We start from the raw sequence: 55,871 nt of genomic DNA, 5'->3' as shown, positions 1-55,871 counted from the left end.
CAATGATTCCACTCAGCACGCCCCGGCTTATCCACAGCCGCGTCATTGAAAGGTCGCCGAGGAACCGCAGCAACAGACCGCCGCGGGCGCGGTGCTGAAATTGGCGGGGCGTCATGCCCTGCAAGTGGCCGTACATCGTCATCCTCAGCACACGCACAGCTTCGTAGCCCGCAGTCTCCGCAACATTGAAACCGGCTGCGCGGAGCCATCCGTGCAGCAGCGCCACGACGCCCAGGAGCCCCGCCTGGATCAGGGCCCACCTCCACTGCAGGTCCGCAGCGGCACCTACCGTGGCCGGGGCCAGCCCGTCCACTATTAGGCGCAGCAGGAGGATATAGGCGATCAGCGTGGCCACCTGTCCAAGCCCAATGGCTATGGCTTTGGCGTAGACGTTGCCTGGAATTCTGTAGAGCCTGTCTTTTCCGGGCGCTGTCTTCACCACAGGTCCGCGCTTCCTGCGGAGGTGCTGGGCCTGGGGAATCCGAAAAATCCCGGCCTTGGCCGCGGCTGGCGCTCCGGGGACGAGGTGAAGGGTCCAATGATGACTTCGTTGGCTGCGGGTACGGCCTGAATTTCAATAGCGGTTTCTGCCTTGTCCGCCTGGGCGGCCGCCAGGATGTCCTGGATCCCGAGGAGGGCTGCCGCGGTACCAGGTTCGGTGAGTTCTTCACGGGTCAACACGGGCAGCCCCGTCACCTTTGCGGCTTCCCGGATGGCCAGGGGGGAACGGGTCAGAAGTCCTGTTACCGCGAGGACTTTGTGTCCCAGTTTCTGCAGGTGGGAAACCCCGGCTACCGCGCCCATCGAATCAGGGGCGGCGAATATGACGGCGTCCACCATGTTTCGCAGGACGTTCGCCTCCAGCAGGCGGGACGTTTCGTCCTGGTAGATTCCGTCGGCGATTTCCACCAGGTTTAGGGCGGCGCCCGACGCCGTCAGGTGGTTCACCAGTTCAGCAAACTTCGTCTCCAGCACCTCCATTGGTTGGCGGTACGTTGAGGCGAGGCCAACGTCGGTGAAATCGAGCATCAGGTGGGCGCCGGCGTCGAGCATGCACCAGTAGTCGTTTCCGGAACCTGTTCCCGTAACTTTCGTGGCCCCCACAGCGACGCCCGCTTTGCTCAGCCCGTTGACAAGGCAGTGCACGGTGGTTGTCTTGCCCGAATTCATGGCTGTCCCGATCACGGCGATGGTCCGGGGACGGGGAACATGGGGTGAAACGGGCGGCAGGGCGAAATCCTGGATGTTAAGGGGGCGCCCCTTGGCGTCCCCCAAGAGCCCAAGTGGCTCGATTTCCGTTGCCCGCCGGACTGCCATACTTCTGCTCAGTACCTCCGAGGCGATCCCTCCGGATGCGACCAGCTGGGTTTCGCCGAGGGTGGCGGGGACCCGGGATTCGAACTGGTCCGTGGCGTACCGGTCACCATAGGTGACGATGATTTCGTCGTCATCGTGCAGCACGGCGCGCCGGCCGTTTGGCTGTTCGATGTGGCGGTGGTGGCCCAACTGTACGATCCGGGCCAGCACAAGATCGCCCGAACGGGGACGGACTGCGCCTGACACCAGCGATGCTATCCGCTCCGGCACCACCCGCCGGGTAGTAAAAGCGGCTTTGGCCCTCGCCACGCGAACAGGGTCCAGCGGTTTGACCCATACCCCTCGATCTGTGCTCATGCCCCGCACGCTAATGGGGAATACAAGCTGGGGACAGGGAAAGCGGTACCTGAAATTCAGGTTAGGGACTACTTGGTGTCCAGCAGCAAAACCCGCGCGGAAACGCATCTGGCGTGGTTGAATGGCGAATGTGCCCCCCGGCACAGTGACGCCCCAACCGGACACCAGGAGGACAGTATGACTGGAATCAACTCGAAGTTCGACAAGGAATACATCGACAAGGGCATCGACGAGCTCGCGAAGGCGCCGGTGGAGGCGCTGAAGGGACTGTCCGAAAGCGACGCCCAGAAGCTCAAGGAAGCCCTCAACATCAAGACGGTCAAGGATCTGGGCACCAACAAGTTCTTCATCTGGGCGCACTCGGTCGCCAAGCTCGCGGAGTAGCGCGCCACCCAGCAGTTCCCAGCAAAGCCCTTGGCCCCGGCCAGGGGCTTTCCTGTTTTTACCCCCTGCGGTTTCCTCCAGGCCGTGCAGCTGATTACCCGCCGTTGCGGACCGTTCTCTACAGTGGAAGAAGGCAACTGTGGAAGGAAGGGCGGCAACTGGCATGACTGCTCCGTTCCGCCTCCCCCGGGCCATCGCCTTCACCGCCGCCATGCTGACCCTCGCCGCAGGGGCCCACCTACTGGCCGGCGGCATACTGCCCCCGCCGGTAATCCTGGCCGGAATCGTGGCGCTGGTACTGGCCCCGGTCACCATCCTCTCGAAAACAAAGATCAATGCGCCGGCGATGACCGGACTCCTGGGCTCCAGCCAACTGGCACTCCACTGGGCCTTCGATGCACTATCGGTCCCGGCAACCTTCACCCCGGCGGACAGTGCCCACGTCCACGGTGCCCTCCCGGCCCCCTCCATGGCAGCAACCCTCGCGCCGGGCCACGCCGCCGTGCCGGCAGCATTGATGCTGGGCCTGCACGCCGTGGCCACAGTGGCCACCGCCCTCGTCCTTGCCCGGGGCGAGGCGGCAGTGTGGGCCCTGGCCGCATGGCTGCGCCCCCTGGTCCGGATCCTGGCCGCCGTCGCCATCCCGGAGTGGCCGCACATTGCCGCGCCGGCCGCCGTCGTCATTGCTTTCCGCTGGCGGAACCTGCGGCTGCCTGCGCTGCGCGGGCCACCTTCCTTCCACGTCGCCCTTTAGGCGGCAGCAGACTCTCCGCGCCGCGCCCAACCCGCCGAAACAGGCAGGGCCGCCGCGTTGTCCCTTACCCGCGCCGCCGCCCACCCGCGGCCTCTTTGGCGCACCCTTGGAAGGCTTGCCTTGAACACCTCATTCCGCCGTACCTTCAAGACTCTTGCCGCGGCCGCTGCCGCCGCAGGAATCATGGCCGCGGGCGCCACCGCCGCGTCCGCCCACGTCAGCGTGAACCCCGACGATACCGCCGCCAACGGCTACTCCCACCTGACGTTCAACGTCCCCAATGAATCCCCCACAGCGAAGACCAGCAAGCTCGAAGTCACGCTGCCAGCTGACACCCCCTTCACCTCCGTCTCCGTGAAACCCGTTGAGGGGTGGACGGCACAGGTGATTACCAGTGACCTGCCCAAGCCCGTCACGGTGTCCGGCACTACGGTAACCAAGGCGCCCACCACGGTGGTCTGGACCGCGGACGAAGCCCATCAGCTGGGCCAGAACCAGTACCAGGCCTTCTCGTTGTCCGTGGGCCGGCTTCCCGCCGAGGGCACCAAGGTCACCCTGAAGGCGGCCCAAACCTATACGGACGGCAGCATGGTGAAGTGGGACGAGGAGAGCGCTGAAGGGCAGCCGGAACCCCAGCATCCGGCGCCATCCTTCGTAACAACGGCCGACGACGCTGCTGCCGCCGGCACTGCGCCGGCGGCAGCGAACGCCGAGGCTGCGTCCGAGACGACGCAGGCTTCCAGCGACGGATTGTCAGTGTGGGGCCTGGTCCTCGGCGCTGCCGGCTTCGTGTTGGGTGCCGCGGCGCTGGGCATGGTCCTCGCCGGCCGCCGTACCCGCCCCACCGGCAAGTAGGGCGGGCCGGATCATGAAGCCAATGTCACCCCGCACCACCCTGGCCCGGAAGGTACGCCTGCTGCTGCCGCTGGCCACCGCAGCGATCCTGTTGGTCTTTTCCGCGCCCGCCCAGGCGCACGATGCCCTCGAATCCAGCAACCCGGCGAACGGTTCCACCGTCAGCGCGATGCCGGCGAAGATCGAGCTGACCTTCGACCACACCCCCATCGCCATTAACTCGATCGTTCGCGTTGAGGATGCCAGCGGTACCGACCAGGCGGATGGGCCCGTGGAAATCGTTGACAACCAGGTCAGCCAGCCGGTCAAGCCGGGGGCTCCCCAGGGGAAGTACAAGGTGGTGTGGCGGGTGGTGTCCTCGGACGGCCACCCCATCGAGGGGACCTTCACCTTCACCGCGGGGGGCCCGAATTCCGCGGCGCCGCCTACACCGGCTCCCAGTCCCACATCGGCGAACCCGGGGGTTCCTTGGCCGCTGGTTGCGGCGGGAATAGTTGGGGCCGTCCTGGTCATCGGCCTGGTGGTGGCCGGGCTCCTGATCCGGCGCCGGCTGCGGAACCCGGAAGACGAAGGCTAAGAATGGCCAGCGCCGGCACGGCAACCACCGTATATTCGGCCGTGCCGGCGGCCCCTCGGCTTTTGGCGCGTGCAGCGTTAGGGTGGGCCTTGCCCGGCCCACATCCCTACACCAGGAGTCCCCATGTCCAAGCCCACCATCGCCAACGGTGATCCCTGCTGGATCGACCTCATGACGTCAGATCCGGACAAGTCCCGCGAGTTTTATACCCGCCTGTTCGGCTGGACCTACGAGGAGGGCGACCAGGAGAAGTACGGCGGCTACATCACGGCGTTCGCCAACGGTGCGATGGTGGCCGGGATGATGAAGAACGACGCCGGCTCCGGGTACCCGGATGTCTGGACAACGTACCTGCGAGTGGAGGATATCCAGGCGACAGCCGACGCGGCCGTGGCGGCAGGCGGCCAGGTGTTGATGGGGCCCATGGAGGTGCCCGAGCAGGGCCACATGGCGATGCTCGGGGACGCAGGCGGAGCCGCAATCGGCGCCTGGCAGTTCGGCGGCCACACCGGGTTCCAGGCCAAGGGCGAACCCGGCACCCCCTACTGGCATGAACTCCACGCCCGGGACTACGCGGCGTCGGTGAAGTTCTACCAGGACGTCTTCGGCTGGGACACGGACGTCATGAGCGACACCGAGGACTTCCGCTACACCACGCTGGGATCCGGGCGGGACTCACGGGCGGGCATCATGGACGCCTCCCATTTCCTGCCTGAAGGTGTGCCGGCCAACTGGCAGAACTACTTCACCGTTGAGAACACCGACGCCGGGGTGGAGATCGCCACGTCCCTGGGCGGCCAGGTGGTCCATCCCGCCGAGGACACCCCGTTTGGGCGAATCGCCACCCTCACGGACCCCACCGGCGCGCTGTTCCGGATCGCCCAAAGATAGGGCCGGTCCCCCGCGCCCGGCGATGAGCGCCGGAGCCGGGGGTGACGGCGCATAGAATCGGGTAAAACCGCAGGCCAACAGGGGGTCAAGCTTTGCCCGAGCAACAGTCCGCACCGAAGGACACCAAGCGCCGTGACGTAGTACTTGGGCGCCTAAAGGACTGGGGTTTGCCCCTGGGGGTTGCCGTGGCGGCCATCGCGCTGGGCGCCGCCAGCATCACGGGCGGCCTGGCGGACCGGGACCGCAAGAACCAGGAAGCGGCGGCCAGCCAAAGTGCCGCGGCCATCCCCACCTGTGAGGTGACGGACCGGAACAGCCTGGTCCCGCCGTCGGGCGCGTTGTTGGGCGTGAACCTGAACCTGGACGCCAAACTACTGGCCCAGTACGCGGCCGACCTGGGCCACAAGCCCGCCGTCAGCGTCTCGTTCGCCGACTTCCCCTACACAGAGCAGGAACGGACCCACCTGCAGCAGGCGGCCGCCCAGATCCGGGCGGACGGTCACATAATGCTCCTGACCCTCGAACCCAAACAGGGCCTGGCCGCCGTCACCCGCGACGTCATCAGCGACTTGGTGAAGGATCTGGGGTCGATCAACGGCCAGGGCGTCCCGGTGATCGTCCGCCTCGCCCATGAGATGAACGGGTCCTGGTATCCCTGGTCCCAGCAACCGCTGGAATACAAGGCCATGTTCACGCAGGTGGCCGACGCCGTCCACCACGATGCCCCGGGCTCGGCCATGATGTGGGCGCCCAATTACGCGGGCGGCTATCCGTTCGCGGGCGGCCAGTTCGAGGCGAAGGCAGGCACCGCGGATTTCGCGGCCCTGGACACCGACCACGACGGCGCCATCACCATGGCGGACGATCCTTACGCCCCATATTACCCGGGTGACCAGGCGGTGGACTGGGTGGGCATGTCGCTCTACCACTGGGGCGCGAAGTACCCGTGGGGCGAGAACGAGATCCCGGAGGCCAACAAGTTCGCCGACCAGCTCACCGGCAACTACGTGGGGGCAAACGGCGATGACACCCTCCTGCCCGACTTCTACAGCGTGTACGGCAAAGACCACAACAAACCCGTGGCCATCCCGGAAACCGCCGCCCTCTACAACCCTACGGCCGGCGGCGCCGCGGAAATCGACATCAAGCGCACCTGGTGGGAGCAGGTGTTCAGCGCCCAGGCCCACGCCCAGTTCCCCAACCTGAAGATGATCAACTGGTTCGAATGGGACAAGAACGAGGTGGAGGTCAACGGCAGGATCGACTGGACTACCACCAACAGCCCCGCCATCCGCGGCGCCTTCACCGCCGCACTGCCGGACTGGCTGCACTACGGGACTGGGACCACCTGCCGACGCGCTGGTTAGGTAAGGTTTGTCCATGATCCAGGCTGCGGCCGTGTCCGCACTGACGTCCTACCACTGGCTGGGAATCCCCATTGCCGCCGCCGGCGCCGTCCTGCTCGCCCTGGGAACGCTCTTCCAGCACCGGGCCGTGGAAGACCAGCCGGCTGCATCCGGGCGCGCGGCGGGCAGCATGGGCGGAGGGCGGCTCCAGGCCCTGGTCCGCAAACCGGCGTGGCTGGCCGGAACGGCGATGCTCGGGGCTGCGATCCTGCTCCAGCTCACCAGCCTCCGGTTCTCACCCCTGATCGTGGTGCAGCCCATCGGCGCGGTGGCCCTGGTGGTCACCACCCTCGCCACCGCGCGGATGACCCGGAGGTCCCCCGGGCGGCGGGCCCTCACCGCCGTCGCCCTCTGCGTCGGTGGGGTGGGCGTGTTCGTGGCCGTGGCGGCGTTCTCCGCGGAGGACGTGGAAATCAGTGACCGGCACCTGGTGACCATCCTGATAGTCCTCACCGTGGTCCTGGCCTGCGTCGCCGTGGCCTATGCATTGTGGCGTCACCGCTCCGGCGCCGTGGTGTTCACCGCCGGCGCCGGGATCCTTTTCGGGTTCGTCGCCGCCCTGGCCAAGACCGTCATTGCACGGCTGTTCCAGGGCGACTTCGAGTGGCTGTCCCTGACCTGTTTAGCGGGGCTGGTTATCGCGGCCCTGGCCGGCAGCTTCCTGGTCCAGAACGCCCACACCCGGGGCACGCCCGAACTCGTGGTGGCCGGCCTCACCGTGATCGATCCGCTCGTGGCCGTGGCCATCGGCGTCACCATCCTGGGCGAGGCTGCCTCCGCCCCGCCGCTGGCGATCGTCCTGTTCCTCCTGTCAGGAGCCACCGCCGTGGCAGGGGTCATCCTGCTGGCCACGGTCAAGGAACGGGCCGAACCACGGGTCAAGCGGTAGCACCACCCGTCTGGCAGCCGGCGTGAGGGGTTTATTCGTGCTCGCGGATGTATTCCTCAGGGCTGACGTCCTCCGGCTCAATCCCGCCGGCGTGCTCGGATTCGAAAATACTGAACGCCAGGCCCAGGCGGTGCCGCAGCTCCAGGGAGGCGTGCTGCCGGAAGTCGGTCAGGCCTTCCCGTTCCTCTTCGGCCATGTGGTCGCCGTTGGCTTCGTTGGCCTTCGCCACCGCGTCCCACCAGTCGGCTGTCCCCGTCTGGTGCCGGTCCACGTCACTGATGGCGTCCCGGATTTCGCTGTGGTCGTGGATGGCGTCGGTGGTCTCGTCAACGGCGGAGTCCTTGCCGCCTGCCCCCTTCCCCAGTTCCAGCAGCTCCGGGTAGAAGAGTTCCTCCTCTGCCTTGGCGTGGACTTCAAGCAGGATCCGCATGCGTTTCCATACTGCGTCCAGGCTGGATGTTTCGCTGGCATGCATTTCATCGAGCAGGGCGAACAGGCGCCGCTGCTCGTGGTGGTCGTTCAAAATCACTTCAACGATGTCCATGGTGGTCCTCTCGGCGGGGTAGCTACGCCCTAATCCTTACCCTCACCAGCCCGTCTTCCACCAGCGCACCCTGCAGGGACAGGATTCCCAGCGGATTCCCAGCAAATAACCACCGGTTGGGGCAGGCCGGTGGGTACGGCTTCAGTGAAGCCGTGACAACAATCCAAGAGGAGGCAAAAGACATGGAAGCGCTGCCCCTGGTGGTCCTGCTCCTGATTTTCGCCGGTGCGGCGGCGGTGATCTGGGTGGCCGGCATCCAGCTGTCCAAGCAGACGGACGTCCTGGATGACCGGCTGCACCTGGGCTCGGCGCTGGGCGGGCTGATCCTGCTGGCCATTGCCACCAACCTGCCGGAGATCGCCATCACGGTCAGCGCGGCCGCCTCCAACAACATCGGGGTGGCCGTGGGCAACATCCTGGGCGGCATCGCCATCCAAACCGTGGTGCTGGTGATCCTGGACGTGTTCGGAACCAGGGGGACTGATCCGCTCAGCTACAAGGCGGCGTCCCTGACCCTGGTCATCGAAGCCGTCACGGTCATTGCCGTCCTGGGCGTGGTGATCGCCGGCAGCCAAATGCCCGGATCACTCGTGGCCCTGCACCTGACCCCCGCCGCGGTGCTGATCGCCGTGATCTGGATCCTCGGATTGATCCTGGTCCAGCGCTCCCAAAAGGGGCTCCCCTGGCACCAGCAGGGCGAGGCCCCCGGCGGCCAGGACCGGCCCAAGGGACACTCCAAGAAGAAGTCCACCGACAAGAACCGGCACATCAGCACGGGCAAGTCTGCCCTGATCTTCACCGTGGCGGCCCTGGCAACCCTGGGCGCCGGCGTCGTCCTGGAGCGCAGCGGCGACGCGATCGCCGGGCACATCGGCCTCTCCGGGGTCCTCTTCGGCGCCACCTTCCTGGCCCTGGCCACGTCCCTGCCGGAAATCTCCACCGGCCTGGCCTCGGTGAAGCAGGGCGACTACAAGCTCGCTTTCAGTGACATCTTCGGCGGCAACGCGTTCCTCCCGGTCCTGTTCCTGGTGGCCGTCCTCATCACCGGCAAACCGGTGCTGCCGCAGGCCCAGGCCACCGACATCTACCTCACCGCCCTGGCCATCCTGCTGACCCTGACCTACCTGCTGGGCCTGCTCTTCCGCCCGAAGAAAAAACACCTGGGCATGGGGACGGACTCACTGGTGGTCCTGGTCCTGTACCTGGTGGGCGTGGCCGGCCTGTTCGCCGTCGCCACCATGTCCTGACCGCCGGAATTGGCGTCGAGGCCAAGGCTGCGCAACACCGGCCGGGACCGGTCCAGAGGGGTTGCCGTTACGAACAGATGGTAGGTGCGGCCGGGTCAGGCCAGTACAGGAATGTTCGGAAGGTGCAGCCATGAGTCCACACAGCAGTCCGCGATCGCACAACAGCGGACGGATGCGGGTTACGGCCCTGACAACGTTCCTGGCCCTGGCCTTGTCCGGCTGCGCCGCGGCAGGCGCCGAAAAGCCGCCGTCCGAAAGACCTTCAGCGGGTCCGTCCGCTTCGCCGGAGGCAACCGCCAGTGCCGCGGCTGACGGCCCCTCACCGGCCGCAACCATGGTCTGCGGCGACGAGACCAGGACGAACATCGTCAAGGCCCTGTCCCTTCCCTCCGAGCCTCCCACCACGGACTCCTGGGCGGACAAGCTCTACACCTGCACCTACACTCTCCCCTCCGGGCACCTGATGCTCTCGGTAAAGGAAACATCCGATCCGGAAACTGCCCGTAAATTTTTTGACGGGCTGCAGCAACAGGCTCCCGGGGCTGCGCCTATCGAGGGGCTGGCGAACCTGGGGTTTCCGGCGTTCCAAACGCCTACCTCCGCGGTTTTTTCAAAAGACAACTTCGTCCTGACGGTGGACGCGGCAGCCCTTCCCTCCACACTGGGCCCCCATGCCGTTTCCCGGGACGCCTTCGCGTACCAGGTGGCCACCGCCGTGCTGGCCTGCTGGTCCGAATAGCCGGGGAGGGGCAGAAAAGCACCCGCGCTCCCCATCCGTGACGTGGAGCACAGCGAACCAGCATTGTCACAGTCATGGGCGGCCCATCAGGGGAGCGTCCATTTCCAATGGAGGAAATGTCATGAAGAAATCCGCTTTCCTGGTAGCCCCGGTTCTTGCCCTGGGCGCCTTCGCACTCTCCACCAGCCCGGCCCTTGCCGCCGACAACGCCACCATGTACCAGGCGAACCTCGCCGCGATCAATGGCAGCAACGCCTCCGGAACCGTCATGGTCACCGTCAACGGCGACCAGGCAACCGTCACGGAGAAGGTCTCCGGACTCGCCGCCATGTTCAACGGAAACCCGTACCCGCATGTGCAGCACATCCACATCGGCGCGAAGGGCATGTGCCCTGACATGTCTGCCGATACCAACAAAGACGGCGTCATCAGCACCACCGAAGGTGCCCCGGCCTACGGCGGCATCGGCGCGACGCTGTCCACCAGCGGGGACACCAGCCCCGCGGCCGGAACGGACCTGAAGGTCGCGGGCATGGGTGCCTCCTATACCTACAACCGGACCTTCACCCTGGATGCAAAGACTGCTGATTCGCTCAAGGCCGGAACCGCCGTCGTTGTGGTCCATGGCCTGGATCCGGCCACCCTGCCCGAGGCAGCGCAGAAAGCTCCCAGCGACCTGGTGCCTTCGCTGCCCCTGGCCGCCACCTCACCGGCCTTGTGCGGCTCCCTGAAGGCCATGCCGGCCGGAGCCCCCGGCACCGGCATCACCACCCCGGCCCCGGCCGGACCTGACCTTGGCCTGATCGCTGCCGGCGGCGGCCTGGTCCTCGCAGCCGGCGGCGCGTACGCACTCCGCCGCAAGATGGCTGCGTAGGCCCGGCAGAACAGCAGGAACAAGCAGGGACCTGATGGAACCCCAGAACAGCAGCCGCCGCGGACGCGTCATCGCGTCCGCGGCGGCCGCGCTGCTCCTGGCCGGCGGCATCACCACCATCGGCCTTGGACTCCACGCCGAACCCCCAGGCACGGGGGAACCAGCAGCAGTGTCCAGCCCACCGGCCGCGGCGCCGTCCGCTGACGACGGCGGATCGGGGCCGGCGTCCCCAACAGGGCCGCCGCCCGCTCCACCGGTCCAGCCCGTCCCGCCGGCCGACGCCAAACCGGCCACTCCGGATGCCCCGCTGCCCGCCTCCGTCCCGGTGCGGGTCGAGGTGCCTTCCATCGGGGTGGACGCAGCTGTGGCTCCGGTGGGAAAGCAAGCGAACGGGGAGGTCCAGACGCCGTCGGGAGAACCGGGCTCGCCTGCTGGCTGGTACCAGGATTTGCCCACCCCGGGCCAGACGGGCTCGGCGGTGATCCTGGGCCACGTCAACAGCACCACCAGCGATGTTGGACTGTTCTACCGCCTCCACGAGCTCACCGCGGGCCAGACCATCACGGTGACCCGTGCGGACCACACCGCCGCGGTCTTCACCGTGGACAAGGTGGATGTGTACCACAAATCAACGTTCCCCACCGTGAAGGTCTACCAGAACGCCGACCGGCCCGAGATCCGCCTGATCACGTGCGGCGGCTACGATCCGGCCACGAGGGAGTACCTCGACAACACCGTCGTTTACGCGCACCTGGTCTCCAGCCACCCCGCGTGATCCGCAGCGGCTGCCCCGCCCGGGCAGACAGCGGCCACTAATCCCCGAGAGGGAACACCATGAAATCGACATTAACCAAGCGCATGGCCCTCGCCCTGATCGGCGCCGCAACCATCTTCGGAGCCAGCGCGTGTGGAACCAGCGGAGGAGGCTCCTCCACGGCACCGGAAGCGCCGACGTCCACGCAGGCATCCATGGAGGGCATGGGAGGTTCGCCCATGGCATCCCCAAGCGGCACCACCATGGCAGGGCATCAGTCGTCCGGAACGACCTCAAGCCTGACGATCCACATCAAGTCCTTTGCCTATACCGGGCCGGACAACGTCCCCGCCGGCGCGAGTGTGACCGTCATGAACATGGACAACGAGGCCCACACCGTGACCGCCGACGACGGCTCCTTCGATGCCGTGGTCAAGCCCGGGACCAGCACCACCTTCACCGCCCCCGCGAAGGCCGGAAGCTACCCCTACCACTGCACCTACCACTCCGGCATGCAGGGAACCCTGACGGTCAAGTAAGGGGGTCAGCCCACGGGCATCCGGGTCTGCGCGCGCCGGATCCGGTACTCACGCCAGGTGATCCACACGATGAAGATGTCGAACGCGGTGAGCAGCACCATGCCCCAGGTGAACTCCACCGAGATCCGGTACCCCTGGTACACGATGAACACCAGCAGGAACGCAATCATCCAGGGGTAGGCCCACAGCTTCTCCCTCAGGACAGCCCACACCAGGACAATCTTCACCACGCCGTGCAGGAGGAGATAGACGGCGCCAAACAACGACGCCGGCCCCGAAAGGTTGGCGGTCAGGTGCACCAGGGCGGTGGCCACGAAGTCCCGCGGGTCCTGGGCGAGTTCGTGCTGGGTGAGGAACCGGACCAGGTCATTGATCTGCGCGGGCGTGACCAGCAGGAGGAGTACCCCGCCGATCAGTTCCAGGACCCCGTCCAGGCCCTTGAGGATGAGGGAGACGCGGAAGGTCCTGTCCAGCAAGGCCGTTCCCTGGCGCGTGTTTTCCATTGGGTGTTCCCTTCCCACAACCGTGCAGTACATCCCGCGGACAACGCAGGGCACCCGCCAAGCACACCACGCACAGGGCAGCCACGGCATTCAGCTTTTCTCCAGCATCCCCTCTTACAGTGATTCCGTGCCGGTCCACGCCGTTGAGCGGGGACGCACGCGCAAATTCGGAAGGACACACCGTGGTGAACCCATCAATCCCGTCAATGAAAACCCGCATCGGCGTCGGAGCCGCAGCGCTCCTGGCCGCCGGCGCCATGGCCGTTGCCGGCGTGGGCGCGGCGTCCGCCTCCCCCAGTCCAACAGCTACCGCCTCGGCCGCGGCCACCGGCCAGGCCAAGACGGCGAAGTTCGCCGGCGGCCTGCAGGCGTTCCTTGGCATCAACGCGGACAGCCCCCAGGCCGTTGGGGACCGTGCCGCGAAGGCAGCCGAAGCCCTGGTCAACCACCCGCAACTGTTCGCCAAGCTGCCCGCCGCCCTCCAGGCCGACGTCACCACGCTCAAGGACGCCCCGGCAGCGGACCGGGTGAAGGACGCGTACAAGATCAAGACCACGGCCCTCTCCGGCGGCTACGGACCCGAAGTCCAGAAGCGTGCCGAAGCGCTGGAGAAGACCGTGACCGGCATCGCCGGCCTGCGCCAGGAGCTGCGCACCGCGTTCAGCTCGGGCAACCCCGGCGCCGGGCTCCAGAAGGTGGCCGACCAGCTCATTGCGCACCCGAAGCTGTTCGCCAAGCTCCCCGCGAACCTCCAGGCGGACCTGACCACGCTCAAGAACGCCGCCCCCGCGGACCTGGATGCCCAGGCGAACAAGATCAAAGACACCGCGCTCAACGGCGGCTACGGCGCCAAGGTGCAGAAGATGGCCGAGGCACTCCAGAAGAAGGCGGCAACGCCCAGCACGTAACGCCTCCAGCCAGCCGCCGGGAGGCGTGCGACGGCGACGCGGACGGTTCCAGGTCCGGCGGGCGTGGGCAGTGGGCCGAGTTTGTTGTGGCACCGCCGCTGGGCAGGGATATGAGCGCATGATGTTCCCATGAGAAGGATCATCTGGTGCCTGGCGGCGGTCCTCATCACCACGCTCGCTTTTGGCAGCGTGTACGTCGCGCTCCAGCAGATCGGCCGGCACTCGGTGGACACGGCACCGGCCGCGGCCGCCGCGGCCCGGCTTCAACAACCGGGGCCTGACACAACAGCAGGGCCGTGGCTTGAACTGGCACCTGACAGCGGCGTGTTCCTCATCGTTTACGGGGACACCAATAGTCCGCTCTCCACCACCGTGACGCTGCATGGGGCCATGCCCGTGGTCCCGGCTGGGGTGCTGGAAACGGCACGGACCGTGGGCACCGACACGGTGACGTGGCAGCCGGAGCCTGGTTTGCGGATGGCGATCGTGGCAAAGCAGGCGGCGGGGAGGGTCGTCGTGGCCGGCCAGTCGTTGGCACCCTTCGAGGCAAGTGACCGCAGGACCCTGCTGTTCCTTGCAGCGGGGTGGCTGGGCAGCATGCTGGTCCTGGCAGCGGCGTTTGGTGCGGCAGCACTGGCGGGACGCAAGCCCCGTAAAAAACCGGTGCAGTAGGGGCTGCATAGCCGCCTCCGGGCGCCGGTTCACGACATTTCGGCCGGGCCGTTTCCAGGCAAGTCATCCGGCCGGCAGCAGGACCCGCATCGTTGAGAATGGCAGCAGCTTTTGGAGCAAGCGGTCAGGACGTTTGCGACGCCGCCGCGGACGGATCGAGGTCGGCGAGCGTGAGCGGGTGGGCAGGTTGGTCCGGGAACGGGACGGTGCAGGTCACCGCCAAGTCCGGGCCAACGTGCACCAGCTCCCCCGGAGCCAGCGGACGCCAGCCGGGATTGTGGTCCATGGGTTCGGTGGCAAAGAGGACGGACCGGGCCCCGGAGAGTTCGGTGCTTCGCGAGTGGATCCGGTGGCTCCGCGCATCCAGCGGGGCCGCCGGGGCCGGCTCCGCTGACGGGTCGCGTTCCAGGATGAACAGCGGGTGGGTCGCCGGGTAGCGGAGCGCCCAGAGATCGGTGGCCGTGGTGACAATCAGGTTCAGGGCCAGGACGGGAAGTTCGACGGCGATCCAGCCCACCGCGCGCACGATACCTTCCGCCACGTCCCCACCGGCCCGGCGGCTCTCTGCGGTGATCAGGGCGAAGAGCCTTTCGCTGTCGGTCTGGCCCTGAACCAGCCCCGCCACCCCCAGTTCGGCGAGCCGCGCGTCCAGCCGGTCCAGCCCGTGGAAGGCGCCGTTGTGCGCGAACAGCCGCCCGTCCTGTTCGAACGGGTGCGTGTTCGCCAGGGTGTGCGCGCCGATGCTGGCGTACCGGACGTGGGCCAGGAAGGTGGTGCTGACCAGCTGCCGGGCCTCCCGGGCGAAGGCGTGGTCCTCCCACGCGGCGAGCGGCCGTTTGCTGACCCGCGCGCCGCCGTCGGCCTCAAACGTGCCGATCCCCGCGCCGTCGGGCTCTTTCCTGCTTTGCCGGGACAGGCTGTCCGGGGCGTCCAGCAGCCAGAAGGTGGCGCGGACGGGCCGGGACCCTGCGTGCAGCCCGAACAACCGGCACATGGCCGCTCCTCACTAACTAGTGGTGGAATGCTTCCTTCTGCTGCTGCGTGGGCATGGGACCGGTGAGGGCATCCAGGTAGTCCACTTCCTTCTGGAGGTCGGCCAGGAAGCTGGCGGCAAGGTCCCGGGTGAAGCCGTTACGCACCACGATCCGCTGCACCGTGATGCCATCCAGCCCGTCCGGCAGCGGGTAGGCCGGGACCAGCCAGCCGTTCATGCGCAGGCGTTCGGAGAGGTGGTGCAGGTTCCAGTTCTTGGTATGGCCGTCCGTGAGCTGCCAGGCGAAGACGGGGATGTCAGACCCGTCGCTCCAGAGGGTGAAGGCGTCCATTGCGCCGATCTCGTGGGAGAGGTAGAGGGCCACGTCGCGGCAGCTGGCCTGCACGGACCGGTAGCCGGCAAAGCCCAGCCGAAGGAAGAGGTAGTACTGCAGCAGCACCTGGGCGCCGGGCCGGGAGAAGTTCAAGGCGAAGGTGGGCATGTCCCCGCCCAGGTAGCTGACGTGGAACACCAGGTCCGCGGGGAGTGCCTGTTCGTCCCGCCACACGATCCAGCCCAGGCCCGGGTACACCAGCCCGTATTTGTGGCCGGAGGTGTTGATGGAGGCCACCCTGGGGAGCCGGAAGTCCCACACCAGTTCAGGCTGCAGGAACGGCGCCACCATGGCTCCGGACGCGCCGTCCACATGGATGGGGATGTCCAGGCCGGTGCTGGCCTGGATGGCGTCGAGCGCGGCGGAGATCCGTTCCACGGGTTCGTAGGCGCCGGTGTACGTGACGCCCATGATCGCCACCACGCCGATGGTGTTCTCATCCACGTACCGTTCCAGGTCATGGCCGTCCAGCGCGGGGTGCTCTTCCGAGACGGGCACGTAGCGCGCTTCCACCTCGAAGTAGTTGCAGAACTTCTCCCAGCACACCTGCACGGCGGAGCTGAGCACGATGTTAGGTGCGTCTGTGGACTGTTTGGCGGCACGGCGGCGGTGTTGCCACCGGCGTTTGAGGGCCAGGCCACCGAGCATGCACGCCTCGGAAGAGCCCACCGTGGAGGTGCCGACGGCGGCCGCCGGGTCAGGGGCGTTCCACAGGTCCGCGAGCATCCGCCAGCAGCGGGTTTCGATGAGCGCGGTCTGCGGGTATTCGTCCTTGTCGATCATGTTTTTATCGAACGTTTCGGCGTAGAGCTGGGACGCTTCCCGCTCCATCCAGGTCCCCACGAACGTGGCCAGGTTCAGGCGGGAGTTGCCGTCCAGCATCACCTCGTCGTGGACCACCTGGTAGGCGGTGCCGGGCAGGGATTCGCCGTCCGGGATGGTGAAGCGGGGGAAGATGGTGGACTCCCCCGGCCGGCTGAACAGGGGGTTCAGCTCCACGCTCGATTCGGGTTCGTGCCGTTCGCTCCGGTGTGACCTGGTCATGTCCGCTTCCTTAGCCCTCGCCGTCGCAGGCGCGCGCCTGCCATTGCACTTCCGCTGTTCCCAGCACTCCGTATTATTCATGCGCCGCCTGTGAAGGGCGTCCAGGGACGCCGCCGTCGGCGCGTCAGGGCGTACGACGGCGGCGCGTCACGTTCCAGCGGGAACTCAGGTTTCTGCCGGGTCCGTCAGGGACAATCACGGCATGACAGAACCCCCGCAGCAGATCCTTCCGCCCCACGGCACCGCATCAGCGCTCCGCAACCCTGGCAGCACCCCATCCCCGACGGGCACACACCCCGGGGCCCCGGTGCGGACGGCGCTTGCCAAGGTACCGGAAATCACCGCCTGGTTCTGGGTGGCGAAAGTGTTCACCACGGGGATGGGCGAGACTGCCTCGGACTTCCTGGTCCACACTTTGGATCCGGCGGTTGCACTGGCCCTCGGCGGCGTGGGGCTGGCCGGGTCGCTGGTCCTGCAGTTCGCCGTGCGTCGCTATGTTGCATGGGCCTACTGGCTGGCGGTGGTGATGGTCAGTGTTTTCGGCACCATGGCGGCGGACGCCGTGCATGTGGTGCTCGGCGTGCCGTACGTGGCGTCTGCGGTGTTCTTCCTGGCCGTGCTGTTGGCCGTCTTCGGCGTCTGGTTCCGGACCGAGAGGACGCTGTCCATTCACAGCGTGGACAACCGGCGCCGCGAGTTGTTTTATTGGGCGGCCGTGCTGACCACCTTCGCCCTGGGAACCGCTGCCGGGGACCTGGCCGCCTACAGCCTTGATCGCGGCTACTTCGCGTCCGGTCTGACTTTCGCGGCGGTGATCGCTGGTGCCGCGCTGGCCTGGTGGCGCCGCTGGATCGCTGCCATCCCCGCGTTCTGGTTCGTGTACATCCTCACCCGGCCGCTGGGAGCGTCCTTCGCCGACTGGACCGCCGTGGGCGCGGACCGCGGCGGGCTGGGGTGGGGAACGGGGGTGGTCACCCTGGGGCTTGCGGTGTGCACCGCGGCCGTGGTGGCCCGGAGTTCCGCTCCGGGCCGGAAGGCCTGACCGCTCGGGGGAAAAGGCAGGTGCCGCCGCCTCAAATTTGGGGGATGATGAGGCGGCGGCACTGCATCCAAGGTACCCCCGGGACAGGCCAGACCGGCCGGGATCCGGGCCTCAGGCCGGAAACCTTGACGGTTTTTTTACGCCGACTTTCACTCCCGCCACTCCGCACCTTTCACACCCCAAGGGGCCAGCTGCCAGCATGCACAGCGGCTGCACAGCCCCGCCCTACACCGGTGACAGGCGGGACCCGGAAGCTTGGTGTAATCCCTCCACCGGGAGGGCCAACACCAAAGGAGTTCCCATGAAAAACACCATGAAGTCCACGCTGGCTGGCCTGGCCCTCGCAGCAGCGATCGGCGGCGGCGCCCTGGCAACCACGGCATTGCCGGCCAACGCCGCCACCACCGACTCCAGCCAGTCGAGCACCAGCCAGTCCACCACGCAGGCCCAGCCCCGGGACGAGTCGAAGGGCGGGCACCAGGCCAACGGGATCACCGAAACCCTGCTGACCGGTGATACGGCAACGAAGGTCACCGACGCCGCGCTGGCCGCGAACCCGGGGGCCACCATCCAGCGGGTGGAGAACGACGCCGAAGGTGCTGTCTACGAAGCCCACATCATCAAGGCGGACGGCACGCGCGCCACCGTCTACCTGGATGCGTCCTTCACCGTGACCTCCACCGACGCCGGCGGTCCGGGCGGCGGCATGAAAGGCTGATGCCCGCTAAGCACAGTTCCAGCCATGGCGCGTCCGGTAATCACCGGGCGCGCTGCTGCATTTCCCGGAGGCTCACTCAACCCGCGCGGAACGCCGGATGATGATGATCCGGACGGCGACTCCGGCGATCACCATAAGGACGCCCAACGCCATCAGGCTCCAGACGGGGACAGAATCGGCGTCGATGTTTTTGTAGCACACGGCCGCCGCCCCGATTCCGGCCTTCTGCAGGCCGATCAGTTCAGCGGCATGGCTTTCCCGCAGCAGCGGGCTGCCGCAGAGGGGACCCGAGGGCTGGAGTCCGATGACGAAGCCCAGGATGTACACGTCCAGTCCCGCGGCAACAATCCACATCCACATGCGCCGCCGCCACAGCCCTCGGTTCCCGGCGGCGGTGGGCTCCGCCGGTGAATCATGCATCGCCATGGTTCGAGCATAATCGCAGCAGGCGCCGGGCTGGTTTCCGGCAGCCATGAGGAAACCAGGCGGCCATCAGGATAACGCGGCTATTGCCCGTGGGCGGGATCGCGGTTTATGAACTGGTAACTGTCGTAGCAGTCACGGGAGCAAAATTCCGCAGAGGGAGTTTGCGGGAGGGGTCCGCCGCAAAACCTGCATTTTGGAGCGGATCGAAAGATCCTAAATACGGTCGTCAGCATGGATGAAGGCTAGGCGCCCGCATGGGCAAATTTGACCAGTAACTGATACCTGATTCTTGAGACCCGGATACTTGCCGGCGAGCTTCCTCACGGACGGTGTTTGCGCAGGTCAGCAGGACCTAACGGCATCCGGCGTCGGTCCGGCCGGTCAGCCCTGCTGCCCGAACTTCTTGAGGCTCAGCGAGCGGGACCTGATCCCCTCGATGTGGGTGTTCATCGCGGCCGTCGCCGCGGCGCAGTCCCCCGCTTTGAAGGCGTCGATGATTGCCTGGTGCTCCTGCACGGTGTGGTCGCCGCTCATGTCGTTGTGCACCATCAGCCGGAACCGCTGGATGTGCCCCTCGATGGAGCCGTAGGCCCTGAGCAGGAACTCGTTGTCCGTGGCCTCAACGATGCGCCGGTGGAAGTTCTCGTCCGCCTGCCAGTAGGCCCGGTATCCGGCAAAGGTGTCCCCGCCGTGGCGTGACGCCTCCAGGTCGCGGTGGAACCCTTCCAGGTCCGCCACCAGCTCCTCGGTCGAATTCGTGCAGGCAATGCTGGTGCAGGCCGGTTCGAGGATCTGCCGCGAGGTCAGCAGCGCCGCGATGTCGCTGGCGGTCGGCTCCGGCGCCACCTTGTAGCCCCGCAGCGCTTCCCGCCGCACCATGCCCGTCGTCTCCAGGCGCGCCAGGGCTTCCCGAACAGGCGTGGAGGAAACCTTGAACCGTTTGGCCAGCCCGTCGATGCTCAGCGGCGATCCGGTGGAGATTTTGTCATCCAGCAGCAGGGACAGGATGGCCTCGAACACCTGGTCCACCAGCATCGGCCGGCCGGGGATGAGTACTTCTTCTTCAGGCGAAGCGGCGTTCATTTCGGAATCCTATGTGAAGTATTGGTCGATCGGATGCAGCGTCAGCGCGCTCCCGTCACAAAACCATGACCGCGAAAAAGGTGTTGGCGGAAAATCGTGCATGATGTACGGTACATGATACCGGACAGCAAAGTGATCTAAAACACACAACAGCTGTTGCCCTTCCAAGGTTGGAGGCCAGCCGCCGACAACCCCTCTCCCCCAAATCCGAAGGCGTGTAGATGATTCAGTTCCGATCGATGATGGTGACCGTCGCCGCAGTATCCATGGCGAGCGTGCTTCTCTCCGGGTGCTCCAATCCCGACATGACCTCTTCTGCCCAGTCCGATGCCCCCAAACCTTCCAGCTCCGCGGAGGCCGTCAAGGTCGACGAAGCCGCCGCGGCAGCGCTGCCCAAGGACGCAAAGGACAAGGGAACCCTGACCGTCACCATGAGCCAGAGCTCCCCTCCCCTGCACTTCATGGCCGCGGACGGGACAACCGTTCAAGGTATTGATCCCGAGATTGCCATGGCCCTGGGCCAGACCCTGGGCCTGAAGACGGAGGTCAAGAGCGGCCCCTTCGACGGCATCATCCCCGGGATCGCCGCCGGCAAGTTTGATATGGCCATCTCCCAGATGTCCCCCTCCACCGAACGCATGAAGGTGCTTGATTTCGTTGACTACTACCAGTCAGGCAGCGGCATCGGCGTGGCTCCGGGCAACCCGCAGCACCTTACGCTGGACACCCTCTGCGGCAAGCGCGTGGGCGTGCTGAAGGGCTCCTTCCAGGACCTCAAGCGCCTGCCCGCCCTGTCCAAGGCGTGCACGGACGCCGGCAACCCGGCCATCGAAGCCATGACCTACCCGGACATGCAGGCCCCCAACCTCGCGCTGACCGCCGGGCGCATCGATGCCGTCTACATCGACGGACCCACCCTTGGCTATGCCATCAAGCAGGGCGGCCAGATCGAACTGCTCGGCGAGAAGGACGTCTCCCCCGTCAGCATCGGCTTCAAGAAGGGCGCGGGCCTGGAAAAGGCCATCCAGCTGGGCATGGAGTCGCTGGCCAAGAGCGGCAAGTACAAGGAGATCCTCGACAAGTGGGGTGTAGGCAGCGGTGCAATCTCTGACTTCGCCTTCAACAAAGCGCAGTAGCCACATGGCCAACACAGCCACAGAACGCGACGCCAAGGCACCAGCCGGTGACGGGCTGGACCGGCAGCTTCTGATGGGCCGTCCGCACCAGCGCCACGGAGGGTTGTGGCTCACGGCGGCAATCGTCCTGTTCGCCATCTTCCTGGTGGGCTACTCCCTCGTCACCAATCCGCGCTTCGAGTGGAACGTGGTCTTCGGCTGGTTCACCTCGGAGCGGCTGTTCACGGGCCTGCTGCGGACGCTGGGACTGACGGCCATCTCCATGGCCGTGGGAATCGTCGTCGGCGTCCTGCTGGCGTTGGCCAGGCTCGCGCCGAACGCCATCGTGGCAGGGACCGCCGCGTTCCTGGTGTGGCTCTTCCGCGGGGTGCCGGTCTTCGTCCAGCTCCTCTTCTGGGGTTTCATCGCCGCCATCTACCCGCGGATTGCGGTGGGCGTGCCGTTCGGGCCCGAGTTCTTCTCGGTGGATGCCAACGTGCTGATCACCCCGTTCATGGCGGCAATCCTCGGGCTGGGCCTGAATGAAGGCGCATACATGTCCGAGATCGTCCGGGCAGGCCTGTTGAGCGTCCACCGCGGACAGACCGAAGCGGCCACGGCCCTGGGCATGCGGCGGTTCGCCATCCTGTCCCGGGTAGTGCTGCCCCAGGCCATGAAGATCATCATCCCGCCAACGGGCAACCAGACCATCTCCATGCTGAAGACCACCTCCCTGGTGAGCGTCCTGGCCTTCCCCGAGCTGCTCTACTCCGCGCAGCTGGTCTACAGCGCCAACTTCAAAACCATTCCGCTGCTCATCGCCGCCAGTATGTGGTACCTGCTGGTCACCAGCATTTTGAGCCTGGGGCAGTACTTCATTGAGCGGCACTTCAACCGGGGCGGCATCACCGCGGGACGCAGCACCCGGCGCACCCGCAAAGCCAAAGCAGTGAACTCCCGCACCGCACTCCAGGAGGTCCAGCCATGACCGAGATAATGATCGAGGCCCAGGGCGTCACCAAGAGCTTCGGGGACTTCGAAGTCCTCAAGGGCATCGACCTCACCATCCCCAAGGGCAGCGTCACCTGCATCATCGGGCCGTCCGGGTCCGGCAAGTCCACGTTCCTCCGCTGCATCAACCAGCTGGAAACGCTCGACGGCGGGTACATCCTTGTGGAGGGACAGCCGGTTGGGGTGAAGGTCAGGAAAGGCCGGCTGCACGCGCAGAACAATGCCGAGGCGGCGAAGATGCGCGAGAACATCGGCATGGTGTTCCAGAGCTTCAACCTCTTTCCCCACATGACGGTGCTGGAGAACATCTGCGAGGCACCGGTCAGGGTGAAGAAGGAGAGCCGGAAGGCCGTCCAGGACCGGGCAAAGATCCTCCTGGAGCGGGTGGGCCTGTCCGAGAAAGCGCACTCCTACCCGGCGTCCCTCTCCGGCGGCCAGCAGCAGCGCGTGGCCATCGCCAGGGCCCTGGCCATGGAGCCGCGGCTGATGCTGTTCGATGAACCCACATCGGCCCTGGACCCGGAGCTCGTGGGCGAGGTGCTGGACGTGATGCGCACGCTCGCGGACGGCGGCATGACCATGATCGTGGTCACCCACGAGATCGGCTTCGCCCGGGAAGTGGGCGACCATCTCATCTTCATGGACGGCGGCGGCATCGTGGAGCAGGGCGACCCGCGGGCCGTGCTGCGCGAACCCCGGCACGAACGCACCAAACAATTTCTGGCGAAAGTAATTTAGACCTTCACATTGGAGCAGGACCCTTGAGAAACAAATGGATTGTCAGCATTGATGACTACCGCCGGGCTTCCCGGAAGCAGCTGCCGAAGATGATCTCGGATTATCTGGAGGGCGGTGCGCTGGATGAGACCACCATGCGCGCCAACGAAGACCGGTTTGATGCCCTGATGCTTCGCCAGCGGTCCATGGTGGACCTCCGCGGCCTGACCACCTCCACCACCGTGCTGGGCCATTCCCTGGCGATGCCGCTGATGGTGGCGCCCATGGGCATGCTCACCATCTTCCATCCGGGGTCTGACCCGGCCGTGGCCCGGGCTGCGGTCCGGGCGGGGTCCATCTTCATCCACAGCGCCTGGGCAGGCTGCTCGCTGGAGGAGGTGGCCAAGGTGGCGCCGGACAACCTGTGGGCGCAGATCGCGTTCTGGAAGGACCCGGCGGAGACGGCCAGCTACATCAGCCGGGCACGGGCCGTGGGCGTGGAGACGCTGGTGGTGGCGGGCGACGTCGGGTCCTCCAGCAAGCGCGAACGGGACCTTCACCACGGGCTGTCCATGCCGCCGCGCCCGCCGGTGGCGGACTACTTCAACGCCGCCACCCGCCCGTCCTGGCTGTGGCGCTGGCTCACCGGCCGGAAGATGACCTACGGGAACTACCAGATCAACGGCCGGCCGCTGCGCATGGATGAGATGAACAACTGGATGGCATCCAACAAGAACCCGGGCGCCAACTGGGAGGACTTCGCCAGGCTCCGTTCCGAGTGGAAGGGGAACCTGGTGATCAAGGGCATCATGGACGCCGAGGACGCGGCCCGGGCCGTGGAGGAAGGCGCGGACGGCATCTTCGTCTCCAACCACGGCGGCCGGCAGTTCGACTCCCAGCCCGCCACCATCGACGTCCTGCCGTCCATCGTGGACGCGGTGGGCGGCCGTGCGGAGATCTACCTCGACGGCGGCATCCGCCGCGGGCACGACATCGTCAAGGCCGTGGCACTGGGAGCCAAGGCGGCACTCGCGGGACGGCCGTTCGCGTACGCCCTTGCCACCGGCGGGGAGCCGGCGGTGGACCGGGTGTTCGGGATCCTGCAGGAAGAGTTCAAGGGCGCCATGGGCTTCGTGGGGAAGTCCTCGGTTGCGGACCTGGACAGCAGCATCTTCGCGGGGCAGGCACAGTCGGCGCCTACTGAGAGTGTGCTGATTTAGTCCCCGCTGCACGGAAAGTGCCCGCCCCGTTCATTCGGCGGCGGGCAATTTTCGTGTGGTGCGTTTGGAGTACGACGGCGGCCGGGCAACTGCTGATGACGAACACGCTAGCCACTGACTCGCAGAGTATTTTTCGCTAATTCAGGTCCGGCCCGCGTCTGGCAATATGCGCAGCGCTAACGGGCTCGAGCATCGAAAAGGAACATACGCAGCAAGAGCAGACCCGCGCGTCGAGGGTGATGGTGGGCGTCGCTACACAGAGGCACTAACCGAAGGCCCCGGCTAGCAGCATCAATTGATGAGGTAGAGGTCCTCCGGCGTGGCCGAAGCAGCGGGTGTCTTTACGAATGGCAGGGCGCTCACCACGGCTTTAATACCAATCGCTGGCAGCAACACCGCCGCAGCGGTCACTGACAGCGCGGTGAATCCAACCAACTCCAGCGTTTCTCTTTTAGGCAAACGACGCCGGCGGCGTCCACCGTCTAGGAGTTCCATCATGATGCGAGGGTAGGACCCGTCAGAGGTGATTTCACCGGTATCAGCTACCTGACTTTGGAACCCTGCGCTACTTGCCAGCCCGGGCGTTACCGTGAATGGTGGGAAGGCAGTCCGGTGGAGGGGCTTGGCGCAGAGCACACGCGGATGAGCCAGAAATCACATGTGTCGCTTCCTGCCAATTATCTGATCGGCATGGTGAGCCACTCCAGCGGTGCAACGATTCCCGGCAAACGGCTCGTGATCAAGCGTGACGCGACCGGACGAATTGATGACATCACTATTGAGGACGTGGCGTAATGGCACTTTAGCCCGTTCATCCTTCGCACCAAATTCTTGTGACAGTTGGATGACCAGGTAGTCAAGAGGAGATCTCTGGTTTTCCAGAATCTTCTTCACCGCCGCCCTTACTCCCGCCGGGCTCTTGTTAGTAAGCGACCTCTCATGGACCTTTTCAAGATCATCCAATTGGCTCGTTGACGCATCAAGAAGTTCTCGTGCATCGTCCAGACGTGTCGTAGTCCCCCACCTAGTTCCCGGTTCCGGTGCATACCACCATATGGGCTGCCCCGATAGTGGTACCGGCCAAATAAGGCCGGCAATGGGACAGCGAAAAGCCCCACCGATCGGTCAGGTCTCAAACTGGAGAATCAGGCAGGGCTCTTCGCGGATCCCTGTGCATGCATCGACTGCGGTCAGCTAAATCCGGCGATCAGGGTGCCATTAGCTGGAGTGCCTAGCGCCCACAAGATGCCTACCCCTGCTCCAGGACTGGAACCACTGCGGGTTATTGAACAGAAAGGATGACGCCGCCACACGGTGAAGTCCCAGCCCAAGGAGCACCGCAACCACTGCTATGAACCACGGCGTTGCCGCCTCAAAGTGACCGGTGATTTCAAGGTCGAGTAGCTCTATGGCGCAGGCCATCAGCACGACGAAGAAAGTGTGCGAGACATACACAGGCAATGTCAGCGTGCCCAGCCGACGGAGGGGTTGCACATGCTGCAGAACCACAGCAGCCAGCAGCCCACCGACCGCGCCAAGAATCTGGATGACGAAAAGGCGGCCAAAGAATCCGCCGGACGCCTCTAGTAGACGGTTGACGACCAGCCACGCCGTAAAACCGGCAAGCCCAGCGATCCAGGACACCCGGGAGACGGCGGCGATCACCTGGCCCTTTAGCAGTATCCCGGCCATGAAAAACACGAAGTACATCGGGAACGCGCCAAGCCCGGGGCCCAGTAGGCGCAGCATGTTTTCGCCAAGTGCGGGCTGGGCAATGGCGGACCATCCCAGTGATAGGCCAGCGGAAGCGACCAGAATTACCCAAGCAGGCACCTTCTGGAGCAGTTTTGCCCCCACGAAGAAGACAACCAGGGCCCACAGAAACCACAACTCGGCGTTGGGCCGCACTGGAGACGCGACCATGCGCACCAGATGGGCCATCAAACTTGAGTCCTCTTGGCCGGGCAGCATAAGCCCTGCCAAGTATTTGTAGGCGAACATCACCGGCTGCCAGAGCAGGAAAACCCACACCAGAAGGGCAAGCTTGCCGTTCACAAGGGCCTTCCAGGGGACAGCAATCCACTTCCCGGCGAACAGCCCGGACATCAAGAAGAACAGGGGCATTCTGACACCCACTGCCGCCCCGTTGAAGGCCTCAATAAGTGGCGTCGGCTCAACGCCGACATAGCCTGTCCAGTCAGTGGCATGGACCATAACGACTAGAAAGATTGAGATGCCCTTCGCGGCATCGACCCACCCCACACGAGAGCTAATGCTTGTCCCCAATGTTCCCCCAAGGAATGTTCATGATTGCGCCTTATTCTACCGGGCAGTTAAATCCGATTATGCACCAGGCAGGCACCGTGGACGGCTACCGGTACCCGTCCACGATTGCAGCGGCGATCTTTTTATACGCACGCCGCGTCTCCGGCTTCAGCACATCCAGGGTCACCAAGTCACCGTCGGCAACGCCCCGGTCGTGTGGCACCGCAATCAGTTCACGGCAGATCCCGGCCAGGTGCTCTTCGATAGCGTCCTTGTCCACGCGGGAGGACACCTCGTCCTTATCCGTAATCACCACAATGGCATTGCGGGCCAGATCCGCGTAGCCGTGGCTGGCCAGCCAGTGCAGGGTACTGCGGGCGCGTTTGGCGCCGGACACCGCATAGCCGGCAGCGATGACCAAGTTGTCCGCCGACTGCAGGATCCCGCTCATCGCGTTGTGGGTTACGCCGGTGCCGCAGTCCGTCAGCGCCACAGAGTAGTAGCTGGAGATGAGACTCCGAATCCGCAGATATTCCTCTGCCGTCAGTGAGTCCGAGACCTCCGGGTCCTGCTCCCCCGCTATGAGGTGCAGCCGGCCGGCGTGATGCATGTACCGGGCCAGGGCTGTGAGCGAGTCGATGGACTCGATGTTTGCCAGCAGGTCGGAAATGGTCCGAGGGGAAGACTGCTGGTAGATACCCTCACCCAGGGCCCGCTCCACCAGGTCACCGGAGTCCGGGTTGGCGTCTATGGCGCAGGGCGCATCCCCACGGTATTCGGCCAGGGTCAGGCCCACGCCTACCGTGGTGGAGGTCTTGCCGATGCCGCCCTTGAGGCTCAGGATCGCCGTGTTGTAGCTGCCTTGGAGCTGGCGCGAGATGCGGCGGGCCAGCTCGTCCTCATGGCGCTGCCTGGGGCCGGGCCCCAGGTTCCAGGCGCCGCCGGTTAAATTGTAGAGAGCGCCGCGGATACCGCCAGTGGGGCGCGGCTTTTGCTCTTTCACGAACAGGCCGGGCGAACTGATGAAGTCCGGCAAGGGACTCTCAGCGATGGCGTCAGCTACGGTGGGCCGGCTGCGGCGGAAGGCCGGTGTCCCGGTTGGCGCGTCCGGCGCCGGGCCGGGAGCTCGGGCGACTGCCTCATCGGGCGCGGAAACTGGCGGCAAGGGCGCGGCGGGGATGGGACCCGGCAACGACTGAGCCGGCGCTGGCGCCGCAGCACTATGAGGGGTAGCAACTGACGGTGCACGGGACGGCTTGATGGCGTCGGCGGCGGCCGCTGCTTCTGCCCAGGAAGATCGGCCTGCCGCCGGCTTTCCGGCGTCGTTGGAACTGGACGTTTCGGGGGTTACGGCTGGCATGGTTCCTGTCCAGGCGCCCTGCTCCGAGCCGTCGGCACGACGAAGTTCGCGGCGTCGGCGCGGTTGCGGCTGCCCTGCATCGTGTGCTTGGGCGCCTGGGTTCTGATCCGACGGATTTGGCATGTCTGTCCCCCGGACGTTTTCGGCAAATGGTTTGCGGCTACTTCAGTCAGCAAGTCTAGGCGGTCCGGTGCGCGGCGCCTGCCACCGTCCTCTGCTCAGTGGCGAATGAGCGCAACGCAAACCACAGTTGCGGTGAGCATCAAAAGAACGGTAAGGACTGTGAAGCCCACCCACCTGGGAAGGCCCTTATAAGGGTTGATATCAACGTAAGGCATGTTCAGCGCCGACTGTCGCGGGGCGCCTGGCTCACTGAGATTCGGAATACGCGCCGCTTGAGCCGCACCATCTGGTAAAAAACAAAAAACGGTACCAGTAGTGTGCCCGATAGAACGCAAAGCGCTAGAACATAGTCAGACAAAGCCACAGTAATCTCCATCGGTCATAAGCTTCCTTACTGCTTACGACCTAAGCATGTGACAGATCGATTGACAAGTCACGTCATGATGACGTTACAGACTAAGGTAGCGCCTAGTGCCGAGACTCTGCTCACAAGCATTCATGCAAACAGGCCTCCTCCTCGTGCCCAAACTCGAAGCGAAACCAACGTTATGAGTGTGAGATGCGGAGCAAAAATTCATCGCTACCGGATTTCCTGCGGATTCCGCCCGGTCTCCTGAAGACGCTTGATGAACCAACGCGACTGCTCCGGGCCGTAGGGCAGCACGGGGATGGCTTTTGTAGCGTCGTTTGGGGTATCGCGGATCGACTGTCGGGCCTGGCGCAGAGCGGTTGTCATAGTGTCGGCCATTGTCTTTACGAATTGGTCGCTACACGGCTTTCCGTGTCCTGGTATCAGGAACTCATAGCGGTGGCGCAGCGCGGAAATGTGCCGGAGCACGTCAGCCCATTCCTCGGGATATGAGTTCTCGAAGGAGGGGTGGGCTCCCTGTTCGACCAGATCGCCGACGTAGAGGGTGGTTGGCGTTCCAACTAAAAGATCCCCATCCGTGTGACCGCGACCCAGGTAGAACAACGTTGCGATAGTGCCACCGAGGTCAACAAGGACAGGCTGATCCCTGACGATGGCGTTGGGAACCACAAGCTCAACGTTTTCACCGATCCCAGCGGACATTTGAGGCTCAAGCACTCGCACATGCCGGCGCTGCAGGTCGCCGCGCTGACCGATATGGTTGGCACAGTTTTCATGGGCCCAAAATTCAGTGACACCGGCTTCAGCGAAAACGGCGTTCCCAAAGAAATGATCGAAGTGGGCGTGGGTATTGACGACAACCAGCGGCAGGGCAGTCTTCTCCCTCACCTCATCCAGGATCTCGCGCCCCTGGCGTGGCCCACAGCCGGTGTCGACCACCATCGCACGATCAGCACCGACTATAAGGCCTGTATTTAGAAGCGAGGCCTCTGTGGTCAATACGTAGTTGTTCGCGCCGACTTCCAGCCATTCCGCCATTGTCTTTCGGTTCCTTCGCAGAGCATTGTGCCTTCATCTTGGTCCCAGATTGTACTCCCAGCTTTAGAGGCTCTGGAGCCGAAGCGCAGACACGGCGGCTGTTGCTACCGGGCCCTTCTTGACAAGGACGTGCATACCTAGACTGCCGCGTCGATCGGTCGGGGCCATTCACCCAACTTCTGAAGAGCAAAACCCTTCCCGTCGCAAGACTAGACAGTCGGCCGCCCGTCCCCGGTCAGCGAGTTCGATGCCCCGAGCGTGGCCACGCGACTCAGTGCGCTATTGACACATGAGTGTGCTCCAGCGACCCAAACCTCGGCGACGATGAAATCGACATTTATCGCCGGGTACTATGGACGAGACCGCACGACTGATGCTGTTCTGGGGAGGGCTATTGCGCTGCCTCCGGCAATGTATATAGGGGGACCCTGGCTTGGACCTACGCGACTATCTACGCGTTTTGCGCCGCAACTGGATGGCTATTGTGGCCCTTACGCTTATCGGCATACTATGCGGCGGCCTAGCCTCCGCCTTGGCAAAGCCGACATACACCGCTGAGACTCAACTTTTTGTTGCCATTCAAAGTTCGGGTTCTGTTCAGGAACTTCAACAAGGTAATAACTTCAGTCAGGCTCGTGTGCAGTCCTATGTAAAAACAGTAGCTAGCCCCGTGGTTCTACAACCGGCGATTGATAGCCTGGGTCTCACCCAATCCGCCGAAGAACTCGCTAAGAACGTTGAGGCAAGCACTGATCTAAACACTGTTCTGATCAACATCAAGGTCTCAGACGGATCCCCAGTTCAAGCGGCAGCGATTGCTCAAGCAGTATCTAACAGCTTGGTCAACGCTGTGGAAACGCTGGAAAAGCCGGCTGCGGGAGGAACCTCTCCCGTGCGCCTTTCCGTGATCAAGCCCGCCGCCGCCCCGACTTCCCCCGCTACGCCGAATACACGCCTGAACTTAATTTTGGGACTTGTCATTGGTCTTACTGCTGGGCTTGCAGCCGCCGTTCTCCGCACCACACTTGATAACCGTATTCGGGGAGAGGCGGACCTGCGACGGGTTACCGATGCACCGCTTCTGGGAGGGATCGCCTTTGACCCCGATGCAAACAAGAAGCCCCTACTAACACAGGTTCCGACACAGAGCTCCAGGGCAGAATCATTCCGGCAGCTTCGTACTAATCTTCAATTCGCAAACGTATCTCGGCACGCTAAGACCGTTCTTGTTACTTCATCCCTGCCTGGTGAAGGAAAGAGCACAACTGCAACCAACCTAGCTATCGCTTTGACTCAGGCTGGACAATCCGTGTGCCTAATTGACGCTGACCTTCGTCGTCCAATGGTCAATCAGTATTTGGGCCTAGAGCGGAATGCTGGTCTAACCACTGCGCTGGTGGGTTCTGCAGACGTTGAGGATCTGTTGGAACCGTGGGGTGAAGATAACTTGTTCGTTCTGACATCGGGTGAAATTCCACCAAACCCCAGTGAACTTCTCGGTTCGGAAGCGATGAAGCAATTGCTCGAAAGACTCGAAAGTACTTTTGACACGGTCGTCATCGACGCTCCGCCACTTCTACCAGTGACAGATGCAGCCGTGCTCGCCCAGTATGTCGGTGGCGTTGTCGTTGTTGTGGGTTCCAAAAAACTGCGCCATCAGGACCTCGAGAAGACGATCACTTCTCTGCAGATGGTGGGCGCCAAGATTCTTGGAGTTGTGATGAATCGGCTTCCAGTGAAGGGTCCGGATGCATACTCCTACAGCTACTACGGCCACAGTGAAAGCCCGGCAGAAAATCCAGCAATAAACGGTGGCAGAAAGCGAAAATCCGCAACTGACGGTAGCAGGCGTTCTTGGGAGAGCCTGGCCTTTGACGAAGCAAGTACCGTTGTTTCCGACAGCCGTCAGCCTAGCCGCTTTCCAGGTTTGCCAGTTGATGGTCCTTAGTCGTTGGACCAGCAGCTCCTAAGGCCCGCGGAACCCTCTTCGGCAGCCGTGTGAACAGACTTTCAAAGCTGAGCCTTCCAGAGTTTTCCCTTCCACCGGCAGGCGACCACGAAGTTTGGACCAACTCAAAGCCGCGGTACACCTGCAAATATCCTTTGAACCCCCGCCGGGCAATACGAAGTACCACTGCGGATCTGAAAGGACCCTTGGCGTGATTCGACCAGGCGATCTCGACCTTTCTCATGATGCGAAATTCTGTGTTTTTGGCACTGTCACCTGAACTCGGGCAATAGCCTCACTTACTGTCAGAGACCTGGGAGGCGGCCTTAGAGTAGATAGCCCAAAGATGGGAAATCCCATAATCCTCCCTGCATTTAAGCGCTTCTAATTCGAATTTTTTAGTACGAATGGATATAAAATGAAAAACCTCGTTGTGATCGGACAAGGATATGTTGGCCTCCCCCTTGCCCAGGGTGCCGTCCGAGCAGGTATGAACGTTATCGGGCTGGATCTGAGTTCAAGCATCGTCGACAATCTCAATGCCGGTCAGTCCCACATCGATGATCTGCCTCATGACGAGATTAGCGAAATGCTGGAGGCTGGCTATCGGGCTTCTACAGATCCCACTGTGATTCGTGACGCTGAAGTAGTCGTGATATGCGTGCCAACGCCGTTGGGGGAGGCCGGCAGCCCAGATTTAAAAGCTGTGATTGCAGCCACAGAGTCAATCGCTAAGTTCATGACAACCGGAACGCTGGTGGTACTCGAATCGACGACTTACCCTGGCACCACTCAAGAGCTCTGCCAGCCAATTCTTGAAGGTAGCACGAGACACGTAGACGAGGACTTTTATCTTGCTTTCTCGCCCGAACGGATAGATCCTGGGAACAAGAAATTTGGGCTAAAGAATACCCCGAAAGTTGTCGGCGGTGTCTCAATAAAGTCGACGGAAGCTGCGGTGGAGTTCTACAGCAAGTTTGTGGACACCGTGGTCCCTACGAAAAGCGCCCGCGAAGCAGAAACGGCAAAGCTTCTCGAAAACACCTATCGCCATATTAATATTGCATTAGTTAACGAAATGTCAAAGTTCTGTCATGAGTTGAATATCGATCTGTGGGATGTAATCGCTGCTGCTAAGTCAAAGCCCTTTGGGTTTCAGGCCTTCTACCCCGGCCCGGGTGTCGGCGGCCACTGTATTCCGATCGACCCAAATTACCTAAGCTACCAAGTGCGTCGAGCGCTCGGGTACCCCTTCCGGTTTGTCGAGCTGGCTGAGGAAATCAATAACTCGATGCCGCGCTACGTAGGAGATCGGGTCCAGTCCCTTTTGAATGATGCCGGCAAGCCCCTCAAGGGCTCCAAAGTCCTGCTTCTTGGTGTTACCTACAAGGCCAACATCTCGGACCAAAGAGAGTCTCCGGCTGTAGATGTTGCAGAAGTGCTCCTTCAGCGAGGAGCCGAAATCCTCTTTCACGATCCAATGGTCCAAACATGGTCTGTCTCCGGGACCTCGTACGAGGTCGCGGATGATATCCACGCAGCAGTACTGGATGCTGACGTCGTAGTTCTTCTCCAAAACCATGACTTTTATGATGTCGACGTCCTGAGCGAAAAGGCTGAGATATTTTTTGACACACGAGGTGCTTCGTCGACGGCTTCAGCCCACCGGCTTTAGGACGTGTGAGGAGTGGCCTAGCAAGTCGCTCATGAGTTTGGAGAGACTCAACGCAGGACTTCTGGCGTGGAGCCCTCAGCTTACCGACGGCGGCCCGGTGGCCGGCACGATCAACAATAGCCTCGACGACCACTTGTCGGTCGATGATAAAGGCAGGCTCGTGCCGGCACCTCACTGCCTGGGGTCCGAGGTGGGCGACCGCTGCGAAGGAGAACTAGGTGTGCAAGATGCGCGATGCAACCTTGTCAGGCACAAATCACCATGTCATGAGAATTCGAGTCCTCGAGTACAGAGCAGTGAGTGGAGCTCAATCGGCAGCGACGAAATAGAGTCCGCCAGCGCCATATCCCTCGGTCCCCAGCGGGCTTGATTGTTGCCACGCGCTAAGTTCGGCGGTCAGGTGAAGGTAGTAATCGATAGAAGGACGGGACGTAGCACGGCCACGGCCCCCGCTGCATAGTGAATTGCGTAATTGGATGCTTGGGGGCCAGTCGATCTTGCCTTTCGGGACGGTGATATTGCCGGTGGGGGCCAGTAGCCACAGGTGTGGGGGCTACTGGCCCCCACCGGCATTTTCTTATTTCGTCATGTGGCGTCTTCACACATGTTGTGGTTGTCGGTATCGACCCGGATGGCGTTGTGGACAACGCGGTCCATGAACGCATTTGGCGTTCTGCGTGCAGACGACGGTGGAAGCTGTGTCGTATCGCCGCTCGAGCAGTTCCAGCAGCATGCTGCGCATGCTCTCGAAAAGCTATTGGTCGATCACAAGCAGGGTCTAGTCCGCGTACTGCATCAGGAACTTCGTTGCCCCCAAGGTTTGTCCTTCGCCAGCGCCCAAGCTTCCTCAAGGTTGCGCATGCGGACGTAATGGGCCCGGATGCGGTACCGGCAGGCCGACTTGGCCAAGGTGCACCCCCACATACGACTTCCTGGACCCGGTGAATCCCTCGCTCCCAGAAGGTATAAGGGGATATATCCGATTGGCCTTATCCACGGGGAATACTAAGGGAAACCGATCGGTTGAAAGCCTGCTCGGAAAAACTCTCTCTCAGCACATTGAAAGCTCTCACACTCGCCCTTTCAAGTTCCTCCGGCAACGCCTGGGCTACAGCCTCCACCAGTTCGATCGATGAAGCTGCCACTCTCAGGGCAGCAGCAGCTGGAATTCCCTCCATACCAGACGGAGTGCTGACAACTGGTAGTCCCCTGCTCATCATTGTTAGGGTCTTTAGCTTGACCCCCGCCCCAGCCCAAATTGGTACAACACCAGCAGCAGCATTTTCAAATACTTCGTCGAGCTCCGCCACGAAGCCCAAGTATTCAACGACGTCAAAGCGTTCAAGTATGGCAATTTGCTCAGGTGAGGCCCCAGCACCCACGACACAGAGCTTCATGTTGTGAGACCGCAAGGTGTCTCCGGCCTCCCGAAGTAGGCGAAGCAGACCATCCCAATTCGGTGGATAAGCAAAAGTGCTCATCCAGACAATTTTCCGCGACCCAGCATTGAATGAGCGTGGATTGGTAGATGGGAGTCGAATAGAAGATCTGATGACTGCATCTGCGGTCCGATGAAACGTTCGTTCAAGCCTCAACGACTCCTCTGGTGCTGTCACCCAAACTGCATCGCACAAACGCAGGACACGCCGTTCCCAGACGTAGCTCAGCGCGCTATTGAGTAGGAACTTGAAACGCTGCCTCGGATCCCGCAAGTTAACGACGCTGTTCAGGCAGAAGGCGGTAAAAACGTTAGCCTTATCCCAAACAACATGTTGGTCCGTGAAATGCTTGGCGTAAACTCCCGCAGCTTCGCCTATAAGAACAATCAGGTCATATACTTCCGCCGATTTAGCCAAATAGGATTCCATTTCGCTACTATACGGGCTGAAGAACAAGGGCGGCGTAACGGAACCGATTCCCTTTACGAGTCTGCTCGCGCGACTGGGCAGGTCCGATGCCCGACTAATGCCACTCAGGGCGAAAACCCTTGTTTGCGCCAAAGGGAGCGCACTTCGGAAGCCTTCAATATCAGAAGGCGTCGTGTCCCTGCGCTCAACGGTAAGCGCAGTGAGTCGGCCCTTCGTCGATAGAGCCTGAAGCATCATTAGCACTCGCAAGGCATCCCCATGGTTCTGGGGATATGGGAGAAAAGTCGTGACAGCGAGTATTTTCAAGAGATTCCAGCTAACGTTTGATGCGGACAAATGCGGCTAGGCTAAACTGCGAGATCGAAAAAACAGCAGGCCGCACTTAAGGGTAAACGAGAAACCAACAGCGGCAGCAGCACCGACAACTCCCCACATGATGGCAAAGCTAGGGATGGCAATCAGCATGACTGCTGCTGTAATGACGCCATTGAGGGCCACAAACTTCTCTAGTCCTTGGCCTTGGAGCACGCTTCCGAGTGGAGACGAGAGAGTCACAAAAGGTAAAGCCAACAGAGAGACACCCAGGACAGGCGCAGCCGCCAGGAAATCCGGACCAAAAAGTATTGTCACTATTGGCGCGGCGAAGAAGGTAGTCGGCACAAGCAGTAAAAGCATTGAAAGAAAGGCCAGTGTCAACCTGTTCACGAGGCTACGCGCCTCGACCGCATTTAGGCGAGCCGAGTGCGGCATCAGGATTGCAGTAAGAGTTTGGGGGACCAGTTGCAGCGGATTGACTACTTTAGATGCAGCCGAATAAATGGCCGCACCTGTGATAGAGGTGACAGCCGCAACCAAGGAAGTGTCAATATATCGAGCATGGGCCGAAAGATTGCCAATGAAATAGGGCCAAGATTCCGTGGCAATTCGACGCAGTGAGTGCCGCCCACTTCTTCTAACCTTCAAGCGCCCACGTAGAAGTCTGTCGACATTCAAAACGGACAGAAATACGACAACGAGGTAGGCCGCGGAGTATACAAGAATTGTATCATTGTGAAGCCAAACAGCGGTAGCAGTTCCAAGAAATGGGATTAGACGCCTTAATAGAATTGAAAAATTAGGTATTGACTTGTTACCATCCGCAATAAAAACACTCAGCGCGGTTTCAATCTTCTTTTCAAGGGCAAGAGCGCACACAAGAATGACAGTCCATAACGGCACTTGATTGAACAAATAACCGATATAGAACGAAGTCGTCGATATCGCGGCCAAGAGATATGTCGAAATCGCATTTAATCTAAGGCCTGCGGAGACTTGTTCATGCAAATTCAGCGCACGCGACTTTGGGATCAAAGTTGACATGCCTAAATCAAAAAACGTCAAGATGAGAACCGAAACCGATGTCAGTACCGCTAATAGGCCGAAGTCCTCCAAACTCGCTGACCGGGCCAGCAGGACTAGATTGGCGGCTTGCAAGACGCTCGACATACCGCGCGCTAGTAGCATGGCCAAAAATTGCTGCTTCAATCGCTCAGGTTCCTGCCCGAGTTAGGCTCCCAGTGGACACAGAAAGCAGGATGGGTCACTAAATCCCCTCTCCGGGATACTGTCTGCCCAAGTTCCTGCCAAGTGCATATTCGTTGAAGTGTCGCCCGGAGACAGCTTTGAGGTAGCCTCGACCCGTTTGAAGGGTTCGCCAACCTTGAATATTCGAACTAGTTTCAGGCCGGGACAAAGTGATGACGAAAGCCCCCTTCAGAACTCTAAGAACCCCCTCAACAGCCAATCGAAGCGTGGCGCGGCTATTGGATTCAAGCATCAGACGGGCTCGTAACTGTCCATTCCTAAGATCGCGCTGCCTCATCCACTGGGGGGTAGTACGCGCTCGAGGGACCGTTTCTACGACTGACGCCTTAGCAGCCCACACACATCTCCCTCCTTGCCTTCGCAGACGATTGAAAAGTTCGATATCGGATCCTCCGGTAAGCGAGTATTGTTCGCTGAATCGGAGCGCCGCCGAACCATGAAACCAGGTTGCGTCCACAAGCGTGTTTCCTGTGGCTACGTCTTCCACAGGCGAATGGTCGGCCCTGTCGGGCGTGTAGAAATGCGGCACCGCGTTGGCGAGGTGTTCAAATCCATCGGGAAGTTCGAAACGGACGGGCCCCGTTACAACATCGGCGGAAGTCTCCTTCCATGTCGAAACCAGTTGAGAAAGCCAGTGTGGCGGCGCAACCTCGTCATCGTCAATAAAAACCAGTGCTCGGGGTTGGAATACCGCGGCCGCTTCGATGCCGGCATTCCGGGCAGCCGCGATACCCGGTTTCGGTTCGTGCACATAGGTGACCAGGCTCGCAAATTCCTTAGTCGTGGTTTCAGCTGAACCGCTAGGATCGTTGTCTACTACAACCACGTGGAATTTCATCTTCCCGAGATCCTGCTGATGTTCGATGCTGTGAAGTAGTGCCTTCAACATCTCCGGCCTTTGGAAGGTGGCCACAGTTACCACAAGGTCAAAATTTTGTGACATTTAACTAAGCATCTTTCTAAATTGAATATCCGCGATGTCGCGTCATTGCCACATGACAAATTGTGCGAACAATTAAAAACGAACTAAGGTCTAACCGAGCGTGGGCGAAATCCTATTTCTCATTTTCATAACGTTGAAAAATGACGCGGATTCTTTCTGCGAATGCCTGTTGGTTGAACTTTTGAGCGAACAGTGCTCTTGCGTTGTTGCCAGCATTGACCAAATCCTCGGCACTGAGAGTTTCTAGGCAAGCGGTCCATTCCTCGCTGACCCCAGGAGTCAACAGCCAGCCTGTTACCTTATCTTCTACTATTTCCTTCAGGCCCCCAGACCGACTGGCCAGTACCGCCCTGCCGTAGGCGGCGGCTTCGATGGCAATCGTAGGCAACGGGTCGGGATTTACACTCGGAACAAGAACGGCGTCACAGTTAAGCAGGGCCGTCTTTATATCTTCTACATGCCCGCATATCTTCACCGTCTCCCTGTTCGGCATTCTTTCAACAATCGCTCGGACGTCAACAGACTGTCCCACCTCAGGTGGACCGCCGTACACATGTAGTTCCACGTCAGCGCGCTTCAGGTTGGACCACGCCTTTAGTAGAGCCTCGTGCCCCTTCCAAGCGTTCCAACGACTTGCTAAGACGAATCTCAGCTTTTGCCCAGTTACTTGAAGTTCTCCTGTGGGAAGATCAAAGCCGTTGTAAATCACGACGCTGCGACTTCTACTGCCCACGGGCAGGGCATCCCTGACAGCTTCACTTACGCCAATTATCAGTGATGCGAAAATCAAGAAAGGCTGCAGCACAAACTTTGTTATGCCGGAGAGATATTCATGGAGATGTAGAACCACCGGCTTACCGCCCATCCGTCCCAATGGTGCTACAGACGCAAGGGCGGAAGTGTTGATGTAGAGCAAGTCGAAGTCTGCTGATCTAAGATGTTTCGTGACAGTCACCATGCGAGGTAAAAGTTTCAAGATACCTCGGGCATTAAAGTAACTGCGCCTCAGAACGGGAAGATCTATGAACGCTACAGGTATTGACCGGGCCTCTAGTTCTCGCCTGAGACGGTCACCTGGATAACGTATATCTGTCGGTAACCAAACTTCAGCGCAGTAGTGCAGAGGAAGGGCATCGATAATCGCCAAAAGCACCTTATCGGCACCGTAGAGCTCATTAGACGGGTGGACGAACAGGACTTTCATGCTGCTCACCGGGACCCAATGGCGCGCGCAGGGACTCCTGCGACTATTGCCCTGGGAGGAATAGACTTAGTCACTACAGCGCCGGCAGCCACAATTGCGCCCCGACCAACCGTTACACCAGCTGTTATAGTTACGCCGCTTGCGATCCAGCAGTCATCTTCAATGACTATAGGAGACCAAGCAACACCCTGGCTCTTTATGTCGTCGCTGCCCTCAAAGTTGTGATTTTCAGAGAACATCCGAACCCCAGGGCCAAGCATGACGTTCTCGCCTATAGTGATTCCCCCCGAACATCCTACATAACACTGCGGGCCAATACTTGAATTCGCGCCGACGGAAAGCCCAACGCCTATTTCTCGCGAATAGTAGCTACTGGGCCTAATCATGGTTTGCGCACCGATGGAAACCTGATCTCCGAAGCTAATGCCTTCGCGAGATAGTCCCTGGATCTCAGCGCCGTCTTCCACAACGTTATTAGCGCCTAGACGAATGAAGCTTCTGTTTCGAATAGTAACGCGACGTCCGACTAGGGGCACACCGCGGCATTCGGACAGCTGAGGCATCAACAGTACTCCTCGAAGAGCCATGCCTGCGACTTTCCATGCTAGGGAGAGCGAGATTTTTGCCCAGTCCTGTTCCCGCCCAGCGGACCTTGCTCTAGCGCGCTGTTCACTGCCTAATTTTCTGAAGACGTCCAACGAATAAGTCCTTGATAGCGAGAGTTGCCAGTGAGGGTCAAGCCATAATCGCGGCTTTATCGGCTCATTTGCCGTGTATCTGACTTGCTCAGAATTGCATTTTGCGTGATCGACATGAGGGCATCGTTATATGCACCGCACACTAACTCCCAGCTGTAAAAGCTCCGAGCACGTTCGACCGCGCCAGCGCTTAGGGTCGACTGCAGCTCCGGTGAGCCCATCAGTTCACTAACGGAATCCACAATGCTCCCTTCAGTCGGCTGAGCATATGTAGCTGTGTCCGAAAGCACTTCCCGATTGTAAGTCGTATCCCGTGCGACTACAGGGGCTCCACAGGCCATGGCTTGAACCAGAGCCGGATTGGTTCCGCCAACACTGTGGCCGTGGAAATAGGCGCCTGCGTGCTGCCATAACGCGAACAACCGCCTGTCATCACTTATATGCCCAAGCCAATGCACCTTTTCACTCGCCTCGGACAACGCGCGTGCCGCCTCGTCTAGTTCTCCACCGAAGCCGGAGGAGCCGACTATCACGACATCCCAAGCTTTAGCGAGCTCCTTAGCTGCCTCAAAAAACTCGAGGACCGTGTTTTCCGGCACAAAGCGAGCGACCATCAATACGTAGCCTCTGCTGCGTAATCCCTCTTCCACCGGGAGCGACGGCGGCACGTCGCCTCCATAGGGAATGAACTTACTCGATACTCCGTAGCGTTCGCGCCATATGCGCTGTATCTCCACGGCGTCACAGATGAGCAGGTCAGCAAATTTGGCAGTGAAAAAAGCGCCAGCTTTGAAAACCAACTTGGCTGCCTTTCCCCACTTGTCTCTCTCCCACTCGATGCCATCCACATTTACGACAGTTTTAATTCCTCGTAGCCGCAGCAAAGGAAGCCAGAATCCGTTAGCAACATTCATGACCAACGCGACGTCGGGTCTTTTGATCATTGCATTCAGAACGGACGTCAGCCCGTAGGACATCGTGCTAAGGGCGCGGGTATTCAGTCCCAACGTCAGCACGGACCGAATCCTGTGGTCCGCGTGTCCTGGATCGCGCTCAACCGAACCATCTCGTCCGTAGACAGTCACGTCCCACTCAGCATCGGCGAGATACGGTGCCAGACGACGAACTGCCGTTTCAAAGCCTCCGTAATAACTCGGATATCCTCGTGTCCCTATAATCGAGACCTTCTTCATGAATACTTTTCCTTACGACGCGCATAGATGTTAGATACGGCATTTCCGAGCGAAAACTGTGGTCAGCCCCCAGGGGGCGGCGTAGATGTTTCGCTTTTACGCATCATTGGCGCAATTTTAGTTGTAACTACATAGAAGATTATCAACAGGCCTAGCGGCTTCGAGATTCTTGTTTCAACAATTGAGTAAATTCCAAGAACTGTGACAATCACCAAGGGAAAAACGGCAGAGATAGTGGCCCTCGTCGTGAGTAAGAGCCTCAACCAAGCGAGCCCCTTTAGCAGGGAAATAAACACGCATACACCAAATGACGCTAATCCGAGTATCCCGACCTGAATTAGTACGTCTAAGTAGCTATCGTGGGAGTGGTAGATGCGGTAGTTGAATTGACGAGCAACCCAGTCCGCCACATAGCTGCCATCCAGCCAGACCGCATCCCATCCATACCCTAGCCAGGGACTGTGGCTCCACGCCTCCACCACATAAGGCCATATAGTCGTTCTTCCAGTCAGAGTTTCGTCCCTACCAAGCAAGCCAGTCACGGTGGCAAATTGGGTGGGAATGAACCAGAAAGCGAACGCTGTGATGAGAAGGTAGTAGGTAATAATGAAGGGGCGCAGACGGGCGTTTACTTTTGGCATAATTCGGAAACCAACCGCCAAGGCTACGCCTATAACCGACATGGCCAAAGCCGTGCTTGACGCGGACCATGCGACCCCAAGGGCAAACAAAAGCAGTGCCATGATGCCGTATCCTCGGCGCCCTTTTAGCATGAGCCTAGGGGTAGAACACAAGGCGACCAGACCAACGGTCATAACGTAGCCCATCTGATTGCGATGTTCATATATTCCCCGGAGCGATCCATACTTGTACGTCTCGTTCACCAGGCCAAGGTCGGGCCGCAGTACAGACAGAATGATCGAGGCGGCCAATGCCGCACCGGCCCCCAGCGCGATGCCCTCGACGAGGGCTGGCAGCTTCACCTTTGCAGCGAATAAGACACTCAACGCAAAAACAGAGGCGAGGGAAATAGTTCCCGTAATGGTCTCATCTGGGAGAATGCTCCAACCAGATGAGGCAGCCGCGATACCAACGAATGTGAACGGGGCTAATGCCCACCATGCCATGGCGGAGCTCTTGTCCCGCAGAAGCGTGACCACGGCTATAACCAGAAGGACACCTATCGGAAGGATGCCGTGATTTGTTGTCAGGGCTGTTGGTTCGGAGGTAATAAAAAACGCGGCAGCCACTAAAACCACATGCTTGCGTCGGGCTACTCCAGAGATCCCAGATAAATCAGACTCAACCTTCGGAGCAACCCCAAGCGACGGGTGGACCATTCTGGCTCCTATTCACAGGCTTTCCACGAGAGGATAGTGGACGGTTAGTTGCGCGCCGCACTTGGCCAGGAGTAACCACGAGTCATCATAAAAGTTCACCGAGACCCCCCGAGTCCAACAGAAGGATATCCCATCCAAGCTCCTAGTCGTTTCTGGGTCAGCCGCTCCCGACGAAGGCTTGGGGGTCGACCCCTCAAAAGCGCAGGCTCTTCCACGGGGCAGCGATCACAGAGTACGCCTCGATGCGTCTCGGTCGGCAGGCTGCGTCGGGGACACAGGGAAGGATGAGATGGTCAAGGGACGGCGGAACCGTCACGGCGGGTAGTTCTTTGGCTACCAGCAGGAGGCTACTTTTCGGGATGGGCAAAGCCCTGTCGGCTGCATCAGACGACATACTATTGGCGATTTGTAGCCTGGTTGTATCCTGTTCGGGTCACTCGCCGATTGAGTGTCAACTAGGGTTATGGGGAAAATCACTTGCGGGAAATATCAGATTGGAGGGTCCGAGCGACTCGTACCCTAAGGTTGATCGACGCCCTCGTCGTGATGTGGGCAATAGCCGGAGCCTACGTCTTGAGGTTCGGCGTAGATACGGACACTGCAAGCGAGAATAAAGAATCACCCTATATTTGGCTCTCAATTGTTCTGGCCATCATTTGGTGGTTGATGCTCGGGGCTTGGAACACTAGGCAAAGCCGGATCCTAGGTTCAGGCTCTGAAGAATACAAGAGAGTGGCAGCGGCCTCTCTCTGGTTATTCGGCCTGGTAGCCATATTTTCTTACGTCTTGAGGGTTGATACTGCCCGCGGGTATGTAGGCATCGCGCTTCCGGTAGGTTTGCTGGGGCTCCTTCTCTCCCGATGGCTTCTTCGGCAGCACTTGAGCGTCAAACGCCACGGCGGCGACAACATGTCAAACCTTATGTTGATAGGTGGTCCAGCAGCCGTTGCGCATCTTGCCGGTTCGCTCCTACGCGCCAAACATGCGGGTTACAGACCAATTGCGGCATACACTCCCGGCAGCGTCGAAGACATGCAGTACGAGCCAGCATCCGGGCTGCCAATCTTAGGCCGAAGTACAGATGCAAAATCTATTCTGTCTGCCCTTGATTCGTGTGAAGCTGACGCCGTCGCTATTTCCGCCGGCGTCCAGCTCCACCCGCAGACCTTACGGCACCTTGGCTGGGAATTATCAGCCCGTAATGTAGGACTTATCATGGCACCGGCACTTACCGACATCGCCGGTCCAAGAATCCATACGCAACAAGTGGCAGGGCTCCCACTGATCCACGTGACGACGCCCACTCTCGAGGGAGGTCAGAGGGTTGCGAAGCGGCTGATGGATGTTGTGGTTTCTTTCATTCTTATTGTTGCTTTTCTGCCAATAATGCTGATGTTAGCGTTCCTCATAAAACTGGACAGCCGCGGCCCCGTGCTGTTCCGCCAGGAAAGAGTTGGCCAAGAGGGAACTCGCTTCAAAATGTTGAAGTTTCGGTCAATGGTCGTTGATGCTGAACAGCAGCTAGCCTCGCTTGCGGGAAAGAACGAAGGTAACGGGGTACTCTTCAAAATCCGTAAAGATCCAAGGGTCACTCGTATTGGCGGGCTGCTTCGGCGCTTCAGCTTGGACGAGTTACCTCAACTTCTTAATATCTTGGGTGGGTCAATGAGCTTGGTCGGGCCCCGTCCCCCCCTCCCTCAAGAGGTTGAAGCTTACGAGCACGATGCTCGCCGGCGACTTTTGGTGAAACCCGGACTAACAGGCCTTTGGCAGGTCAGCGGACGATCAGACCTATCGTGGCAGGACTCTGTAAGGTTAGACCTTTATTACGTAGAAAACTGGTCTCTTGCGGGAGATCTGGTCATTATTCTCAAAACCGCCCGAGCGGTCTTCACAAGTACTGGTGCCTACTAGGTTTAGCAAGCGGCCTCTCTACAGACCAGAAAGCTAGCGCACGGTGAGAAATTCCACAACAGGGAGCAACAGGGTGCAACGTAATTATTGGGCCGCTCATCAAAAGACAAAAACACCACGCCATGCAGCCAGAAGATACTTCTTTATTGGGCTGGGTGGCATTTTGCTGATAGGCGTAGCACTATGTGGATGGCTCGGCTTTCGTGCTGCAGTAATCCGGAACGAGTTGCAGTCTGCTATTCAGCTTGTCCCTCCGCTCCGAGAGAGTCTGACGGGCGACGGCAAGGAGCGGGCGACGGAAATAACACAGCAACTCACGGCCCATACAGCAGCAGCTCGTGAGGCTTCAAACGATCCGTGGTGGACTATGGCCTCCGGCCTCCCCTGGCTCGGCAACAACATAAGTGCCATATCTGAGACGGCTCGTTCTGCCGACGACGTTGCGGCCCTCGGCCTCAAGCCGCTTGTACAGGTTTACGATTCATTGGACTGGGAAGTATTGGTCCCAAGTGACTCTGGCGCAGACTTGACTCCCCTAGTGCAAGCGTCCACCAAGGTCAAGGCGTCCGCAGGCGCTGTGCGTCTCTCTGCAGATCGACTAAAAGGTATCGATAACGCCCGGCTCGTTCCGGAAATATCCGAACCGCTAGGTGACGCTAAACAACAATTGACGGAAATAGCAGATGCATTAGACGTAGCGGCTGATGCTGCTCAGATCTCGCCCCAAATGCTCGGAGTAGATGGTCCACGCACCTATCTGCTGATCATCCAAAACAATGCTGAATCCCGAGCTTCCGGAGGCATACCGGGCGCCCTGGCAGCCATGACCGTTGACCACGGGAAGCTGTCACTCGGCATTCAAAGCAGCGCTGGCGATGTCGGAATAATGTCGCCCCCGCTCCCTGTGGATCGACAGCAACAGCAGATCTACTCGGGAAGGCTCGGGAAGTATATGCAGGACGTCAATCTCACTCCCGACTTCCCCACTGCTGCTGCGACCGCTCGAGGCATGTGGGAACAAAAGACCGGACAGCGGGTCGACGGCGTGATTTCCATTGATCCTGTCGTTCTGAGCTACATCCTCCAGTCAACTGGTCCTGTACCCGTGGGAGGACCCGAATTGGCCGCTTTCAAGGCCGCCGGCCTGCCGACCGAGTTAACGGGCAGTAACGTAGTTGCCACGCTCCTCTCCGAGGTTTACGCAAAGGTCCAACAACCCCGACTGCAGGACGCATATTTCGCGGGGGTTGCCAAAGAAGTTTTTTCAGCTTTTTCAAGCGGCAAAGCAGAAGCCAAGGGGCTCATCAACGGCCTTACGCGCGGAGTCGAGGAGAGACGCGTCCTAGTGTGGTCCGCTAACAGCCCGGAGGAAGCGATAATCACGAAATATGCTCTTGGCGGCTCGACTTCGGGTCCGAGCGTATCGGCATCCCAATTTGGCGTCTACTTCAACGACGGGACGGGCGCCAAAATGGACTACTACGTCAAGAGAACCGTCCAATTGATTAAGGACTGCCCTGCAGACGGCTACGAGCAGACTACTGTTCGGATTTCGAGTACGAATACGGCACCCGCGGATGCTTCCACGTCCTTACCTCCGTACGTCACAGGCGGCGGGGCTTTCGGTGTAGCGCCTGGTTCCGTGCAAACCAACATCGTTGTCTATGGCCCCGTCCAGGCTAATGTCGAATCAGCGACTACCAACGGCCAGAAGATTCCGTTCGCACCATATCTGCATGCGATGAGACCTGTAGGCGTTGTAGCACAGCAACTCGCGCCAGGCGAAAGTAAGACGGTCGACTTCACCTTTGGAAAAATCGTTCAGCATACAGAACCTAACGTGGTTGTCACACCCACTGTCCAGCATGTAAAGGACGTTATCTTGCCCACTGAAAACGCATCCTGCAATCTCGGCCAGTGACTGTTGCGTAAACACTATGTAAACCGACTGGATTGAGGTTGGTCACAACCGATCCGGGATGGTACCTTCTATCTGGGATATTTATCCGTAGTTCTGCACATGGTCTCGTGCGGAGGGGACATCTCCCCAAAATCGGGTATCAAAACTTAAACGTCTCCGGGGGGACACACATGAAGAAGACTTTCGCTGCACTCGCGCTTGCAGGCTCCATCGCACTGATCGGCTCGGCACCAGCCATGGCCGCAACCTACCCGGCACTTCCGCCGCAGGCCGCCGTCTCAGATGGCACCGTCGGTCCGGGCGAATCCTTCGTCTTCCGCGGCCAGGGCTTCCGTGCCGGCGAGCCGCTTATCATCACTGTCACGCCGGGCCAGGCTCCTGCCTCCAACGGCGCAGGCGTTGGTAACCGAGCGGTTGCCGCTCGCATCGCCGTCGTGACTGCAGCCCAGAACCTGTCAGCAACTGCCGACGCACAGGGTGCCGTATCCCTGCCCATTTCGATCAGCGAAGCCGGCACCTACTCCATCACCGCAACCGGCACGCAGTCCGGCGTTACCGTCGGTCCCGTCACCGTTACCGTTGCAGCCTCTTTGGCGAACACGGGCGGCAACGCTGCTGGTGCTCCGCTCGCTAACACCGGTCTGGCCAACACCGGTGCCGACTCCGGGCTGATCCTGTGGACCCTCGTGGGCGCAGGTGCACTGGCCGCCGGTGCAACCTCCGTAGTGGTGGTTCGCCGCCGCGCCAAGGCCGAAGTTACTGCCTAGCATTATTGCTCTTTAGCACCAAAAAAGGTGGGTGTATCTCCGGAAACGGAGATGCACCCACCTTTTGCTTTGTGTGGTAGTTATTTGATCATGGGGAAGACAGTGGCACAGAGCACCACTCGAATACGACTTTTCATTTCAGCGCCCCCGACCGCAGGTGATGGCCTACGGACTCCTCGTTCTACTAGCGGCGTGTGCACTGGCCACAACCGTATTCGCCCTTCTACGAACGTCCTGAGGTTCGCTTGACGCCCACTCATAACCGCCGGCATTGGCAGCTGATTCTTGCTGGTATGGCTGTGCCCTTGGCCCTCATCGCGTTTTGGCCGTCACCTGTGGACAAGCCAGTGTCAGGACAGCTCGCGTCAATCTTCGTATTCCTCCACAAACACGGAATACCCAGCTGGTTTAACTACAGTTTTGTAGAGGCATCCGCCAACGTGGTGTTATTCATCCCCTTGGGATTTGCGGCTTCCAAGGCATTTCCCAAAAAAAGCTGGTGGCAAATTGGCGCATTCGGTCTGCTGGTTTCCGGCTGCATTGAACTGGGTCAACAGCTGTTTCTTCACGACCGCTTTGCAAGCCCGTCAGATGTCGTGACCAATACATCAGGTGCTGTCATCGGGGCGTTGCTAGCCCTGTGGGCCACGAAAAAGGGAAGGCCCACCACCTTCCGGCAACAGGCCTTCCCAGAGCGCTAGAAGCCAGACTAACCCACGAAGCCCTTCATCCAGGTTTTCAGGTCCTCACCGAATTCCACGCGCTCGGAAGCCAGGGTGATGACGGCCTTGAGGTAACTCAGCTTGTCACCCGTGTCGTACCGGCGACCCTTGAAAACCACGCCGTAAACACCCGAGCCTTCGCCCTCGCCGGCTGCAAGGGTCTGCAGGGCGTCCGTGAGCTGAATCTCGTTGCCGCGGCCAGGCTCGGTGTTTTCCAGAACGCCGAACACATTGTGGTGCAGTACGTAGCGACCGATAACTGCCAGGTTGGACGGTGCATCAGCAACAGCGGGCTTCTCCACCAGGCTGTTGACGCGGACATAGTCCTCGCCGTCGACGGCAGCGATGTCTGCGCAGCCGTAGGCGCTGATCTGCGACGGATCAACTTCGATCAGTGCGATCACGGAACCGCCAGTCTTCTGCTGCACCTCCATCATGGTGCCCAGCAGGTCCTCAGCCTCGTCGATGAGGTCGTCACCCAGCAGAACGGCAAACGGCTCGTCCCCCACATGCTGCCGCGCGCACAGGACCGCGTGGCCAAGGCCCTTCGCCTCGCCCTGGCGGACGTAGTGGATGGGGCCCAAGTTAGACGCGTATTCCACCATGCCCAGCTTGGTCTTGTCGCCCTTGGCCTCGAGCGCAGCCTCAAGGCCAGGCTCGCGGTCGAAGTGGTCCTCCAGCGCGCGCTTGTTGCGCCCTGTGATCATCAGCAGGTCAGAGAGGCCTGCGTCGATCGCTTCCTCCACCACATACTGGATGGCCGGTCGGTCAACCACCGGCAACATTTCCTTCGGCATTGCCTTGGTGGCGGGCAGGAAGCGTGTTCCCAATCCGGCAGCAGGAATGACGGCTTTGGTAATAGCTTTCCCCGTAGTCATAGCTGAACCTTAACAAATTTGGTGGGTTAACCGGCAATCGGATATGGATCAGGACCGCTTAATCACCGCTGGCTGAGAGCTTGCGGAGGCTTCGCGCGATCCGCGGAAGGGCACGGACGAAGCGCCACCACCGGGCGCAATGTTGCCGGAGTTGTCCAAACAAGGACATGTCTGCGTAGATGTTTCCACTGAGGAAGACCTCCCGCGTGGGGAAGAGCGCCCCCCACAGTAGCCTTGGTTTCTCGCTCCAAGGCGCCTGCAAGATAGCCAAGAGCCGTGCGCTCCCCGGATCCTGCGCTGCCACACGGTTGCGCCACTCCGGAGAGGGCTCCGGCCAGACAACAGTGATACTACTGGGAAGAAGGACTTCCAGGAACGGCCGAACGGCCGCCAGAGAGTTTGTCGCCCGGGCGACCTCCAGGAGTTCCTCTGCCAGGATCTCCCGGCGTGTGAGGTCAGCAAGGTAATCGAGCTCGTGCCGGCAAGCGGGCAGGGCGGGAGAGCGCAGGGCGTGCAGGGCCAAAAACAGGACGCCAAGCTCCCTGCTCGGAACAGTAAGCTGCTGTCCCGCAAGTTCAAGGGTTTCAGTGTTCGCCCATAAGCTTTCGAAGCAGTCGGGCCTTTCCATGCCTGGAAAGCGGAAATGTACGTCTATACAGCACGGCCACTCGGGGTGGTGGACGGTGACGGAGTGCTTTGGGAATGTCCTGCTATCGGGATCGACCGGCCGTTCACGCCAGCCCCGCTCATGCAGTCCCTGCATCAAGTCCTCTAGCCGCACCGGATCAACGACGACGTCCACATCTGCGGATACCTTGGCTTCGCGAAGCCCCTGAAGGACGCTTACCGGTCCCTTGATGAAGAAGGCCCTGATACCCAGGCCGGCCGCCAGACCCGCCACCAGTGCATGGCCCAGGAGAACACCCTCCGGGATCTCGAGCTGGGTTCTACGCGACGCATGGGTCACGGCATACCTACACTCTCGCCCTGCGGCCGCCCGGCGCAGCTTCCAGTGCCGCAAGAACGTCCTCTTCCTCCCCGCCCTGCAAGGACGACATCGTTGGGGAGGGAATGGGGGCAGCTTTATAGGTCCCGTAGTACGAGTAGGCGTCCGTGCCCTTGAGCGGGACGTAATTGAGGACAGCACCCAAGACGCGCCCCTTCACCTTCTCGAGGTTCCCAAGGGACTGGTCCAGCTGCTCCTGGGTGGTCTTGCCAGTGCGGATGACAACGATTGCGCCGTCCGCTGCCCGGGACAGGACAGCAGCATCAGTCACCGGAAGAAGCGGCGGTGCGTCGATGAGGACCACGGCATCCTTCGACAAGGTGGCAAGCATATTCTTCATGGCCCGGGACCCGAGCAGTTCGCTGGGGTTGGGCGGGATCCGCCCCGATCCCAACACCGAGAGGTTCGGCAGGGCTCCCCACGGCTGCAGGACGTCAGCCAGATCGGCCGTGCCCGTGAGCACATCGGTGACCCCGACACCCGGTACAAGGTTAAAAACGTCCACCAGCGTGGGCCGGCGAAGATCGCCGTCGACTACCACGACATTTTCACCCGCTGCCGCCATGGTGACCGCAAGGTTGGCCGTCACAGTCGATTTGCCCTCGGCTTGGAGCGAGCTGGTGACCACGATGACCCGGGGTGGCTGGTCCACGTCCAGAAAGCTGAGGTTGGTGCGCAGTTCGCGGAGAGCCTCCGCCATGGCCCCGCCGGCGTCGTGCAGCTGCGCTGCGGTGCCGGCGTCCACGATGGTGCTCTTCTCGTCCAGCCGGTGGTCTACCGGGAGGGTGCCGATGACGGGGACGCCGAACATCCGTTCAATGTCCGCTGCCCTGCGGATCCGGCGGTCCAGGTGGCGGCGGATGAGTGCGTACGCCAACCCGAGGGCCAAACCGAAGAGGGCGCCGAGCGCCAGGTTAAGCTTGGTGTTAGGTGACGTGGGGCTGGTGGGCAGGACGGCTTTGCCCAGCGGGAGGACGCGGACTGCCGTTGCTGCATCGGCTTGTGTTCCGGCGTCGGGCGTTGCTGCGGCACCGGCAGCCGACTCGGCGGAGGGCGCTGTCTCGATGGCTTCCACCTGCGCTGCAAGGCCATTCACCCAGGCGTCCGCTACCCGCTGGGCGGTGGCGGGATCAGTCGACTGTGAGGTGACCCTGATCTCTGCCGTGTCTAGCGGCACCTTTACGCTGATGCTGCTGAGCAGGGCATCGGCAGTGGTTTTCAGGTCCAAGGCCTGAATAACCCGGTCAGCAACCAGCCGTGATTTTGCCACCGACTCGTAGTTCTTGACCTTGGCCTTGGCGAGGCTGTCGCCGGCCAGTGCGAGGCTCACGTTGTCCGAGCCCGGCGTGACCACAATGCCGCTGGAATCGGAAGAGTAGACCTTTGGCTGGAGAACGGTCCAACCAGCGGCGGCCATTGCGGCCAGCAGGGTGAAGACCACAATGGCCTTCCAGTACGTCCGGAGGACGTTCAAGTAGTCTGCCAGGTCCAGTCCTGGGGATACCTCAGCAGGGGCTGCTGTTGTGCTCATTGTGGGTTCCTAAACTCAAGTAATTGTGCTCGGCGTGCTGGAGATTCAGCTGCCGGCGCGTTCCAGAATCGACTTAGCGACGAGTTGCTCTACGGCTCCTGCGACAGCGCTTCGGTAGCCTTCCGGCTTCCCGTGCACACGTGCCACGTAATCAGTCAGCTGGCCTAGGCTGACAGGGGCAGCGCTGGCTTCCCAGACCGCCGGGCCGATGCCGGACAGGCGCACTATCTGGTTGTCCAGCATGACGAGCAGATCCGTGCCTATGGACACGGCATCCTGCGGAGCGGTGCGGTGAATGCTGCCAGCCGGGGTGTGCGGCTCCCGGACGCCTCGGCCTGCTGCCGGTTTCCAGTCCGTGTGAGCCGCCGGTTGTGGGCGGAAAAGGGGTTCCAGCGCGGCCGGGAGGTCTGCAGCCTCGGTGTAGGTCGCCTGCCACACACCCCCAACGCTTTGGATGAGACGACACAGCGACTGCAGCGGATCCACAACTTCTCCCTGGGAAGACGAATCCGGGATCAGCGCCAGGACCGCGTCTGCCAGCGGTACCCGCTCCAGCACCGGGGCTACCGGCAGGTCCCCTTGGACCCGGTTCAGCAGCACGATCGACTGGATGTAGGGCGACGCGGGCGCCAGCTGAAGTCCAAACTCGTCCGGGGATGCCTGGCGTTTCGGAGTTCCGGCCTCCTGTTTCACGGAAAGCGGCTTGGGATATGGAATCACGGAGCCATCCCAGGCAATGGCCACGGTCTCGTCAGTGACATAGCCATAACTTCTGGCCAGTACGGAGGCCGCGGTGGTCTTTCCCGTTCCCGATTTGGCCACCAGCGCCACCACTGCTCCGGTGGCTGGATGCGCTACCCCGCAGGCGTGGAGCATGGTCAGTTCGCCGGCGTTGGCCATGATGGCGGCAATGGTTAGCCGGGACGTCAGGTTCTCTGCCAGCTCCTCGAAGGAGGCGGCCGCGAGCTGGAACGTTGCCGCCGGATGTTTGGCGGAGGTGCTGGTGACCGAGGCGGTGAAGCGGCTCCCCGGCGTGGGCTCCGGCGGCTCTGGTGGCAGCTGAGGTTCCTCAGTACTGATGCACCGGGCCCATACGGAGCTCATGCTGACCCGCTGCTGCCAGCTGACCGCAGGGCCCCAGCGGACCACGAACTGCTGCCCCAAAACATCCAAGGGCAGAAGATCACTGCCCTTTGCCAGTTCCTCGAGCAGGCGCTGCTCCCAGGCCAGCTCTACGCTTCCCGTGATTCCCGCTGCCATCATGCCGTTAGTGGGAAACGCCGCGGGCAGCCTCGATGAGACGCTGCTCTTCGAGGGTGGCAAGGAAGCTTTCCACCTGGGCCTGCATCTGCCCCGACTGATCCTCGAAGGTTGCCTCAAGCTCGGAGAAAATCTCCTGCTCGCTGCGCCGTCCATCGATCAGATCCCAGATCACGGCAGCAGTGCCTTCCAGAACCACGGGCTGGCTTGCATCGAGGTGCAGGAGTGCAACCCGCGCCCGGGGTTTGGTGCAGACTTCGGCGACCAGGCCGCCACGTTTCCAGACCATCAGGGGTACGTCACGGTCAAAGTGGACGGGACCGCCGTCAAAGTCGTTCCGCTGTTCAGGGTGACTTGTAAGGCAACATCGTAAATGTAGGTGCCCTTGGTTGCCTTGTCGGTATAGCTGAATGAAGAAAGCACGAAAGTTAGCGCATTGGCTCCAGCAGCCGCAGATACGCTCCCTGCAAAAGAGGAGCTTTGCTTGTTTTGCGAAACTGAGTTCGTTCCGCTTCCCTGTGAAACAGCGCCGATAGAAATCAGTGCTTTCTGGTTCTTGTCACGAGCGGTGAAGGTGACGCTGTACGACACCGTGGGACCAGTGAACGAACTGCCCGTTTGAATGGTGAAACTCGTGGGCCCGGAAGCCGACGTTGCCCGAGCCACGGCCAGCGAGGATACCAGTCCCAAGGTGGCAGAAGCGGAAACCGGCGTCCCCGGAGACGCGGCAGCGGCGGGAGCAGCGATGGCGGTGGCAATAACCGGGAGCGACCACGCGACACCCGCGGCGACGCGGCGTCGGCTTATCCCGCCCTTTTCTTCCTGACCGATTTTCTCGTTCAAAACCTCAGACAATTGTGCCCCCAGAGTAGGTTCCCGGATGCGGCTGCCCAGGTGAGACCGGCAGGGCGCATCGACCGGTTTGCCCGGCTTCGCCTACTCTTACGAACGCAAATAAAGATTTCTGAAACGGCCTTGCAAGGTTTACTCAAGAATTCTGCAAGGCTTGATAAAGGGGAATTACTCGGGTTTCGCTCCCCACCGAGTTACGACGGGCTCAACCAACGAGTCCGGTGAACTTCGGCTCGCGCTTCTCCTGGAACGCCCGGAAACCCTCTGCGTAGTCGTCGGTCTTGCAGAGGCGTGCCTGCTCGTCGTTCTCCTCCTGCATGGCCTGCCACAGGCCCAGGCGCTGGTCACGGATGTGCGCCACCAACTCCTTGGACGCAACAAAGGCACCGGTAGCGCCGGCAGCCACCCGCGAAACGATCTCCCGCGTCGAGTCCAGCAACGAGTCGGCCGGCATGGCGCGGCTGAACATCCCCTGCGCCACCGCCTCGGCTCCCGAGATCAGGTCCGCCGTGTAGATCAGGTCCAGCGTCCGGTGCATGCCCAGCCGCTCGGTGAAGTACCAGTGCCCGCCGGAGTCCAGCGTGGCCCCCAGCTTGGCGAACGGCGAGCCGAACTTCGCGTTCTCCGCCACGTACACCACGTCCGTGGCCAGCAGCAGCCCCAGCCCCACGCCCAGGCACGCCCCCTGGGCCGCAGCAAAGGTGGGCGCCGGGAACGCAGCCATCTTCTGCAACAAAGGCTCAACCAGCCCGCCCAGGTACGCCGCGGCGTCATCGTTCTCCGGGGTGACCCCGGCGATGTCCCGGCCCGCGCAGAAGGCCCGTCCCTCTCCCCTCAGCAGGAGTGCCCGCACCTCACCGCGTGAGGCGGCGGCAGCAGCGTCGTCGTACGCCTGCGCTAAATCCCGCAGCGCCTGCTCATCCAGCGAGTTCAGCTTGTGGGGGGCGTCCAGCACTACCTCGGCGATGCCGTTGCTGATGGAAAGGGAAATCATGGGGCTCCTTCTAGTGAAAACGGTTTTAGACGTCGAAGTCGACCGTGACTTCCTTGCTGGCGGGGTGGCTCTGGCAGGTCAGGACGTAGCCCTTGTCCAGCTCATCCTGCTCCAGCGCGTAGTTCTCGTCCATGGTCACGCTGCCGGTGACCACCTTGGCCCGGCAGGTGCCGCACACTCCCCCGGCGCACGCGAACGGCACGTCCGGGCGCACCCGCAGCGCCGCGTTCAGGATCGACTCGCGGGCGTGCGTTGGGCTGGCCACCTCGCCCTGCAAACCGTCCAGCTTGAACGTGATCTTGTACGTCTCCTTGGACTCGTCCACCACCACGGGACGGCCGGCGTGGCCCTCCGGGCGGTCCGGCTTGCCGGAGGTGAACAGCTCGAACCGGACGTTCTCGGGCTTCACACCGCGCTCGGCCAGGGTGTCCCGGCACAGCTGGACCAGCTCGAACGGCCCGCACAGGAACCATTCGTCCACATCGTCCGCGTGCAGGGCGGTGCCCAGCAGCTGCTGCAGCTTCTCCGAATCGATGCGGCCGGAGAGCAGCGGCGCGATCCGCTGCTCGCGGGAGAGCACGTGGTGGATGGCCAGCCGCTGCGGGTACTTGTCCTTCAGGTCCGCCAGCTCCTCCAGGAACATGACGTCCATGGCGGCCTTGTTGGCATAGATCAGGTCGAACCGGGTGTCCGGGTTGGCGGCCAGCAGCGTCCGGGCGATCGCGATCACCGGGGTGATGCCGGACCCGGCCGCGATGGCTACGAAGTTCCCGGCCTCCCCCGCGAGGTCCTCCGGGTGGTTCATGGAGTTCATGACGTTCTGGTCCACGGCCACACCGTCGCGGCCGTGCTTGGACACGAACGCGCCCATGGGGCTCATCACGTCCAGGGTGTCGCCGGCCTTCAGCTCGGCGTTGGCCCACGTGGAGAACAGCCCGCCCAGGTCCTTCTTGATGGCCACCCGGATCTCGCTGGTGCCGTCCGCGAAACTGCGCGGCTCGGCGCAGATGGAGTAGCTGCGGCGGATCTCCTTTGGCTCGCCGTTCTCATCCGGCAGCGTGGTGCGCAGGGCCACGTACTGGCCGGGCAGGTAGTCGAATTTGCCGGCGAGCTCCGCCGGCACATGGAAGCCGACCTCGATGGCATCGTCGGTGAGCCGGCGCACCTCCTTCACGGCCAGGGAATGGAAGGACGGACGACGGCGGCCGGTCACCTCAGCCTCTTCGGCGGCGGTCTGGCGGACAACAGGCATGGGGGTTCCTTACAGGACTTTGAAGTAGTCGAACGGTTCCTTGCAGTCCTGGCACACATACAGCGCCTTGCAGGACGTGGAACCGAAGCGGGTGAGTTCCTTGGTGTTGAGGCTGTTGCACTGCGGGCACTTCACGGCCAGGCTCAGCCGGACGGGGCCGGAGTGGCCGCCAGCCTTGCTGTTCCCGGTGGGCGGGGCGATGCCGTACTGCTGCAGTTTCTGCTTTCCGGCCTCGGTCATCCAGTCCGTGGTCCACGCCGGGGCCAGGACCAGGTCCACGTGCACGTCCTGGTAGCCCTCCTTCTTGAAGGCGGTGTAGAGGTCGTCACGGATGGCGTCCATGGCCGGGCAGCCCGAATACGTGGGCGTGATGGTGACGGTGACTTTGTTATCTGTCACCTCCACGTCCCGCAGGATGCCGAGGTCCGCGATGGTGAGCACCGGGATCTCCGGATCGCAGACGGTGGCCGCGATGTCCCACGCGTCCTGCTGCGGGGTGCGGGTGCGGGACTCGAAGTCAGAGATGTACACGGCGGTCACCAGCTGGCTCCGGGATGTTCACGGGCCAGCACCTGCATTTCGGCGAGGATGTAGCCCAGGTATTCCGAGTGCTTGCCGTACCGGCCGCCGCCCGGGGCAGCGGGCACGTCCGGAACCTCGGTTTCGGCTTCGGCCAGGACCTCGGCGATGAGGCGGTCGAAGTCTTCCCGCAGGCTGGAAGGCGCGACGGCGGCACCCGCCCCAGCGAGGCGCTGCGTCAGGTCATCGTCCTGGAACAGTTCGTTGACGTACGGCCACATGGTCCGCAGGCCGTGGATCATCCGGGTGCGCGATTCGTCCGTGCCGCCGGCGAGGCGCAGGACCCACTGGGTGCTGTGGTCGCGGTGGTAGTCCACTTCCTTGACGGCCTTGGCGGCGATGGCGGCCAGGGTGGCGTCCGTCGACTCGGTCAGGCGGCGGTACAGCTCGTACTGGTAGTAGCTCACCACGAACTGGCGGGCAATGGTGGCCGCGAAGTCGCCGTTGGGCTGCTCGAACAGCTGGACACTGCGGAACTCGTGCTCGCGGCGGAAGTAGGCCAGGTCATCCTCGTACCTGGCCGTGCCGTCCTCGTTGGGCATGCCGGCGCCGGCGTAGGTGAGGAAGCTGCGGGCGTGGCCCAGCTGGTCCAGGGCGATGTTGCCCAGGGCGATGTCCTCCTCCAGCTCGGGT

56 protein-coding genes and 1 pseudogene (2 of these 57 only partly in view) are annotated in these 55,871 nt (G+C 61.7%); 27 read left to right on the top strand and 30 right to left on the bottom strand.

The features are described from left to right. Together AC1DIP_RS00865 and AC1DIP_RS00860 are read right to left on the bottom strand one after the other, a co-directional pair. Positions 1-442 carry the 5' portion of an ABC transporter ATP-binding protein gene (locus AC1DIP_RS00865; protein ID WP_477732512.1) on the bottom strand. It extends 1,304 nt beyond the left edge of the window, so 442 of the gene's 1,746 nt are visible here — the first part of the coding sequence; it begins with the start codon at positions 440-442; its stop codon lies beyond the left edge, outside the window. Beyond that, on the bottom strand, positions 436-1,674 hold the full coding sequence (locus tag AC1DIP_RS00860) for a DUF1611 domain-containing protein (RefSeq protein ID WP_477732511.1): 1,239 nt from the start codon (positions 1,672-1,674) through the stop codon (positions 436-438). The genes AC1DIP_RS00865 and AC1DIP_RS00860 overlap by 7 nt, the downstream gene beginning before the upstream one ends. Positions 1,675-1,851: 177 nt before the next feature. Here AC1DIP_RS00860 and AC1DIP_RS00855 point away from each other — a divergent pair, with 177 nt between their 5' ends. The 7 genes from AC1DIP_RS00855 to AC1DIP_RS00825 all read left to right on the top strand — a co-directional run bounded on the left by AC1DIP_RS00855 (position 1,852) and on the right by AC1DIP_RS00825 (position 7,430). Then, a complete protein-coding gene (locus AC1DIP_RS00855) occupies positions 1,852-2,058 on the top strand; it encodes a hypothetical protein (RefSeq protein WP_477732510.1) in 207 nt (68 codons plus the stop codon). Positions 2,059-2,221: 163 nt separating this feature from the next. Next, a complete protein-coding gene (locus tag AC1DIP_RS00850) occupies positions 2,222-2,812 on the top strand; it encodes a hypothetical protein (protein ID WP_477732509.1) in 591 nt (196 codons plus the stop codon). A gap of 120 nt (positions 2,813-2,932) precedes the next feature. Next, a complete protein-coding gene (locus AC1DIP_RS00845; RefSeq protein WP_477732508.1) occupies positions 2,933-3,667 on the top strand; it encodes a YcnI family copper-binding membrane protein in 735 nt (244 codons plus the stop codon). A 22-nt stretch (positions 3,668-3,689) separates the two neighbouring features. Then, entirely contained in the window at positions 3,690-4,244 is a 555-nt protein-coding gene (locus AC1DIP_RS00840) for a copper resistance CopC family protein (protein WP_307359218.1), read from the top strand. Positions 4,245-4,367: 123 nt separating this feature from the next. Then, positions 4,368-5,135 (top strand): VOC family protein, encoded by a 768-nt coding sequence (locus AC1DIP_RS00835; RefSeq protein WP_477732507.1) that lies wholly within the window; start codon positions 4,368-4,370, stop codon positions 5,133-5,135. A 167-nt stretch (positions 5,136-5,302) separates the two neighbouring features. Continuing rightward, a complete protein-coding gene (locus tag AC1DIP_RS00830; RefSeq protein ID WP_477732506.1) occupies positions 5,303-6,502 on the top strand; it encodes a glycoside hydrolase family 26 protein in 1,200 nt (399 codons plus the stop codon). A gap of 13 nt (positions 6,503-6,515) precedes the next feature. After that, positions 6,516-7,430, top strand: a complete 915-nt coding sequence (locus tag AC1DIP_RS00825; RefSeq protein ID WP_477732505.1) for a DMT family transporter — start codon at positions 6,516-6,518, stop codon at positions 7,428-7,430. Between the two features lie 31 nt (positions 7,431-7,461). Here AC1DIP_RS00825 and AC1DIP_RS00820 read toward each other — a convergent pair whose 3' ends face one another. After that, on the bottom strand, positions 7,462-7,974 hold the full coding sequence (locus AC1DIP_RS00820) for a hemerythrin domain-containing protein (protein ID WP_477732504.1): 513 nt from the start codon (positions 7,972-7,974) through the stop codon (positions 7,462-7,464). Between the two features lie 152 nt (positions 7,975-8,126). Between AC1DIP_RS00820 and AC1DIP_RS00815 the strand changes: the two genes are divergently transcribed. From AC1DIP_RS00815 to AC1DIP_RS00795, 5 genes are all read left to right on the top strand, one after another. Then, the gene (locus AC1DIP_RS00815) at positions 8,127-9,221 is read left to right on the top strand and encodes a sodium:calcium antiporter (RefSeq protein WP_477732503.1); all 1,095 of its coding nucleotides are present in this window, start codon (positions 8,127-8,129) and stop codon (positions 9,219-9,221) included. 130 nt (positions 9,222-9,351) lie between these two features. Then, on the top strand, positions 9,352-9,960 hold the full coding sequence (locus tag AC1DIP_RS00810) for a hypothetical protein (RefSeq protein WP_477732502.1): 609 nt from the start codon (positions 9,352-9,354) through the stop codon (positions 9,958-9,960). Between the two features lie 121 nt (positions 9,961-10,081). Continuing rightward, positions 10,082-10,834: a hypothetical protein gene (locus tag AC1DIP_RS00805; protein WP_477732501.1), complete on the top strand. Its 753-nt coding sequence runs from the start codon at positions 10,082-10,084 to the stop codon at positions 10,832-10,834. A gap of 34 nt (positions 10,835-10,868) precedes the next feature. Beyond that, a complete protein-coding gene (locus AC1DIP_RS00800) occupies positions 10,869-11,609 on the top strand; it encodes a class F sortase (RefSeq protein WP_477732500.1) in 741 nt (246 codons plus the stop codon). A gap of 59 nt (positions 11,610-11,668) precedes the next feature. Then, positions 11,669-12,127: a cupredoxin domain-containing protein gene (locus AC1DIP_RS00795; protein WP_476206777.1), complete on the top strand. Its 459-nt coding sequence runs from the start codon at positions 11,669-11,671 to the stop codon at positions 12,125-12,127. A gap of 5 nt (positions 12,128-12,132) precedes the next feature. Here AC1DIP_RS00795 and AC1DIP_RS00790 read toward each other — a convergent pair whose 3' ends face one another. Beyond that, entirely contained in the window at positions 12,133-12,630 is a 498-nt protein-coding gene (locus AC1DIP_RS00790) for a DUF2127 domain-containing protein (protein ID WP_477732499.1), read from the bottom strand. 206 nt (positions 12,631-12,836) lie between these two features. Here AC1DIP_RS00790 and AC1DIP_RS00785 point away from each other — a divergent pair, with 206 nt between their 5' ends. Both AC1DIP_RS00785 and AC1DIP_RS00780 read left to right on the top strand, forming a co-directional pair. Next, positions 12,837-13,538, top strand: coding sequence for a hypothetical protein (locus AC1DIP_RS00785; protein WP_477732498.1), 702 nt, complete (start codon positions 12,837-12,839; stop codon positions 13,536-13,538). Positions 13,539-13,667: 129 nt separating this feature from the next. Beyond that, positions 13,668-14,210 (top strand): hypothetical protein, encoded by a 543-nt coding sequence (locus tag AC1DIP_RS00780; RefSeq protein WP_477732497.1) that lies wholly within the window; start codon positions 13,668-13,670, stop codon positions 14,208-14,210. Positions 14,211-14,334: 124 nt separating this feature from the next. Here the strand turns inward: AC1DIP_RS00780 and AC1DIP_RS00775 are convergent, their stop codons facing one another. Both AC1DIP_RS00775 and gad read right to left on the bottom strand, forming a co-directional pair. Further along, complete coding sequence (locus AC1DIP_RS00775; protein ID WP_477732496.1) at positions 14,335-15,204, bottom strand: class II glutamine amidotransferase; 870 nt, start codon at positions 15,202-15,204, stop codon at positions 14,335-14,337. Positions 15,205-15,220: 16 nt separating this feature from the next. Then, complete coding sequence (gad, locus tag AC1DIP_RS00770; protein ID WP_477732495.1) at positions 15,221-16,621, bottom strand: glutamate decarboxylase; 1,401 nt, start codon at positions 16,619-16,621, stop codon at positions 15,221-15,223. Positions 16,622-16,823: 202 nt separating this feature from the next. Between gad and AC1DIP_RS00765 the strand changes: the two genes are divergently transcribed. Continuing rightward, complete coding sequence (locus AC1DIP_RS00765; RefSeq protein WP_477732494.1) at positions 16,824-17,663, top strand: COG4705 family protein; 840 nt, start codon at positions 16,824-16,826, stop codon at positions 17,661-17,663. Between the two features lie 301 nt (positions 17,664-17,964). Next, positions 17,965-18,381 carry a PepSY domain-containing protein gene (locus AC1DIP_RS00760; RefSeq protein WP_477732493.1) on the top strand — a complete coding sequence of 139 codons (417 nt, stop codon included), beginning with the start codon at positions 17,965-17,967 and terminating at the stop codon, positions 18,379-18,381. A gap of 72 nt (positions 18,382-18,453) precedes the next feature. Here AC1DIP_RS00760 and AC1DIP_RS00755 read toward each other — a convergent pair whose 3' ends face one another. Together AC1DIP_RS00755 and AC1DIP_RS00750 are read right to left on the bottom strand one after the other, a co-directional pair. Beyond that, complete coding sequence (locus AC1DIP_RS00755) at positions 18,454-18,807, bottom strand: hypothetical protein (RefSeq protein ID WP_477732492.1); 354 nt, start codon at positions 18,805-18,807, stop codon at positions 18,454-18,456. Between the two features lie 381 nt (positions 18,808-19,188). Continuing rightward, on the bottom strand, positions 19,189-19,890 hold the full coding sequence (locus tag AC1DIP_RS00750; RefSeq protein ID WP_307359272.1) for a GntR family transcriptional regulator: 702 nt from the start codon (positions 19,888-19,890) through the stop codon (positions 19,189-19,191). Between the two features lie 221 nt (positions 19,891-20,111). On the opposite strand from AC1DIP_RS00750, the gene AC1DIP_RS00745 reads away from it, so the two are divergent. The 4 genes from AC1DIP_RS00745 to AC1DIP_RS00730 are packed head-to-tail and all read left to right on the top strand — an operon-like array spanning position 20,112 to position 23,953. After that, positions 20,112-21,026 (top strand): ABC transporter substrate-binding protein, encoded by a 915-nt coding sequence (locus tag AC1DIP_RS00745; protein ID WP_477732491.1) that lies wholly within the window; start codon positions 20,112-20,114, stop codon positions 21,024-21,026. A 4-nt stretch (positions 21,027-21,030) separates the two neighbouring features. Continuing rightward, positions 21,031-21,993 carry an amino acid ABC transporter permease gene (locus tag AC1DIP_RS00740; protein WP_477732490.1) on the top strand — a complete coding sequence of 321 codons (963 nt, stop codon included), beginning with the start codon at positions 21,031-21,033 and terminating at the stop codon, positions 21,991-21,993. Beyond that, positions 21,990-22,754, top strand: coding sequence for an amino acid ABC transporter ATP-binding protein (locus AC1DIP_RS00735; protein WP_477732489.1), 765 nt, complete (start codon positions 21,990-21,992; stop codon positions 22,752-22,754). Before AC1DIP_RS00740 ends, AC1DIP_RS00735 begins: the two co-directional genes overlap by 4 nt. Positions 22,755-22,777: 23 nt before the next feature. Next, positions 22,778-23,953, top strand: coding sequence for an alpha-hydroxy acid oxidase (locus tag AC1DIP_RS00730; protein WP_477732488.1), 1,176 nt, complete (start codon positions 22,778-22,780; stop codon positions 23,951-23,953). Between the two features lie 291 nt (positions 23,954-24,244). On the opposite strand, the gene AC1DIP_RS00725 is transcribed toward AC1DIP_RS00730, so the two are convergent. Continuing rightward, positions 24,245-24,451, bottom strand: coding sequence for a hypothetical protein (locus AC1DIP_RS00725; protein WP_307359282.1), 207 nt, complete (start codon positions 24,449-24,451; stop codon positions 24,245-24,247). A 144-nt stretch (positions 24,452-24,595) separates the two neighbouring features. Here AC1DIP_RS00725 and AC1DIP_RS00720 point away from each other — a divergent pair, with 144 nt between their 5' ends. After that, a complete protein-coding gene (locus AC1DIP_RS00720; protein WP_477732487.1) occupies positions 24,596-24,748 on the top strand; it encodes a hypothetical protein in 153 nt (50 codons plus the stop codon). A 423-nt stretch (positions 24,749-25,171) separates the two neighbouring features. Here AC1DIP_RS00720 and AC1DIP_RS00715 read toward each other — a convergent pair whose 3' ends face one another. The 3 genes from AC1DIP_RS00715 to AC1DIP_RS00705 all read right to left on the bottom strand — a co-directional run bounded on the left by AC1DIP_RS00715 (position 25,172) and on the right by AC1DIP_RS00705 (position 29,109). Then, on the bottom strand, positions 25,172-26,215 hold the full coding sequence (locus tag AC1DIP_RS00715) for an acyltransferase family protein (protein WP_307359286.1): 1,044 nt from the start codon (positions 26,213-26,215) through the stop codon (positions 25,172-25,174). A gap of 109 nt (positions 26,216-26,324) precedes the next feature. Further along, complete coding sequence (locus AC1DIP_RS00710; protein ID WP_307359288.1) at positions 26,325-27,578, bottom strand: MinD/ParA family ATP-binding protein; 1,254 nt, start codon at positions 27,576-27,578, stop codon at positions 26,325-26,327. Positions 27,579-28,281: 703 nt separating this feature from the next. Then, the gene (locus tag AC1DIP_RS00705; RefSeq protein WP_477732486.1) at positions 28,282-29,109 is read right to left on the bottom strand and encodes an MBL fold metallo-hydrolase; all 828 of its coding nucleotides are present in this window, start codon (positions 29,107-29,109) and stop codon (positions 28,282-28,284) included. Positions 29,110-29,542: 433 nt separating this feature from the next. On the opposite strand from AC1DIP_RS00705, the gene AC1DIP_RS00700 reads away from it, so the two are divergent. Continuing rightward, positions 29,543-31,057, top strand: coding sequence for a tyrosine-protein kinase domain-containing protein (locus AC1DIP_RS00700; protein WP_307359293.1), 1,515 nt, complete (start codon positions 29,543-29,545; stop codon positions 31,055-31,057). Between the two features lie 418 nt (positions 31,058-31,475). After that, positions 31,476-32,732, top strand: coding sequence for a nucleotide sugar dehydrogenase (locus AC1DIP_RS00695; RefSeq protein ID WP_307359296.1), 1,257 nt, complete (start codon positions 31,476-31,478; stop codon positions 32,730-32,732). 585 nt (positions 32,733-33,317) lie between these two features. Here AC1DIP_RS00695 and AC1DIP_RS00690 read toward each other — a convergent pair. The 8 genes and pseudogenes from AC1DIP_RS00690 to AC1DIP_RS00655 form a co-directional block, all read right to left on the bottom strand. Further along, positions 33,318-33,684: pseudogene (locus AC1DIP_RS00690) on the bottom strand (ATP-binding protein); the annotation flags it as partial. 37 nt (positions 33,685-33,721) lie between these two features. Continuing rightward, positions 33,722-34,600, bottom strand: coding sequence for a glycosyltransferase family 4 protein (locus tag AC1DIP_RS00685; RefSeq protein WP_307359299.1), 879 nt, complete (start codon positions 34,598-34,600; stop codon positions 33,722-33,724). A gap of 342 nt (positions 34,601-34,942) precedes the next feature. Next, positions 34,943-36,124, bottom strand: a complete 1,182-nt coding sequence (locus tag AC1DIP_RS00680; RefSeq protein ID WP_477732485.1) for an oligosaccharide flippase family protein — start codon at positions 36,122-36,124, stop codon at positions 34,943-34,945. A gap of 58 nt (positions 36,125-36,182) precedes the next feature. Beyond that, positions 36,183-37,127 (bottom strand): glycosyltransferase family 2 protein, encoded by a 945-nt coding sequence (locus AC1DIP_RS00675; protein WP_477732484.1) that lies wholly within the window; start codon positions 37,125-37,127, stop codon positions 36,183-36,185. A 112-nt stretch (positions 37,128-37,239) separates the two neighbouring features. Continuing rightward, positions 37,240-38,331, bottom strand: coding sequence for a glycosyltransferase family 4 protein (locus tag AC1DIP_RS00670; protein WP_307359305.1), 1,092 nt, complete (start codon positions 38,329-38,331; stop codon positions 37,240-37,242). A 5-nt stretch (positions 38,332-38,336) separates the two neighbouring features. Continuing rightward, complete coding sequence (locus AC1DIP_RS00665; RefSeq protein ID WP_307494157.1) at positions 38,337-38,570, bottom strand: DapH/DapD/GlmU-related protein; 234 nt, start codon at positions 38,568-38,570, stop codon at positions 38,337-38,339. A 515-nt stretch (positions 38,571-39,085) separates the two neighbouring features. Then, the gene (locus tag AC1DIP_RS00660; RefSeq protein ID WP_307359307.1) at positions 39,086-40,222 is read right to left on the bottom strand and encodes a DUF1972 domain-containing protein; all 1,137 of its coding nucleotides are present in this window, start codon (positions 40,220-40,222) and stop codon (positions 39,086-39,088) included. Between the two features lie 62 nt (positions 40,223-40,284). Continuing rightward, entirely contained in the window at positions 40,285-41,562 is a 1,278-nt protein-coding gene (locus AC1DIP_RS00655) for an O-antigen ligase family protein (RefSeq protein WP_307359310.1), read from the bottom strand. Between the two features lie 525 nt (positions 41,563-42,087). Between AC1DIP_RS00655 and AC1DIP_RS00650 the strand changes: the two genes are divergently transcribed. The 4 genes from AC1DIP_RS00650 to AC1DIP_RS00635 all read left to right on the top strand — a co-directional run bounded on the left by AC1DIP_RS00650 (position 42,088) and on the right by AC1DIP_RS00635 (position 46,865). Next, a complete protein-coding gene (locus AC1DIP_RS00650) occupies positions 42,088-43,476 on the top strand; it encodes a sugar transferase (protein ID WP_477732483.1) in 1,389 nt (462 codons plus the stop codon). A gap of 73 nt (positions 43,477-43,549) precedes the next feature. Beyond that, entirely contained in the window at positions 43,550-45,397 is a 1,848-nt protein-coding gene (locus AC1DIP_RS00645) for a DUF4012 domain-containing protein (RefSeq protein ID WP_477732482.1), read from the top strand. Positions 45,398-45,567: 170 nt separating this feature from the next. After that, positions 45,568-46,164, top strand: a complete 597-nt coding sequence (locus tag AC1DIP_RS00640; protein WP_307359313.1) for an LPXTG cell wall anchor domain-containing protein — start codon at positions 45,568-45,570, stop codon at positions 46,162-46,164. 347 nt (positions 46,165-46,511) lie between these two features. Further along, a complete protein-coding gene (locus AC1DIP_RS00635; protein WP_307359315.1) occupies positions 46,512-46,865 on the top strand; it encodes a VanZ family protein in 354 nt (117 codons plus the stop codon). Positions 46,866-46,873: 8 nt separating this feature from the next. On the opposite strand, the gene galU is transcribed toward AC1DIP_RS00635, so the two are convergent. The 10 genes from galU to paaC form a co-directional block, all read right to left on the bottom strand. Further along, the gene (galU, locus tag AC1DIP_RS00630) at positions 46,874-47,764 is read right to left on the bottom strand and encodes a UTP--glucose-1-phosphate uridylyltransferase GalU (protein WP_477732481.1); all 891 of its coding nucleotides are present in this window, start codon (positions 47,762-47,764) and stop codon (positions 46,874-46,876) included. Positions 47,765-47,822: 58 nt separating this feature from the next. After that, positions 47,823-48,731, bottom strand: coding sequence for a nucleotidyltransferase family protein (locus AC1DIP_RS00625; protein ID WP_307359319.1), 909 nt, complete (start codon positions 48,729-48,731; stop codon positions 47,823-47,825). 7 nt (positions 48,732-48,738) lie between these two features. Further along, positions 48,739-50,301 carry a tyrosine-protein kinase domain-containing protein gene (locus AC1DIP_RS00620; protein WP_307359321.1) on the bottom strand — a complete coding sequence of 521 codons (1,563 nt, stop codon included), beginning with the start codon at positions 50,299-50,301 and terminating at the stop codon, positions 48,739-48,741. Positions 50,302-50,346: 45 nt separating this feature from the next. Beyond that, the gene (locus AC1DIP_RS00615; RefSeq protein WP_307359322.1) at positions 50,347-51,564 is read right to left on the bottom strand and encodes a hypothetical protein; all 1,218 of its coding nucleotides are present in this window, start codon (positions 51,562-51,564) and stop codon (positions 50,347-50,349) included. 4 nt (positions 51,565-51,568) lie between these two features. Then, on the bottom strand, positions 51,569-51,850 hold the full coding sequence (locus AC1DIP_RS00610) for a PqqD family protein (protein ID WP_307359324.1): 282 nt from the start codon (positions 51,848-51,850) through the stop codon (positions 51,569-51,571). After that, a complete protein-coding gene (locus AC1DIP_RS00605; protein WP_307359327.1) occupies positions 51,850-52,404 on the bottom strand; it encodes a hypothetical protein in 555 nt (184 codons plus the stop codon). The genes AC1DIP_RS00610 and AC1DIP_RS00605 overlap by 1 nt, the downstream gene beginning before the upstream one ends. 214 nt (positions 52,405-52,618) lie before the next feature. Next, the gene (locus AC1DIP_RS00600; RefSeq protein WP_307359330.1) at positions 52,619-53,407 is read right to left on the bottom strand and encodes an enoyl-CoA hydratase/isomerase family protein; all 789 of its coding nucleotides are present in this window, start codon (positions 53,405-53,407) and stop codon (positions 52,619-52,621) included. 25 nt (positions 53,408-53,432) lie between these two features. After that, positions 53,433-54,659: a 1,2-phenylacetyl-CoA epoxidase subunit PaaE gene (gene paaE, locus AC1DIP_RS00595; RefSeq protein ID WP_477732480.1), complete on the bottom strand. Its 1,227-nt coding sequence runs from the start codon at positions 54,657-54,659 to the stop codon at positions 53,433-53,435. A gap of 9 nt (positions 54,660-54,668) precedes the next feature. Then, the gene (paaD, locus tag AC1DIP_RS00590) at positions 54,669-55,190 is read right to left on the bottom strand and encodes a 1,2-phenylacetyl-CoA epoxidase subunit PaaD (protein WP_477732479.1); all 522 of its coding nucleotides are present in this window, start codon (positions 55,188-55,190) and stop codon (positions 54,669-54,671) included. 5 nt (positions 55,191-55,195) lie between these two features. Further along, positions 55,196-55,871 carry the 3' portion of a 1,2-phenylacetyl-CoA epoxidase subunit PaaC gene (gene paaC / locus AC1DIP_RS00585; protein WP_477732478.1) on the bottom strand. It continues 185 nt past the right edge of the window, so only the last 676 of its 861 coding nucleotides appear in the window; its start codon lies beyond the right edge, outside the window — the gene reads right to left on this strand; it ends in the stop codon at positions 55,196-55,198.

Source organism: Pseudarthrobacter sp. 05T312, from assembly GCF_056396685.1.
The sequence above is the reverse complement of the archived record's forward strand: the minus strand, read 5'-3'. Positions and strand labels throughout refer to the sequence as shown.

What these genes read in the sequence shown, in the direction of transcription:
- AC1DIP_RS00760 (WP_477732493.1), top strand. Translation starts at nt 17,965, where the DNA reads ATGAAAAACACCATGAAGTCCACGCTGGCTGGCCTGGCCCTCGCAGCA.
- AC1DIP_RS00745 (WP_477732491.1), top strand. Translation starts at nt 20,112, where the DNA reads ATGATTCAGTTCCGATCGATGATGGTGACCGTCGCCGCAGTATCCATG.
- AC1DIP_RS00610 (WP_307359324.1), bottom strand. Translation starts at nt 51,850, where the DNA reads ATGGTCTGGAAACGTGGCGGCCTGGTCGCCGAAGTCTGCACCAAACCC.
- AC1DIP_RS00735 (WP_477732489.1), top strand. Translation starts at nt 21,990, where the DNA reads ATGACCGAGATAATGATCGAGGCCCAGGGCGTCACCAAGAGCTTCGGG.
- AC1DIP_RS00810 (WP_477732502.1), top strand. Translation starts at nt 9,352, where the DNA reads ATGAGTCCACACAGCAGTCCGCGATCGCACAACAGCGGACGGATGCGG.
- AC1DIP_RS00620 (WP_307359321.1), bottom strand. Translation starts at nt 50,301, where the DNA reads ATGAGCACAACAGCAGCCCCTGCTGAGGTATCCCCAGGACTGGACCTG.
- AC1DIP_RS00795 (WP_476206777.1), top strand. Translation starts at nt 11,669, where the DNA reads ATGAAATCGACATTAACCAAGCGCATGGCCCTCGCCCTGATCGGCGCC.
- AC1DIP_RS00755 (WP_477732492.1), bottom strand. Translation starts at nt 18,807, where the DNA reads ATGGCGATGCATGATTCACCGGCGGAGCCCACCGCCGCCGGGAACCGA.
- paaE (WP_477732480.1), bottom strand. Translation starts at nt 54,659, where the DNA reads ATGCCTGTTGTCCGCCAGACCGCCGCCGAAGAGGCTGAGGTGACCGGC.
- AC1DIP_RS00600 (WP_307359330.1), bottom strand. Translation starts at nt 53,407, where the DNA reads ATGATTTCCCTTTCCATCAGCAACGGCATCGCCGAGGTAGTGCTGGAC.
- AC1DIP_RS00835 (WP_477732507.1), top strand. Translation starts at nt 4,368, where the DNA reads ATGTCCAAGCCCACCATCGCCAACGGTGATCCCTGCTGGATCGACCTC.
- gad (WP_477732495.1), bottom strand. Translation starts at nt 16,621, where the DNA reads ATGACCAGGTCACACCGGAGCGAACGGCACGAACCCGAATCGAGCGTG.
- AC1DIP_RS00685 (WP_307359299.1), bottom strand. Translation starts at nt 34,600, where the DNA reads ATGGAATCCTATTTGGCTAAATCGGCGGAAGTATATGACCTGATTGTT.
- AC1DIP_RS00855 (WP_477732510.1), top strand. Translation starts at nt 1,852, where the DNA reads ATGACTGGAATCAACTCGAAGTTCGACAAGGAATACATCGACAAGGGC.
- AC1DIP_RS00800 (WP_477732500.1), top strand. Translation starts at nt 10,869, where the DNA reads ATGGAACCCCAGAACAGCAGCCGCCGCGGACGCGTCATCGCGTCCGCG.
- AC1DIP_RS00840 (WP_307359218.1), top strand. Translation starts at nt 3,690, where the DNA reads ATGTCACCCCGCACCACCCTGGCCCGGAAGGTACGCCTGCTGCTGCCG.
- AC1DIP_RS00765 (WP_477732494.1), top strand. Translation starts at nt 16,824, where the DNA reads ATGACAGAACCCCCGCAGCAGATCCTTCCGCCCCACGGCACCGCATCA.
- AC1DIP_RS00615 (WP_307359322.1), bottom strand. Translation starts at nt 51,564, where the DNA reads ATGATGGCAGCGGGAATCACGGGAAGCGTAGAGCTGGCCTGGGAGCAG.
- AC1DIP_RS00785 (WP_477732498.1), top strand. Translation starts at nt 12,837, where the DNA reads ATGAAAACCCGCATCGGCGTCGGAGCCGCAGCGCTCCTGGCCGCCGGC.
- AC1DIP_RS00740 (WP_477732490.1), top strand. Translation starts at nt 21,031, where the DNA reads ATGGCCAACACAGCCACAGAACGCGACGCCAAGGCACCAGCCGGTGAC.
- AC1DIP_RS00790 (WP_477732499.1), bottom strand. Translation starts at nt 12,630, where the DNA reads ATGGAAAACACGCGCCAGGGAACGGCCTTGCTGGACAGGACCTTCCGC.
- AC1DIP_RS00850 (WP_477732509.1), top strand. Translation starts at nt 2,222, where the DNA reads ATGACTGCTCCGTTCCGCCTCCCCCGGGCCATCGCCTTCACCGCCGCC.
- AC1DIP_RS00825 (WP_477732505.1), top strand. Translation starts at nt 6,516, where the DNA reads ATGATCCAGGCTGCGGCCGTGTCCGCACTGACGTCCTACCACTGGCTG.
- AC1DIP_RS00660 (WP_307359307.1), bottom strand. Translation starts at nt 40,222, where the DNA reads ATGAAGAAGGTCTCGATTATAGGGACACGAGGATATCCGAGTTATTAC.
- AC1DIP_RS00775 (WP_477732496.1), bottom strand. Translation starts at nt 15,204, where the DNA reads ATGTGCCGGTTGTTCGGGCTGCACGCAGGGTCCCGGCCCGTCCGCGCC.
- AC1DIP_RS00860 (WP_477732511.1), bottom strand. Translation starts at nt 1,674, where the DNA reads ATGAGCACAGATCGAGGGGTATGGGTCAAACCGCTGGACCCTGTTCGC.
- AC1DIP_RS00710 (WP_307359288.1), bottom strand. Translation starts at nt 27,578, where the DNA reads ATGCCAGCCGTAACCCCCGAAACGTCCAGTTCCAACGACGCCGGAAAG.
- AC1DIP_RS00675 (WP_477732484.1), bottom strand. Translation starts at nt 37,127, where the DNA reads ATGTCACAAAATTTTGACCTTGTGGTAACTGTGGCCACCTTCCAAAGG.
- AC1DIP_RS00750 (WP_307359272.1), bottom strand. Translation starts at nt 19,890, where the DNA reads ATGAACGCCGCTTCGCCTGAAGAAGAAGTACTCATCCCCGGCCGGCCG.
- AC1DIP_RS00805 (WP_477732501.1), top strand. Translation starts at nt 10,082, where the DNA reads ATGAAGAAATCCGCTTTCCTGGTAGCCCCGGTTCTTGCCCTGGGCGCC.
- AC1DIP_RS00720 (WP_477732487.1), top strand. Translation starts at nt 24,596, where the DNA reads ATGAGCCAGAAATCACATGTGTCGCTTCCTGCCAATTATCTGATCGGC.
- AC1DIP_RS00640 (WP_307359313.1), top strand. Translation starts at nt 45,568, where the DNA reads ATGAAGAAGACTTTCGCTGCACTCGCGCTTGCAGGCTCCATCGCACTG.
- AC1DIP_RS00705 (WP_477732486.1), bottom strand. Translation starts at nt 29,109, where the DNA reads ATGGCGGAATGGCTGGAAGTCGGCGCGAACAACTACGTATTGACCACA.
- AC1DIP_RS00655 (WP_307359310.1), bottom strand. Translation starts at nt 41,562, where the DNA reads ATGGTCCACCCGTCGCTTGGGGTTGCTCCGAAGGTTGAGTCTGATTTA.
- AC1DIP_RS00665 (WP_307494157.1), bottom strand. Translation starts at nt 38,570, where the DNA reads ATGTTCTCTGAAAATCACAACTTTGAGGGCAGCGACGACATAAAGAGC.
- AC1DIP_RS00820 (WP_477732504.1), bottom strand. Translation starts at nt 7,974, where the DNA reads ATGGACATCGTTGAAGTGATTTTGAACGACCACCACGAGCAGCGGCGC.
- galU (WP_477732481.1), bottom strand. Translation starts at nt 47,764, where the DNA reads ATGACTACGGGGAAAGCTATTACCAAAGCCGTCATTCCTGCTGCCGGA.
- AC1DIP_RS00670 (WP_307359305.1), bottom strand. Translation starts at nt 38,331, where the DNA reads ATGAAAGTCCTGTTCGTCCACCCGTCTAATGAGCTCTACGGTGCCGAT.
- AC1DIP_RS00780 (WP_477732497.1), top strand. Translation starts at nt 13,668, where the DNA reads ATGAGAAGGATCATCTGGTGCCTGGCGGCGGTCCTCATCACCACGCTC.
- AC1DIP_RS00725 (WP_307359282.1), bottom strand. Translation starts at nt 24,451, where the DNA reads ATGATGGAACTCCTAGACGGTGGACGCCGCCGGCGTCGTTTGCCTAAA.
- AC1DIP_RS00695 (WP_307359296.1), top strand. Translation starts at nt 31,476, where the DNA reads ATGAAAAACCTCGTTGTGATCGGACAAGGATATGTTGGCCTCCCCCTT.